Origin of the sequence: Paenibacillus sp. CR_12, assembly GCF_041953985.1 — a bacterium.
Classification (GTDB): Bacteria; Bacillota; Bacilli; order Paenibacillales; family Paenibacillaceae; genus Paenibacillus_AQ; species Paenibacillus_AQ lautus_A.
This window is the reverse complement of the sequence record NZ_JAVFHO010000004.1, coordinates 1-56,594: the sequence shown is the minus strand read 5'-3', so window position 1 is coordinate 56,594 and position 56,594 is coordinate 1. Positions and strand designations below refer to the sequence as shown.

66 protein-coding genes, 1 riboswitch and 1 other annotated feature are annotated in these 56,594 nt (G+C 51.4%); of the genes, 60 read left to right on the top strand and 6 right to left on the bottom strand.

All coding sequences use genetic code 11. The features are described 5' to 3' along the window. Positions 1-77: 77 nt before the first annotated feature. The gene (lipB, locus tag RB297_RS15905; protein ID WP_096773246.1) at positions 78-758 is read left to right on the top strand and encodes a lipoyl(octanoyl) transferase LipB; all 681 of its coding nucleotides are present in this window, start codon (positions 78-80) and stop codon (positions 756-758) included. 31 nt (positions 759-789) lie between these two features. Here the strand turns inward: lipB and prli42 are convergent, their stop codons facing one another. Next, entirely contained in the window at positions 790-891 is a 102-nt protein-coding gene (gene prli42, locus RB297_RS15900) for a stressosome-associated protein Prli42 (RefSeq protein ID WP_015734477.1), read from the bottom strand. A gap of 110 nt (positions 892-1,001) precedes the next feature. Here prli42 and RB297_RS15895 point away from each other — a divergent pair, with 110 nt between their 5' ends. Next, complete coding sequence (locus RB297_RS15895; protein ID WP_090910956.1) at positions 1,002-2,132, top strand: tripeptidase T; 1,131 nt, start codon at positions 1,002-1,004, stop codon at positions 2,130-2,132. Between the two features lie 67 nt (positions 2,133-2,199). Here the strand turns inward: RB297_RS15895 and RB297_RS15890 are convergent, their stop codons facing one another. Both RB297_RS15890 and mciZ read right to left on the bottom strand, forming a co-directional pair. Continuing rightward, positions 2,200-3,411, bottom strand: a complete 1,212-nt coding sequence (locus tag RB297_RS15890; protein WP_375120933.1) for a tetratricopeptide repeat protein — start codon at positions 3,409-3,411, stop codon at positions 2,200-2,202. A 99-nt stretch (positions 3,412-3,510) separates the two neighbouring features. Beyond that, the gene (gene mciZ / locus RB297_RS15885) at positions 3,511-3,675 is read right to left on the bottom strand and encodes a Z-ring formation inhibitor MciZ (protein WP_375120932.1); all 165 of its coding nucleotides are present in this window, start codon (positions 3,673-3,675) and stop codon (positions 3,511-3,513) included. Positions 3,676-3,769: 94 nt separating this feature from the next. Between mciZ and RB297_RS15880 the strand changes: the two genes are divergently transcribed. The 16 genes from RB297_RS15880 (at position 3,770) to RB297_RS15805 (ending at position 17,396) form a co-directional block, all read left to right on the top strand. Next, complete coding sequence (locus RB297_RS15880; protein ID WP_009595101.1) at positions 3,770-4,351, top strand: NUDIX domain-containing protein; 582 nt, start codon at positions 3,770-3,772, stop codon at positions 4,349-4,351. Position 4,352: 1 nt separating this feature from the next. Continuing rightward, positions 4,353-5,567, top strand: a complete 1,215-nt coding sequence (locus tag RB297_RS15875; RefSeq protein ID WP_375120931.1) for an endonuclease Q family protein — start codon at positions 4,353-4,355, stop codon at positions 5,565-5,567. 89 nt (positions 5,568-5,656) lie between these two features. After that, positions 5,657-6,280, top strand: coding sequence for a stage II sporulation protein M (gene spoIIM, locus RB297_RS15870; protein WP_096773250.1), 624 nt, complete (start codon positions 5,657-5,659; stop codon positions 6,278-6,280). Positions 6,281-6,389: 109 nt separating this feature from the next. Then, entirely contained in the window at positions 6,390-6,854 is a 465-nt protein-coding gene (gene fur / locus RB297_RS15865) for a ferric iron uptake transcriptional regulator (RefSeq protein WP_006209405.1), read from the top strand. A gap of 340 nt (positions 6,855-7,194) precedes the next feature. Beyond that, a complete protein-coding gene (locus RB297_RS15860) occupies positions 7,195-7,428 on the top strand; it encodes a YqzK family protein (protein WP_009595237.1) in 234 nt (77 codons plus the stop codon). Positions 7,429-7,468: 40 nt separating this feature from the next. Then, positions 7,469-8,353, top strand: a complete 885-nt coding sequence (locus tag RB297_RS15855) for a site-specific tyrosine recombinase (protein WP_145035528.1) — start codon at positions 7,469-7,471, stop codon at positions 8,351-8,353. Positions 8,354-8,411: 58 nt separating this feature from the next. After that, on the top strand, positions 8,412-9,236 hold the full coding sequence (locus RB297_RS15850; protein ID WP_375120930.1) for a purine-nucleoside phosphorylase: 825 nt from the start codon (positions 8,412-8,414) through the stop codon (positions 9,234-9,236). Between the two features lie 193 nt (positions 9,237-9,429). Then, positions 9,430-10,620 carry a D-alanyl-D-alanine carboxypeptidase family protein gene (locus RB297_RS15845; protein ID WP_096773253.1) on the top strand — a complete coding sequence of 397 codons (1,191 nt, stop codon included), beginning with the start codon at positions 9,430-9,432 and terminating at the stop codon, positions 10,618-10,620. 91 nt (positions 10,621-10,711) lie between these two features. Then, positions 10,712-11,065 carry an anti-sigma F factor antagonist gene (gene spoIIAA / locus RB297_RS15840; RefSeq protein WP_009595152.1) on the top strand — a complete coding sequence of 118 codons (354 nt, stop codon included), beginning with the start codon at positions 10,712-10,714 and terminating at the stop codon, positions 11,063-11,065. Further along, complete coding sequence (gene spoIIAB, locus RB297_RS15835; RefSeq protein ID WP_375120929.1) at positions 11,062-11,520, top strand: anti-sigma F factor; 459 nt, start codon at positions 11,062-11,064, stop codon at positions 11,518-11,520. The genes spoIIAA and spoIIAB overlap by 4 nt, the downstream gene beginning before the upstream one ends. An 11-nt stretch (positions 11,521-11,531) precedes the next feature. Further along, positions 11,532-12,287, top strand: a complete 756-nt coding sequence (gene sigF, locus RB297_RS15830; RefSeq protein WP_009595135.1) for an RNA polymerase sporulation sigma factor SigF — start codon at positions 11,532-11,534, stop codon at positions 12,285-12,287. A 295-nt stretch (positions 12,288-12,582) separates the two neighbouring features. Beyond that, positions 12,583-13,227 (top strand): stage V sporulation protein AA, encoded by a 645-nt coding sequence (locus RB297_RS15825; RefSeq protein ID WP_015734486.1) that lies wholly within the window; start codon positions 12,583-12,585, stop codon positions 13,225-13,227. Then, complete coding sequence (locus RB297_RS15820; RefSeq protein WP_096773254.1) at positions 13,224-13,652, top strand: stage V sporulation protein AB; 429 nt, start codon at positions 13,224-13,226, stop codon at positions 13,650-13,652. The genes RB297_RS15825 and RB297_RS15820 overlap by 4 nt, the downstream gene beginning before the upstream one ends. A gap of 23 nt (positions 13,653-13,675) precedes the next feature. Continuing rightward, positions 13,676-15,310, top strand: a complete 1,635-nt coding sequence (locus tag RB297_RS15815; protein ID WP_096773255.1) for a spore germination protein — start codon at positions 13,676-13,678, stop codon at positions 15,308-15,310. A 118-nt stretch (positions 15,311-15,428) separates the two neighbouring features. Beyond that, the gene (gene lysA / locus RB297_RS15810; protein WP_096773256.1) at positions 15,429-16,763 is read left to right on the top strand and encodes a diaminopimelate decarboxylase; all 1,335 of its coding nucleotides are present in this window, start codon (positions 15,429-15,431) and stop codon (positions 16,761-16,763) included. 201 nt (positions 16,764-16,964) lie between these two features. Beyond that, on the top strand, positions 16,965-17,396 hold the full coding sequence (locus tag RB297_RS15805) for a peptidylprolyl isomerase (protein WP_009595227.1): 432 nt from the start codon (positions 16,965-16,967) through the stop codon (positions 17,394-17,396). 75 nt (positions 17,397-17,471) lie between these two features. Here the strand turns inward: RB297_RS15805 and RB297_RS15800 are convergent, their stop codons facing one another. Continuing rightward, positions 17,472-17,873: an acyl-CoA thioesterase gene (locus RB297_RS15800; protein ID WP_009595168.1), complete on the bottom strand. Its 402-nt coding sequence runs from the start codon at positions 17,871-17,873 to the stop codon at positions 17,472-17,474. A 200-nt stretch (positions 17,874-18,073) separates the two neighbouring features. Continuing rightward, a riboswitch (FMN riboswitch) is annotated at positions 18,074-18,257 on the top strand. A 269-nt stretch (positions 18,258-18,526) separates the two neighbouring features. On the opposite strand from RB297_RS15800, the gene ribD reads away from it, so the two are divergent. From ribD to RB297_RS15710, 18 genes are all read left to right on the top strand, one after another. Beyond that, the gene (gene ribD / locus RB297_RS15795) at positions 18,527-19,627 is read left to right on the top strand and encodes a bifunctional diaminohydroxyphosphoribosylaminopyrimidine deaminase/5-amino-6-(5-phosphoribosylamino)uracil reductase RibD (RefSeq protein ID WP_375120928.1); all 1,101 of its coding nucleotides are present in this window, start codon (positions 18,527-18,529) and stop codon (positions 19,625-19,627) included. A 23-nt stretch (positions 19,628-19,650) separates the two neighbouring features. Next, on the top strand, positions 19,651-20,319 hold the full coding sequence (gene ribE, locus RB297_RS15790; protein ID WP_096773258.1) for a riboflavin synthase: 669 nt from the start codon (positions 19,651-19,653) through the stop codon (positions 20,317-20,319). A gap of 50 nt (positions 20,320-20,369) precedes the next feature. Continuing rightward, entirely contained in the window at positions 20,370-21,608 is a 1,239-nt protein-coding gene (locus tag RB297_RS15785; RefSeq protein ID WP_015734493.1) for a bifunctional 3,4-dihydroxy-2-butanone-4-phosphate synthase/GTP cyclohydrolase II, read from the top strand. A 258-nt stretch (positions 21,609-21,866) separates the two neighbouring features. Further along, positions 21,867-22,334 (top strand): 6,7-dimethyl-8-ribityllumazine synthase, encoded by a 468-nt coding sequence (ribH, locus tag RB297_RS15780; RefSeq protein WP_009595158.1) that lies wholly within the window; start codon positions 21,867-21,869, stop codon positions 22,332-22,334. Between the two features lie 65 nt (positions 22,335-22,399). Continuing rightward, on the top strand, positions 22,400-23,191 hold the full coding sequence (locus tag RB297_RS15775; protein ID WP_096773259.1) for a segregation and condensation protein A: 792 nt from the start codon (positions 22,400-22,402) through the stop codon (positions 23,189-23,191). Then, entirely contained in the window at positions 23,160-23,765 is a 606-nt protein-coding gene (scpB, locus tag RB297_RS15770) for an SMC-Scp complex subunit ScpB (protein WP_090910937.1), read from the top strand. Before RB297_RS15775 ends, scpB begins: the two co-directional genes overlap by 32 nt. Positions 23,766-23,957: 192 nt before the next feature. Then, positions 23,958-24,632 carry a DUF2953 domain-containing protein gene (locus RB297_RS15765; RefSeq protein WP_096773260.1) on the top strand — a complete coding sequence of 225 codons (675 nt, stop codon included), beginning with the start codon at positions 23,958-23,960 and terminating at the stop codon, positions 24,630-24,632. Next, the gene (gene ytfJ / locus RB297_RS15760; protein WP_009595256.1) at positions 24,605-25,054 is read left to right on the top strand and encodes a GerW family sporulation protein; all 450 of its coding nucleotides are present in this window, start codon (positions 24,605-24,607) and stop codon (positions 25,052-25,054) included. The genes RB297_RS15765 and ytfJ overlap by 28 nt, the downstream gene beginning before the upstream one ends. A 119-nt stretch (positions 25,055-25,173) precedes the next feature. Then, on the top strand, positions 25,174-26,358 hold the full coding sequence (locus RB297_RS15755) for a D-alanyl-D-alanine carboxypeptidase family protein (protein ID WP_096773261.1): 1,185 nt from the start codon (positions 25,174-25,176) through the stop codon (positions 26,356-26,358). Between the two features lie 59 nt (positions 26,359-26,417). After that, positions 26,418-27,050, top strand: a complete 633-nt coding sequence (locus RB297_RS15750) for a nucleoside recognition domain-containing protein (RefSeq protein WP_096773262.1) — start codon at positions 26,418-26,420, stop codon at positions 27,048-27,050. Positions 27,051-27,056: 6 nt separating this feature from the next. Continuing rightward, complete coding sequence (locus RB297_RS15745) at positions 27,057-27,590, top strand: spore maturation protein (protein ID WP_096773263.1); 534 nt, start codon at positions 27,057-27,059, stop codon at positions 27,588-27,590. Between the two features lie 148 nt (positions 27,591-27,738). Further along, the gene (locus RB297_RS15740; protein WP_015734500.1) at positions 27,739-28,077 is read left to right on the top strand and encodes a hypothetical protein; all 339 of its coding nucleotides are present in this window, start codon (positions 27,739-27,741) and stop codon (positions 28,075-28,077) included. A gap of 21 nt (positions 28,078-28,098) precedes the next feature. After that, positions 28,099-28,854 carry a pseudouridine synthase gene (locus tag RB297_RS15735; protein WP_096773265.1) on the top strand — a complete coding sequence of 252 codons (756 nt, stop codon included), beginning with the start codon at positions 28,099-28,101 and terminating at the stop codon, positions 28,852-28,854. A 125-nt stretch (positions 28,855-28,979) separates the two neighbouring features. Next, entirely contained in the window at positions 28,980-29,507 is a 528-nt protein-coding gene (locus tag RB297_RS15730) for a redoxin domain-containing protein (protein ID WP_009595122.1), read from the top strand. After that, on the top strand, positions 29,504-31,207 hold the full coding sequence (locus RB297_RS15725; protein WP_096773266.1) for a cytochrome c biogenesis protein ResB: 1,704 nt from the start codon (positions 29,504-29,506) through the stop codon (positions 31,205-31,207). Before RB297_RS15730 ends, RB297_RS15725 begins: the two co-directional genes overlap by 4 nt. After that, on the top strand, positions 31,194-32,447 hold the full coding sequence (gene ccsB / locus RB297_RS15720; RefSeq protein WP_015734502.1) for a c-type cytochrome biogenesis protein CcsB: 1,254 nt from the start codon (positions 31,194-31,196) through the stop codon (positions 32,445-32,447). The genes RB297_RS15725 and ccsB overlap by 14 nt, the downstream gene beginning before the upstream one ends. A gap of 100 nt (positions 32,448-32,547) precedes the next feature. Beyond that, positions 32,548-33,264, top strand: coding sequence for a response regulator transcription factor (locus tag RB297_RS15715; RefSeq protein WP_036665717.1), 717 nt, complete (start codon positions 32,548-32,550; stop codon positions 33,262-33,264). 1 nt (position 33,265) lies between these two features. Beyond that, positions 33,266-34,699: an ATP-binding protein gene (locus RB297_RS15710; protein WP_015734503.1), complete on the top strand. Its 1,434-nt coding sequence runs from the start codon at positions 33,266-33,268 to the stop codon at positions 34,697-34,699. 112 nt (positions 34,700-34,811) lie between these two features. Here RB297_RS15710 and serA read toward each other — a convergent pair whose 3' ends face one another. Continuing rightward, on the bottom strand, positions 34,812-36,404 hold the full coding sequence (gene serA, locus RB297_RS15705; protein ID WP_009595252.1) for a phosphoglycerate dehydrogenase: 1,593 nt from the start codon (positions 36,402-36,404) through the stop codon (positions 34,812-34,814). A 192-nt stretch (positions 36,405-36,596) separates the two neighbouring features. Next, positions 36,597-36,826, bottom strand: a binding site (T-box leader). Positions 36,827-37,051: 225 nt separating this feature from the next. On the opposite strand from serA, the gene RB297_RS15700 reads away from it, so the two are divergent. From RB297_RS15700 to RB297_RS15690, 3 genes are read left to right on the top strand one after another with little or no spacing between them, the layout of a single operon-like run. After that, positions 37,052-37,651: a CPBP family intramembrane glutamic endopeptidase gene (locus tag RB297_RS15700; RefSeq protein WP_015734505.1), complete on the top strand. Its 600-nt coding sequence runs from the start codon at positions 37,052-37,054 to the stop codon at positions 37,649-37,651. Next, a complete protein-coding gene (locus tag RB297_RS15695) occupies positions 37,638-38,048 on the top strand; it encodes a hypothetical protein (RefSeq protein ID WP_096773267.1) in 411 nt (136 codons plus the stop codon). The genes RB297_RS15700 and RB297_RS15695 overlap by 14 nt, the downstream gene beginning before the upstream one ends. Next, complete coding sequence (locus RB297_RS15690; protein WP_096773268.1) at positions 38,045-38,863, top strand: metallophosphoesterase; 819 nt, start codon at positions 38,045-38,047, stop codon at positions 38,861-38,863. Before RB297_RS15695 ends, RB297_RS15690 begins: the two co-directional genes overlap by 4 nt. A gap of 52 nt (positions 38,864-38,915) precedes the next feature. Here the strand turns inward: RB297_RS15690 and RB297_RS15685 are convergent, their stop codons facing one another. Next, positions 38,916-39,842 carry a polysaccharide deacetylase family protein gene (locus RB297_RS15685; protein ID WP_096773269.1) on the bottom strand — a complete coding sequence of 309 codons (927 nt, stop codon included), beginning with the start codon at positions 39,840-39,842 and terminating at the stop codon, positions 38,916-38,918. A gap of 93 nt (positions 39,843-39,935) precedes the next feature. Between RB297_RS15685 and RB297_RS15680 the strand changes: the two genes are divergently transcribed. The 21 genes from RB297_RS15680 to mtrB all read left to right on the top strand — a co-directional run bounded on the left by RB297_RS15680 (position 39,936) and on the right by mtrB (position 56,562). Further along, positions 39,936-40,307, top strand: a complete 372-nt coding sequence (locus RB297_RS15680; RefSeq protein ID WP_096773270.1) for a hypothetical protein — start codon at positions 39,936-39,938, stop codon at positions 40,305-40,307. 201 nt (positions 40,308-40,508) lie between these two features. Then, entirely contained in the window at positions 40,509-41,120 is a 612-nt protein-coding gene (locus RB297_RS15675; protein WP_015734510.1) for a genetic competence negative regulator, read from the top strand. A gap of 57 nt (positions 41,121-41,177) precedes the next feature. Beyond that, a complete protein-coding gene (gene prsW, locus RB297_RS15670) occupies positions 41,178-41,873 on the top strand; it encodes a glutamic-type intramembrane protease PrsW (RefSeq protein WP_090911039.1) in 696 nt (231 codons plus the stop codon). A 72-nt stretch (positions 41,874-41,945) separates the two neighbouring features. Further along, positions 41,946-42,092, top strand: a complete 147-nt coding sequence (locus RB297_RS15665; protein ID WP_009595221.1) for a hypothetical protein — start codon at positions 41,946-41,948, stop codon at positions 42,090-42,092. 89 nt (positions 42,093-42,181) lie between these two features. Next, positions 42,182-43,531, top strand: coding sequence for a germination protein YpeB (ypeB, locus tag RB297_RS15660; protein WP_096773271.1), 1,350 nt, complete (start codon positions 42,182-42,184; stop codon positions 43,529-43,531). Positions 43,532-43,742: 211 nt separating this feature from the next. Further along, positions 43,743-44,405: a flagellar brake protein gene (locus tag RB297_RS15655; RefSeq protein WP_015734514.1), complete on the top strand. Its 663-nt coding sequence runs from the start codon at positions 43,743-43,745 to the stop codon at positions 44,403-44,405. A 122-nt stretch (positions 44,406-44,527) separates the two neighbouring features. Then, on the top strand, positions 44,528-44,758 hold the full coding sequence (locus RB297_RS15650) for a DUF5359 family protein (RefSeq protein WP_255250448.1): 231 nt from the start codon (positions 44,528-44,530) through the stop codon (positions 44,756-44,758). Positions 44,759-44,934: 176 nt separating this feature from the next. After that, positions 44,935-45,615 (top strand): (d)CMP kinase, encoded by a 681-nt coding sequence (gene cmk, locus RB297_RS15645; RefSeq protein ID WP_015734516.1) that lies wholly within the window; start codon positions 44,935-44,937, stop codon positions 45,613-45,615. 21 nt (positions 45,616-45,636) lie between these two features. Further along, positions 45,637-46,227 (top strand): lysophospholipid acyltransferase family protein, encoded by a 591-nt coding sequence (locus tag RB297_RS15640; RefSeq protein WP_096773273.1) that lies wholly within the window; start codon positions 45,637-45,639, stop codon positions 46,225-46,227. Positions 46,228-46,347: 120 nt separating this feature from the next. Beyond that, complete coding sequence (gene rpsA, locus RB297_RS15635; RefSeq protein ID WP_015734518.1) at positions 46,348-47,565, top strand: 30S ribosomal protein S1; 1,218 nt, start codon at positions 46,348-46,350, stop codon at positions 47,563-47,565. Between the two features lie 211 nt (positions 47,566-47,776). Further along, complete coding sequence (gene der, locus RB297_RS15630; RefSeq protein ID WP_009595099.1) at positions 47,777-49,099, top strand: ribosome biogenesis GTPase Der; 1,323 nt, start codon at positions 47,777-47,779, stop codon at positions 49,097-49,099. A gap of 11 nt (positions 49,100-49,110) precedes the next feature. Beyond that, complete coding sequence (gene plsY, locus RB297_RS15625) at positions 49,111-49,737, top strand: glycerol-3-phosphate 1-O-acyltransferase PlsY (protein WP_015734519.1); 627 nt, start codon at positions 49,111-49,113, stop codon at positions 49,735-49,737. Next, positions 49,730-50,770 carry an NAD(P)H-dependent glycerol-3-phosphate dehydrogenase gene (locus RB297_RS15620; protein ID WP_096773274.1) on the top strand — a complete coding sequence of 347 codons (1,041 nt, stop codon included), beginning with the start codon at positions 49,730-49,732 and terminating at the stop codon, positions 50,768-50,770. The genes plsY and RB297_RS15620 overlap by 8 nt, the downstream gene beginning before the upstream one ends. 63 nt (positions 50,771-50,833) lie before the next feature. Then, positions 50,834-51,109 (top strand): stage VI sporulation protein F, encoded by a 276-nt coding sequence (locus RB297_RS15615; protein ID WP_009595189.1) that lies wholly within the window; start codon positions 50,834-50,836, stop codon positions 51,107-51,109. A 144-nt stretch (positions 51,110-51,253) separates the two neighbouring features. After that, positions 51,254-51,433 (top strand): DUF2768 family protein, encoded by a 180-nt coding sequence (locus RB297_RS15610; protein WP_006209457.1) that lies wholly within the window; start codon positions 51,254-51,256, stop codon positions 51,431-51,433. Positions 51,434-51,476: 43 nt separating this feature from the next. Beyond that, positions 51,477-52,067 carry a hypothetical protein gene (locus RB297_RS15605; RefSeq protein WP_096773275.1) on the top strand — a complete coding sequence of 197 codons (591 nt, stop codon included), beginning with the start codon at positions 51,477-51,479 and terminating at the stop codon, positions 52,065-52,067. A 60-nt stretch (positions 52,068-52,127) separates the two neighbouring features. Further along, positions 52,128-52,487: a 2Fe-2S iron-sulfur cluster-binding protein gene (locus tag RB297_RS15600; RefSeq protein WP_375120927.1), complete on the top strand. Its 360-nt coding sequence runs from the start codon at positions 52,128-52,130 to the stop codon at positions 52,485-52,487. Between the two features lie 396 nt (positions 52,488-52,883). Continuing rightward, positions 52,884-53,636 (top strand): hypothetical protein, encoded by a 753-nt coding sequence (locus tag RB297_RS15595; protein ID WP_375121111.1) that lies wholly within the window; start codon positions 52,884-52,886, stop codon positions 53,634-53,636. A gap of 605 nt (positions 53,637-54,241) precedes the next feature. Then, a complete protein-coding gene (gene spoIVA, locus RB297_RS15590) occupies positions 54,242-55,720 on the top strand; it encodes a stage IV sporulation protein A (protein ID WP_009595160.1) in 1,479 nt (492 codons plus the stop codon). Between the two features lie 259 nt (positions 55,721-55,979). Beyond that, entirely contained in the window at positions 55,980-56,252 is a 273-nt protein-coding gene (locus RB297_RS15585) for an HU family DNA-binding protein (protein ID WP_006209463.1), read from the top strand. Positions 56,253-56,337: 85 nt separating this feature from the next. Continuing rightward, entirely contained in the window at positions 56,338-56,562 is a 225-nt protein-coding gene (gene mtrB / locus RB297_RS15580; protein ID WP_009595134.1) for a trp RNA-binding attenuation protein MtrB, read from the top strand. Positions 56,563-56,594: the final 32 nt, after the last annotated feature.

Below are 56,594 nucleotides of genomic sequence, written 5' to 3'. Positions count from 1 at the left end.
GCAGACGTTATTCATATCAAGTCAATCGAAGGGGATTCATCGGTTGGCGGGAACTCTATGAAAGAAGGCGTTAGCACATGAACAAACCGTTAGAAGTATCGTATACGCCGATTGTGGATTACGGCATGGCTTGGGAGCTTCAAAAAAATCATGTTTCCGCCATCGATCAGGGAGAGCGTCACGAGAGTCTGATGCTCCTCCAACATCCTCCGACCTATACGATGGGGTCACAGCGGCATCCGGAGCACCTGCTGCTTAGCAAAGAGGAGTTGGAGAAACAGGGCATCGGCCTGTTTGAAATCGATCGCGGCGGAGATATTACATATCATGGTCCCGGACAGCTTGTCGGGTATCCGCTGTTGCTGCTGGATGGCGGCAAGAATTTGAACCTCCACGGGTTTCTGCGCGACGTGGAGCAGGTCATCATCGATTACTTGGCATCATACGACATCGAAGCAGGCCGAAAACCCGAGTACACCGGTGTATGGGTAGGGGATTCGAAGATCTGCGCCATCGGCGTGAAATTCAACAAATGCCGCCGGCATCGCGGGTTTGTGACAAGCCATGGCTTTGCGTTTAACATTAAATCCGGGATCGCGGATGCGGGATTCTCGGGCATTATTCCATGCGGCATACAGGAATTCGGCGTAACTTCTCTGGAGGATTGCACGGGGCGGAAGTTCGAGGTAGAGGAAGTAGCCCGGGAGATCGTGCCTTACTTCACCCGGGTATTTCCGTATGAGGCTCACTGGCTCTAATAACTTCGCTGCCTAGCGTAGCGTATTGGCGTTAGCGAAGGAACAAAGGCTCCAGGATAACCAGAAGCGTTGATCCGACCATGGCAATCAGCATGAGATAGATCACAATTCGAAACCACTTTTTACGTTGCATTGTGTAACTCCTTTAGAATAAGTTTAATGATGAACATACATGCAGCAGCATTTAGTTTAGATATGGATATACAGACATTGTATCGTATCTGCGAAAGAGAGGGAAGTCCAGTGATCTCAGAAGAGCGTATCATTCAAGAGTTTATGGAACTGGTTCAAGTGGATAGCGAAACCAAACATGAAGAAGAGATCTCGAAAGTCCTCCAGCATAAATTTTCAGGTCTCGGCTTCGAAATCATAGAAGACGATGCCAAGGAAAAGACGGGGCACGGAGCAGGCAATCTGATTATTACCTGGAAAGCGGACGAGGCGGCCCAGCATGCGCCTAAGCTGCTTTTTACCTGCCATATGGATACCGTAACACCCGGGAAAGGCATCAAACCGACTCTAGGCGATGACGGTTGGATCCGAAGCGACGGAACGACCATCCTCGGGGCGGACGACAAAGCCGGCATCGCCGCTTTGCTGGAAGGCATTCGGGTCATTCAGGAAAATAACATTCCGCACGGGCAAGTCCAGTTTGTCATTACGGTAGGCGAAGAATCAGGGCTGGTCGGAGCGCGGGCGTTGAATCCCGATGTTTTGGATGCGGATATCGGCTTTGCGCTGGACTCCAACGGGGAGTTAGGTTCGATCGCGGTTGCCGCCCCGACCCAGGCGAAGATCAAAATGATCATTAAAGGCAAGTCTGCCCATGCCGGCGTAAATCCGGAGGACGGCATCAGTGCCATTCAAGTCGCGTCCAAAGCCATTGCCAAAATGAAGCTTGGACGCATCGATAAGGAGACCACGGCTAACATCGGCAAATTCCAGGGCGGAGGCGCTACGAATATCGTGTGCGACTTTGTTCAGATCGATGCCGAAGCACGCAGCATCGTTCAGGAAAAGGTCGATAAGCAAGTGAACGATATGCGTGAAGCGCTCGAAACCACGGTTCGTGAATACAATGCCAATTGCGAGTTCATTAGCGAGATCGTTTATCCGGCCTTCAGTTTCAATGAGCATGACGAGGTCGTCCAGCTTGCGCAGCGAGCCATCGGCGGATTGGGTTTGCCGACCCGTACGTTCCGATCCGGCGGCGGCAGTGACGCCAATATTTTTAACGGCCTCGGCATTCCAACCGTCAATCTGGCGATTGGATATCAAGACATTCATACCACGCAGGAGCGCATTCAAGCTTCTGATTTGGTAAAGGCGGCGCAGATCGTGGTTGGAATTATCCAGGAAACGGCCAAAGCGTAGTCGATGATGAGGATCAAATAAAGCCCGTTGCGGATGCTCGATGTCCGCTGCGGGCTTTTTGATTCAGCTAATTCAGGAATGACATCGTCGGGGAGGTCTCCACCCTTTTTTGGGCAGGCGTCCAGGTGGTATGCCAGTTCGTGCTCTCGACAACATGCAATGCGGCATTAATGTTGTCGAGGTATAACTCGATTTCCTTCCTTGCCGATGCAGAGGAATAGCTCTCCTCAAGACGGGCGGAAAGGGAGATCAACGCGGACTGCAAATAACAAGCGGCTTCGCCGAAGCGAGCCTCCGTATGCCCGGGAGAAGCGAGTCTGAGCTGCTCAAGCATGGATGCGGCCTCGTCATAATTACCCAGATCATACAAATGCTCAGCCGCTATGAAACATACCTTGAAGCTGTAGCTGTCTTGATCCTGGAGAGGCAGCGCTTCCAATTGATGCAACTTTGAAATTGCCTGTCCCTTGTAGCCTTCCTCATAAAGAAAACAGATAAGAGCATAATAAGCACGTTCGCCGCTATCGGCAAGCAGATGTTCGGCGATGGAGATCATGTTGAGCGATATGGCGGTGCGAGCTAATTCCAAAGCCTCCGACATGGCGATGAATCGGTCAGGCAGTGTATGTTGGACGCTCCACTCGCAGAGCTGCCGGATTCGGCTTAGCTGAGCCATCTCGGATCCTTGCGGACGCGGCAGTTCCCGCGGCTGACGGGTGGAATCCCGAAGGTAACTGTCTATGAACTGCATGGCTTCAGAGGTTTGACCTGTCATGATGAGGCAAGTCACGTACATGATACAGGTATCGGAATATAAACTTCCCTGCTCAGCAAAGCAGCGGGAGGCAAACGGGTAAGCCCCGATATAATATAAAGACCTGCCAACCATGATATTGGATGCCGGAAAGCTGCTTGTTTCGTCCAAAAGCCGTTCGCATATGGCTTGATCCGGGATTCCTTGCAGAAGCAGGAGTGCGGCCCATTGATTCAGCGCCTCTTGGGCGTGGGCACCGGAATGAAGCACGACGGTTCTGAAAGCCTCCTCGGCCTTGCCGTAGGAACGCATTCGCATGCTTAATAGCCCGTACTCAAGCCAGCTTAAATCGACTTCCTTCCATCCCGAGCTCGTCGTATCGGTTGTTGCGGATTGTGCAGCATCCTTGAAGCTTTTCAGAGCCTTTTCAAGATACCCGCGTTTTTTGTACCATTTTCCGCGCTCATATTCAGTTGAAGGTGGATTTGTAATCGGATCGGTTTCAATAATAGGTAGTTGTCGCATGTCGAAGCCTCCCAATGATATATAACACCCTAATAGGCGAAAAGGTCATGGTCCGTATTCGAAAAAAATAGAAAAAAGTCGAAAAACAGGTCTAAGGCACTAATTTTTCGATCTATTTTCATAAATATTTTTAGAAGACTTAGAAATAATATCCATAATCGTCGTTTCCGATCCCCATTGCTGCTGCCATTGCTTCAGCATAATCCGGATCTGCCAGGCCTGTCCTACCAAATGTATCGAATGGTCACCTTTGTAGCTTTTCATGGGCGGCTTCCTTCTTTCTTGGAAATTTTGATATAATACACCTTATGCACTAGCATGGTCCGCCATGCCGTTTTTAAACAAAGGAGGTCATTTTGTGAGCGATATCGGCAGTAAGACCCGTGAAGCATCGGATAAATTGCTGGAAGAAACCACCTTGTCCACCCAATCTATTTTTGAAGGGAAAATCATATCGCTGCAGGTCGATACGGTGACACTGCCCGATGGGCAGACGGCAACCCGTGAGGTTGTCAGGCATCCCGGCGCCGTAGCGGTGCTTGCGTTAAAAGACGATAAAATGCTGGCCGTCAATCAATTTCGTCAGCCTCTTGGGCGCTGTGAGGTTGAAATCCCAGCAGGCAAGCTGGAGCGGGGGGAAGATCCGCTTGAAGCGGCCAAGCGTGAATTGCAGGAGGAAACCGGTTATACGTGCGGCTCGATCCGAAAACTGCATTCCTTCTATACATCTCCGGGGTTTGCCGATGAGATCATTCACTTGTACCTGGCGGAGGATCTGGTCGGAGGCGACATGAACCCCGATGAGGACGAGTTCATAGAGATGATGGAAATCTCGCTGGAAGAGGCGTACTCCCTTATCCAAGAGGAGAGAATCAGCGATGCCAAGACCATTCTCGCCGTCTATGCTTGGAATATGTACAGCTTGACGGGCAAGATCTGATATGCAGCATCCTGATGAGAACGTCTCGGTCGGGAAGCTTCAGTCCTATTACTGCGACATGCATATTCATATCGGTCGTACAAGCAGCGGACAAGCTGTGAAAATAAGTGCAAGCAACAACCTGACCTTTGAAAATATAGCCGTCGAAGCTTCGGAGCGGAAAGGCATTCAGATGATCGGCATCATCGATTGCCATTCTCCTTCGGTGCAGGAAGACATTCTGCAGTGTTTGGACAGCGGCGTCATGCAGGAGATCGACGGGGGCGGAATTGCGTATCGGGATACGGTGATCCTGCTTGGCAGCGAGATTGAAATACGTGAAAGCGGCCGAGGCGCGGCCCATGTGCTGGCTTATTTTCCCGACCTGGGCACGATGCGGGAGTTCACCGGCTGGATGGCGGGATATATGAAAAACGTCCAGCTGAGTTCCCAGCGCATCTATGTCAGTCCGCTGGAGCTGCAGCAAGAGATTACGGCACGCGGCGGGCTGCTGATACCCGCTCATGTCTTTACGCCTCATAAGGGGCTTTACGGCAGCATGGCCGACCGTATGAGCGAGGTGTTCGATCTGAACGGGATCGCGGGCATCGAACTTGGGCTCAGCGCCGATTCCTCGATGGCAGGACGGATTAGCGAGCTGGATGCCTATTCCTTTTTGACCAATTCGGATGCGCATTCCCTCGGGAAGATCGGCAGGGAATACAACCGAATCGACATGGCCAAGCCTTCATTCGCAGAATTTCGGCAGGCGCTTCAGGCTAGCAACGGGAGGAGAATCAGTGCGAACTATGGGCTGAATCCCAGACTGGGAAAATACCATCGTACCTACTGCGTGGGATGCGACAGCATTCTGTATGAAGGGAGCGACATTCATGATTTGGTGCGATGCCCGTACTGTGGCAGTACCAAACTGGTTCAAGGGGTGTTCGACCGAATTTTGAACATCGCTGACCGTACGGAGCCCGTGGTGCCGGAGAGCCGACCTTCGTATCACTACCAGGTTCCGCTAGAGTTCATCCCGGGTCTAGGGAAGTCCTCCATGTCGAAGCTGCTTGACGCCTTCGGCACCGAAATGAATATCCTTCATCAGGCTACGGAAGCGGAGCTGGCGGCCGTTGCCGGCGAGGGACTCGCGGCAAGCATCGTGATGGCCCGGAATGGGACGCTGCCCTTATCGGCTGGCGGCGGAGGCTCTTACGGGAAGGTGCTCCGGTAAATCGGGTCAACTCTTTCAACCAAGCAGGTCATACAAAGCTGACGATTGTCATAGAGTAGAGTAGAGACACAGAAAGGAGACTCTATTCTATGCAATCATTCCGCCAAGCCTTTAAGGATCAGACGATGCTCTATGTGTTTGTAGGCGTCTTGTTTTTAGTGGGCGTGCTGTTTGGAGCGTTGATGGTCAATGCGCTTTCATTGGAGCAGCAGCAGGATATGGCCCGCTATTTAAACCACTTTTTTGTTAACGTGCAGGACGGTGGAGAATCCATGAGTCAGTCTTCTTACTGGAGCATCGCAGCCCTGCATCTGAAATGGATCGGTTTGATATGGATTCTGGGATTGTCCGTCATCGGGCTCCCGGGAATATTGATATTGGATTTTCTAAAAGGGGTTCTCATCGGGTTTACGGTTGGTTATCTGGTGGGACAGTATTCATGGAAAGGTCTGCTGTTCGCCTTGGTCTCGATTGCGCCGCAAAATTTGCTTATCATACCGGTGCTTATGATGTGCAGCGTAGCTGCCATCACCTTCTCGCTCTACATTATCAGGGACCGATTTATCATGAATCGCGGAGGCAGCATGATGAAGCCTTTTGCCTCGTATGCCATGCTGACATTTTTCATGGTCATGCTGACGCTCGGGGTCGCTTCCTTTGAAACCTGGGTAACCCCCGCCATGATGCGCTGGGTTACGCCCATGTTGCTATAATCCGCGAATTTTTCCATAAAGCAAAACCGTTTGACTTTGTTTGTCAAATCCCCCTATAATGAAGGAAGTGAACAATAACGTGCAGTGATTTCCAAGGGGGAGGGAAACGATGGAAGCGCGGATCGACAAAATTAAGCAGCAGCTACAATCCCAAGGATACAAATTAACGCCCCAACGGGAAGCCACGGTAAGCGTATTGTTGGAAAATGAAGACGACCACCTTAGCGCAGAGGATGTATTTATGCTCGTGAAAGAGAAGGCTCCGGAGATCGGTCTGGCAACCGTGTACCGTACCCTAGAGCTGCTCAGTGAGCTTCATGTTGTAGAGAAGATAAATTTTGGCGATGGTGTCGCCCGTTACGACTTGCGGACGGATACTTCGAAGCATCACCATCATCATTTGATATGTACTCAATGTGGAAGCATGGATGAAATACGCGAGGATTGGCTCGGTCCGTTGGAAGAGCGGTTAGAGCGAGAATTCAACTTTACCGTTCATGACCATCGGCTTGATTTCCATGGCATATGCTACCGTTGCAAAGAGAAGGGCAAGAATGACCAGGACAAATCCTAATTTTATATCTTTCAACAAACCGCAGTGATGATCATCACGGCAGCCCTCTACGGCGGTAAGCCGGGAGGGCTTTTTAGATAATTAACTATATTAGGCGGTTCATGCACGCTTATCGTATCGTTCACTTTTAAGCACAAATTATACTTTTACATCATCCAAGTACGTCGATTAGACGTTTTTTTTATTCTTCAGAATAACCGCCGGGCCCAATGGCTGATCGGAGATAAGAGGGATGCCGTCATAATCCTGCAGCTTGTATCATAGGCTTTACGTGAAATGATACCTGCAATACCCGCTTTCAATTGAGCGATCGATGCCATGTGAAAGAGAGGCGCTGCCAGTGATTATATCTATTCGAAAAATAGGCTCACTGATCCGTTTTATTTCGATGTTTGCCGTGTTGACCATGTTTTTTTACTTCGTGCTGGGATGGGTAGGCGATTGGCTAACGCCAGTGGATCCTTACCGTGCGCCTTCGGGACAAGCGGTAAAGGCTTTTCAGCCGGAGAGCACCATGGACTCCCGTTATTCGCCGGCAGAGCGTCTCCGATTGTATTACTGGTACGGAGAGTGATCGTGCTTGCATAGGGCCGCGGGAATAGGAGCAAAAGATCATGAAACCATATCTGGACGAATATGTACAATACCTGGAGGACGAGAAGGGACTGTCCCGAAGCACGATAGCATCGTATCGGGCCGACCTTCAAGGATTCCTAGCATTTGCAGCTGAAAGGGAGGTCACCCATCCGCGGGAGGTGAATCGAACGCTGCTCGGGCTGTATGTGGGAAGGTTGAGGCAGCAGGGGAAGGCGGCATCGAGCCTGCTTCGATGCACGGCTTCCCTGCGTTCCTTTTTTCAGTATTTGGTGCGTCAAGCCGTTATTGTACAGGATCCGACTCAGCTGCTGGATAATCCGAAACCGGAACGGAAGCCGCCGAAGTCGCTAACCGTGGAGCAGGTGGACAAGCTGCTGTCGGCTCCCGATTCCGGTACCCCGCAGGGCGCCAGGGACAAAGCGATGCTTGAGCTGCTGTACGCTTCGGGCATCAAGGTCTCGGAATTGGTGAATCTGTCCATCCATGACATCCATTTGGAGATGCGCTTTTTACGCTGCGCTGTTTCCGGTGGGAAGGAGCGTATTCTGCCGATCACCCCCATTGCAGCCGAGAGCGTTGCATTTTATGTGCGAGATATGCGGGACAAGCTGATGCGGGATGCCGGGGAAGACGCGTTATTCCTGAATTCGCTGGGAACGCGCTTGACACGGCAGGGTTTTTGGAAAATTATTAAAAAGTATGGCAAGCTTGCCGATATTGACGAGGACATCACGCCGCATACTCTTCGGCATTCGTTTGCCATGCATTTGCTGGGGAACGGCGCGGACTTGCGTTCGGTTCAGGAGATGCTGGGACATTCGGCATTGTCCACAACCGGCATGTATCAATCTGCCAAGAAAAGCATGAAGGAGGTATACGATCATTATCATCCGAGATCATAGGGCGGACTTACATGCTCTAGAATCTACAATTTATCATCAGAATAGGAGAGGTATGAATATGAGTTCAGTCCATCAGCAAAGCATTAAGGAAGCAGCAGCATACATACGAGGGCAGAATGGCGTCCAGCCCGAGGTCGGCCTGATTTTGGGTTCGGGGCTCGGCGTGTTGGCGGAATTGATTGAGAATCCGGTTTCGATCGCTTACACGAACATTCCTCATTTTCCCTTATCGACGGTGGAAGGACATGAAGGCGAACTGCTGCTGGGCACGATCCACGACCGGCCTGTCGTCCTGATGAAGGGCCGCTTCCACATGTACGAAGGCTACGGTCCGGAAGTGACGGCTTTTCCGGTACGCGTCATGAAGGAGCTTGGCGTAAAGAGCCTGCTTGTTACCAATGCGGCCGGCGGCATCAACACGTCCTTCGAGCCGGGCGACCTCATGCTGATCTCCGATCATCTGAACATGACAGGAACCAACCCGTTAATCGGGCCTAACGATCCGGCGCTTGGCGTACGCTTTCCGGACATGTCCCAGGCTTACAGCCGTCAACTTCGCCAATTGGCAAAAGAAGTCGCCGTGGGTCAGGGCATCGTGCTGAGAGAAGGGGTTTACGCAGGTTTGCTGGGACCGACTTATGAAACGCCGGCCGAGATTGTCATGCTGCGCACGCTCGGTGCGGACGCGGTAGGCATGTCCACCGTGTCCGAGGTCATTGTAGCAAGGCATGCGGGGCTTGAGGTGCTGGGCATCTCCTGCATCAGCAACATGGCTGCGGGCATACTGGATCAGCCGCTATCCCATGACGAAGTGATGGAAACAGCGGAGAAGGTCCGTGAGAAATTCCTGGCGCTCGTTATGGCCATCATTCCCAAGATGTAATGGTTGTTAGCATGAGGCTGGGCTTTTCGCAGATTTACATCTGCAAGAAGCCCAGCCTCTTTGTTATGTCCTTTTAGATGAATGGCAACAATTTTCCGTAAAATACTGGAATAATTTGTTTTCAACCTGACGACAATGAATAGCAGACCCGCGTACAGCGGGATGCCATTACGAATGTCAGGAGGGGACGGAAGTGAAAAAAGCGTTAATCGCTGGATTCCTGGTTCTAGCCGTGGGATTATCCAGTGCAGCTGTACCAAGTTATGCGGAAGAAAATAGCAAACCCGGCGGAGGATCATCTCAAGAGGAGCTGGCGCCAAGTGCCCGTTCCGCTATATTGCTGGATGCGGATACCGGAACCATTATTTACGAGAAAAACAGCCATGATAAGCTGCCTCCGGCCAGCATCACCAAGGTAATGACGATGCTGCTTACGATGGAAGCGATCGATGAAGGACAATTGAAGTGGACCGATAAGGTGCGCACCAGCGAATATGCGGCATCCATGGGCGGATCCCAGATTTTTCTTGAGCCCGGCGAGGAAATGACCGTGGACGAGATGCTCAAAGGCATTGCCATGGCATCGGGCAATGATGCTTCCGTTGCGATGGCGGAGAAGATTGCCGGCTCGGAAGAAGGCTTCGTGAAAATGATGAACGAGAAAGCGGCGGAGCTCGGAATGAAAGATACGCATTTCGTGAACTGCAACGGACTTCCTGCAGAGAATCATTATACATCGGCCCATGACATAGCGGTCATGAGCAGGGAATTGCTGAAATACGACCAGATCACCAAATATACCGGCGCTTATCAGGATTACTTGCGCAAAGATTCGGAGAAACCCTTCTGGCTGGTCAATACGAACAAGCTGGTGCGGTTCTACACGGGCGCGGACGGATTGAAAACCGGGTATACGTCCGAAGCCAAGTTCTGTTTATCGGCAACGGCCAAACGGGACGGGCTGCGCGCTGTAGCGGTTGTCATGGGGGCTCCGGACACCAAGACGCGGAACAATGAAGTGTCGCGCATGTTTGATTATGCCTTTTCCCAATACACGATGCACTCCATCTATAAGCCTGGCGAAGTGCTCGGTATCGTGAAGGTGCAAAAGGGCAACGTGCCCGAGATCTCGATTCAAGCGGAAAAAGACTACAGCGTGCTTGTCAAGAAAGGCGTAAAGAATCCGGACATCCGTCATGAGATTCAGTTGGATCCGAACGTGAAGGCACCGGTAGCCGCAGGACAAGTCATCGGCAAGCTGTCTGTCTATCAGGGGGAACAGCTCGTGAAGGAGTTCGAGCTGACGTCGCCTGTCGAGGTGGAAAAGGCCGGATTCTGGAAGCTGTTCAAACGGACGACCGGCAAGTTGTTTCATGTAGATTAATGGGAGTTTTCTTCTAGTTTTGTCGTGATGCAGGAATGTCTTTTTCGAATGTAGAAATCCTTGTTCATGTCAGGGAGGAGAGTGAACAAACATGAATCTGCATGTTGATATGGAGCATCACAGGCATGTTCTGATCGTCCGTCTGTCCGGCGAGCTGGATCATCATACGGCCGATCATGTCCGGATGCAGCTGGATGAAGCCATTCAGAGACGTCAAACAGAGCACTTGGTGCTGAGCTTAAAAGACTTGGATTTTATGGACAGCTCAGGGCTGGGAGTCATTCTGGGACGCTATAAATTCATCAAGCAAAAGGGCGGAAAGATGGCGGTGTGCGATGTCAAGCCGCAGGTTTACCGCTTGCTTGACATGTCGGGGCTGTTCAAAATCATGCCGATATACGAGAACGAGGGCACGGCACTCTCGGGTCTGGAGGTAGTGTCATGAGTGAAGGAAGAGCACAGCATAATTTTATGTCGCTGCAGTTTGCCGCTAAGTCGGAAAACGAATCCTTTGCCCGTGTCGCCGTGGCTGCATTCATCTCCCAGATGGATCCCAACATGGATGAGCTGAACGATCTGAAAACGGTGGTTTCCGAGGCCGTCACGAACAGCATCATCCATGGTTACGACAGCGACCCGGATGGGGTCGTCAAGATTGAAGCCTCGATTGACGGGGATATGATCACGCTGCGCATCGAAGATTCCGGCCACGGGATCGAAGATCTGGAGATGGCGAAGCAGCCGCTGTATACCTCGAAGCCGGAGCTGGAACGATCCGGCATGGGATTCACCATCATGGAAAATTTCATGGACGAATTCGAAGTGGTCAGCGAACCAGGCAGCGGTACGTCGATCAAAATGAAAAAGAGGATCGAATCTAAGAAAGCTTTATATAATTAGGGGTTGGACAAATGGATGCCGATGTGAAGAAAACTTCGCAGACTTATTTGGACGACGCGGAGGTCAAACGACTCATTGCACTTAGCCAAAGCGGGGATAATGTCGCCCGGGACACGCTCGTCAACTGTAATATTCGTCTTGTCTGGTCTGTCGTTCAACGGTTTATGAACCGGGGGTATGAGCCGGATGATCTGTTTCAGATCGGCTGTATCGGTCTCCTCAAATCCGTGGACAAGTTCGATCTCAGTTATGACGTAAAGTTCTCTACCTATGCCGTACCGATGATTATCGGTGAAATTCAGCGTTTCTTAAGGGACGACGGGACTCTGAAGGTCAGCCGTTCGCTTAAGGAGATGGCCAACAAAGTCAGGAAGAAGCGGGACGAGCTGTCCAAGCAGCTCGATCGTCTTCCCACGGTGAAAGAGGTTGCCGAAGAGCTGGGGGTAACGCCCGAGGAAGTGGTGTTTGCCCAGGAGGCGAACAAACCGCCAACCTCGATTCATGAGACCGTATTTGAAAATGACGGGGATCCCATCACGCTAATGGATCAGATTGCCGATGATTCGCAGGAACGATGGTTTGACAAGCTGGCCTTGAACGAAGCGATAGGGGGCTTGACCGAACGGGAGCGGCTCATTGTATATCTAAGGTACTACCGGGATCAGACGCAGTCGGAAGTTGCCACCCGGCTGGGTATATCCCAGGTGCAGGTATCGCGGCTCGAGAAAAAAATATTGCAGAGCATTCGAAACGAGATCGCGCAGTAGCGGGATCTATACCGTATCCTAAAGCCTGCACAAAGAAAGCGCCGTCCTACTGGGACGGCGCTTTCTTGCGGAAATAAGACCTTAGCCACTTCAGCGTCTTCCCCCTTTATCTCACTTGACGAACTTTCCCTAAAGGGGGCCTGTCTTCTAAGTGAGATGTCGATGGTTGATTAGCTTGTTTTTGTGTATAACGGCCCTGGCCGGTCCGGCGATTAAAGAAAGTATGGTAAATCCGAGTAGAAACGATGGCAATTTCCCATACTAACGGTAATTTAGCAGTAAAGGAGTGTTTCGGATGAAGGTTAATCCCACTCCGACGGTGTTTCTGCAGCTGCGGAGCCGAATACGGCTGCCGAGAGACCAGACCGTCAAACTAGGTGATGTCGCCTTCATAGTCTGTGAGCCCGAATGGGAGAAACGGCTCAGAGCCCTGCCGTTGACTCAGCCGAAGGATATCGACGGCAACCGTCTTGTCATGGATCTGATTCAAATCATTCCGAAGATACAAGGGCTGATTCCGGGCGCCCATATTGAACCGATGGGTAACCATCATACCCTGGTGGAGCTTGTCGGTCCGGACAGCAAACGATCCCGACTGTGGTTCCCGCTTATTTGGCTGCTCTTGTTTTTCGGTTCTGCGCTCACCATCATGAACTTTCATGCAGACGTCAACATGCTTGAGGTCCAGATCCGGATTGTCGAAATGGTGACGGGAAAACGAGATGAGCATCCCTATTTGTTCCAGATCGCTTACTCTCTGGGGCTCGGATTCGGCATGACGGTGTTCTTCAATCATTTGTTCAAGAAAAAATGGAATGAAGAACCGACCCCGCTGGAGGTGGAAATGTACCTCTATCAGGAAAATCTGGATCAGTTCGTGGTTGCCGAGGAATACCGGAAAATGAACGCCAGTGCCGATACGACGGGGGAAAAACCATGATGTTGTCCATTCTGCAAGGGGTATTTACCTGTGTTCTCGGCGTTGCCGGAGGCATCGCCGTCGGCGGCGGCGTGATTGCGCTCATCATTGTGCTGGACATCATACCGAGATTGTCCCAGTTGACGGCGACTTACAGCCGGGTGCATTGGTACGAAGGAGCATTGATAACGGGATCCTTCATTGGCACGGTGGCCGATTTCTGGAGATGGTCCGTTCCTTTGGGACCGGTCGTGAGTACCGTAATCGGACTGATGTGCGGAATATTTATCGGCATGCTGGCAGCCGCACTGACGGAAGTGTTGAATGTCTTGCCGATTCTGGCCAAGCGGCTCCGGCTGAAGGGGTATCTGTTTGGTCTTCTGATGGCCATGGTGGCAGGCAAGGTAGCGGGTTCCCTGTTCGACTGGTTTGTTTACAGCAAGTGACAGTTATGGCTAGGAGGTAGGTTATGGACGAGAAAACAACGCATGGCGGCGAACTGGAGGCCGGGATTCCGATCATTCCTCCATCGGAGATCAAAGCGCTGGAGGAAGAAGCGCTGAAGGAGAAGAGGGAGGCGGAAACCTCCGACAGCACCAAGGAATCCGTTATTTATTGGCAGCAAACGGACGATGTTCCCGCGAAACTGAGCGTACTGAAAGAAACGCTTAAGGAAGTGATCGGCCTTGGTGTTTCGTTTGACGTGGTATTCCGCGAGATGAACTTTGCCGGCAGAAATGCGGGGCTTCTCTTCTTAAACGGGTTCACCAACGATGTCGTGGTGACGGAAATTTTGACAAGGCTGACGTACCTGACGCCTGAGGATGTTAGCAACCAGGCGCTTACCGAAATCATGAACCGCTATATTCCCCATGTTCAGGTGGAGCGGGATACCAGGCTCAGCAAGGTGATTGACGAGGTCCTGTCGGGCCTATGCGCGCTGTTCATCGAGGATGCGCATTCCGCCATCATCCTGGACACCCGGAAATATCCCGTACGGGGACTCGAAGAGCCGGCGGTCGAACGCGTTGTTCGAGGCGCCAGGGACGGGTTTACGGAGACGCTGGTGACGAACGTTAACCTCGTGCGGAGACGGGTTCGTGATCCGGGACTGCATGTGGAGATCATCAAAGTGGGAAGGCGTACGAGAACGGACGTCAGTTTGGTCTTCATCGATGACGTAGCCGACCGTACCCAGGTAGAAGCCATCCGGGAGAAAATCCAGGAAATCGATTTGGAGGGGCTCCCTCTTGGCGACAAGCAGCTGGAGGAAGCGATTGTAAACAAGGGCTGGCACCCCTATCCGCTGGTCCGTTATTCGGAGCGGCCGGACGTGGTATCTTCCCACCTGCTGGAAGGCCGGATCGTCATTATGGTGGATACATCGCCGAGTGTGATGATCATGCCGACCACCTTCCTGGATCTCTGCCAGCATGCGGAAGAGAACCGGCAGACCCCGTTTATGGGGACCTATCTTCGCTGGATACGATTTATAGGCATTTTTGCCTCGATGTTCCTGCTCCCGTTGTGGATGCTGCTGGTTGTCCATCCTGAATTGAAGCCGCCGGGACTCGATATCCTCGGTCCGCAGGAGAATGCGAAAATCCCCATTATTCTGCAGTTTCTGATCGTGGAATTCGGCGTGGATTTGCTCCGTTTGGCCGCGGTTCATACGCCGACGCCGCTCGCATCGGCAATGGGCCTGATCGCTGCGATTTTGATCGGCGATATTGCCGTTAAGACCGGATTGTTTGTCAACGAGGTTGTCTTGTATATGGCGGTTGCATCCATCGGGATGTATGCGACTCCGAGTTACGAGCTGGGACTTGCCAATCGGATGGTCAGGCTGATCCTGCTGCTGGCCACAGCCTTGTTCGGGGTGAAGGGCTTTGTCATCGGCACAACGCTCCTGATTCTGCTTCTGACGACCCACCGTTCCTATAACTCGTCTTATTTATGGCCGTTTATACCATTTAGTGCAAAAGCGATGGGCGAAATTTTATTCCGCAAACCGCTGCTTCTGTCAAGAAGACGCCCGGCTCTCAACAAAACGCGTGACAACACGAAAATGGGCCCGGAAATGAATCCGAGGGGCGAGCACTAACAATAACACAAATGTTGTGTTGAAAAATCCATTTTGATTACCTTCCGTTGTCTGCTATACTGTGAACAATTATTCGATTACCCTATTTTTGAAACAATGGATCGGAGGAATTGTAAGCATGTTTTTACACGGTACAAGCAAGATTAACGATCAGGGGCATTTGGAAATCGGCGGGTGTGACACATCCGATTTGAAAGCTCAATATGGAACACCACTATATATCGTAGACGAGCAGTCGGTTCGCAACCGCTGCCGGGAATACATCGAGGCCTTTAAGGCTTCCGGTTTGAAGTTCCAAGTCGCGTATGCAAGCAAGGCGTTCTGCGTTATGGCCATGTGCCGATTGGCCGACGAGGAAGGCATGTCGCTCGACGTTGTTTCCGACGGAGAGCTGTACACGGCGCTTCAAGCCGGATTCCCGGCGGATCGGATTCATTTCCACGGAAATAATAAGACGCCGGAAGAGATCGAGATGGCGCTGGATGCCGAAATCGGCTGTTTCGTCGTCGATAACGTGATCGAACTGCATATGCTGCAGGCCATCGCTGCCGAGAAGAAGCGCAAGGTCAACATTTTGCTTCGCGTGACACCGGGCGTCGAGGCGCATACGCATGAATATATCTCGACAGGACAAACCGATTCGAAGTTCGGCTTTGATATCGGCAACGGCTCTGCGTACGAAGCGGTGCAGCTTGCGGAAGCACAGTCGAATATTCATCTCATGGGCATCCATTCCCACATCGGTTCCCAGATTTTTGAGGTGGAAGGCTTCCAGATGGCTGTTCAGCGCGTAGCTGAATTTGCAGCTTCCGTAAAAGAAGGCCTGGGCGTCGTGTTCAAGGTCGTGAACCTGGGCGGCGGATTCGGTATCCGCTACGTGGATGGAGATACGCCGCTTCAAGTATCCCAATATGTAAAAGCGATTACGGATGCGGTAAAGAACCATTTTGCGGGCCTTGGTTCCGAGCTTCCTGAAATTTGGGTGGAACCGGGTCGGAGCATCGTCGGTGACGCAGGTACCACGCTCTACACGGTGGGAACCAGCAAGGATATTCCCGGGGTGCGCAAATATGTTGCCGTCGACGGCGGCATGACGGACAATCCGCGTCCGGCGCTCTACGAGTCGAAATACGAAGCGCTGCTTGCAAACCGGGCTAAAGAAGAGCCGGAAGAAACGGTATCCATTGCCGGCAAGTGCTGCGAGAGCGGAGACATGCTGATTTGGGACCTGGAGCTTCCGAAGGTTGAAACGGGCGATCTGCTGGCGGTGTCCTGCACGGGCGCATACAACTATTCCATGGCCAGCAACTACAACCGGATCCGCAAACCTGCGGTCGTATTCGTGAAGGATGGGCAAAGCAACCTGGTCGTTCGCCGCGAATCGCTTGCCGATATCATCAGCAACGATGTCGTGCCGGCGGGTGTAACAAAAGAAACCGTTACGAGTTCATAAGACGTCAATGTCTCTGGATAGGAAGAGCCCGCCATAGCCTTCGGCTGCGGTCAGGGCTCTTCGTCCTGCCTTCCGTTGGATATCATCGCGAGGACGGGGACAAGTTCGTTTTGCTTCGAGGCTCAATTCATAGTAAACTATAACTTGCATTGTAAAAAAATCGATAAAAGCGTTTGAGATAACGGAAGGAGATACACACATATGGCAAAAAAAGCGAAGATCACCTTGGAAAACGGCAAAGAGGTTGTGCTCGACCTGTTCGAGAACGATGCACCGAACACGGTAGCTAATTTTGAGAAATTGGCCAACTCCGGCTTCTATAACGGTCTGGTATTTCACCGCGTAATTCCTGGATTCGTCGCTCAAGGCGGATGTCCGCAGGGAACGGGGACCGGCGGACCGGGTTATACCATTAATTGCGAGATCAATCCTAACAAGCACGAGCGCGGAAGCTTGGCCATGGCGCATGCCGGCCGTAACACCGGCGGAAGCCAGTTCTACGTGTGCTACGAGCCGCAGCCTCATTTGGACGGACAACATACCGTATTTGGCAAAGTCGTTGAAGGCATGGAGTATGTGGATGCATTCAAAGGCCGCGACAAAATGGAAAAAGTAGAAGTGTACGAAGCATAATACATTCAGCTTCATGCAAAAACAGGCTCACCCTCAGAGGTGAGCCTGTTTTTTATGGCCGCCGCAAAGGGCGGATTACGCAGGGGCTGGGAACAATCGGCGGAGTTCTTCGGGGACGGGCCGGCTTTTACGTGAGTTTACATCCATCGCCACGCTGGTAACGATGGCATCCGCGCAAAGCTCATGCTGTTCGTTGTATATCCGCTGGGCCATGACGTAACTCGTGCGGCCCATGGATTCGGGTTCCGTCACGACGGTCAGCCGTTCGCCTTGGCCGCACTCCTTGCGGTAATTGATATTAATATTGACGGTAACGGTCTGGACCCCGAGCCGTTTCAGCACATCATACCGCAGATCTCCCGCTTCGTACCATTCCTCCCGGCCCCACTCCAGGTATTCGAGGTATTTTGCATTGTTTACATGACCGTTGACGTCGATCTCCGTGGGACGGACGATAATGTCCAGCGAAGTTTTCATCGTGGCTCGCTCCTTTTCAACTGCTACTTATCTCCTTGCTACCCTACTTAACTGTTCTCCCTTCGGGAAGCATTCTCCTTCAAAAATCCATGCTAATGACAGCATTAAAGTTATTCGCTTTAAAAAAGTTAGTTGTTTTTTCTTGCAATTTTCAAAAGGGGGTGATAAGATTCTTCATAAGATCAAACAATTTCATAGGTTTAATCCTTCGGGGCAGGGTGAAATTCCCTACCGGCGGTGATGAACGCAGTTATTGAGCTTATCGAAGCAGAGTGCTGCGTCTTAGTCCGTGACCCGGATATGAATGTGACGTTACACATCGTATGCGGTGGACCTGGTGCAAATCCGGGACCGACAGTATAGTCTGGATGGGAGAAGGAGTGAGAGGCACATAAGCAGCACATGTTATTGTGTCTTTGCGCACAGCGTGACATGCGTTATGTGCAGGTTTTCACATGCAATTCAAAGCTGTGACGGCGTTTTTTTTTGGTGTCGCCCGTTACGGATTTGGGTCGCTTGTTATACGCGAAATCTGCATTCATGACGGTTATTTATCGTGTCAATGATTAACTTCCATCAAGCCCTGTTAAGGATTCTTCGGAATCTTTGGCCGGGCTTTTTTGTATGAACGTTGGGAAAGGGGCATGTTTAGCATGGATATCGTCAACGATGAATTCTATATGTCACTTGCGCTGGATCTGGCTGAACGTGCGCAGGGCCAAACCGGGATCAACCCGGTAGTCGGCTGCGTCGTCGTTAAGGATGGCGCTCTCGCCGGGGTGGGCACGCATCTGGAGCGGGGAACGCCGCATGCCGAGGTTCATGCCCTGAATATGGCCGGGCCGAAAGCGGCAGGCAGTACCGTGTACGTGACATTGGAGCCCTGCAGTCACTACGGCGCTACGCCGCCTTGCAGCGAGAGGCTTATCGCCGAGGGCGTTCGGCGGGTGGTTGTGGCCTGCGAGGACCCGAATCCCCTCGTGGCGGGCAGAGGGATTCAGATGCTGCGCGCAGCGGGAATCGAGGTTGAAACGGGTATCCTTAAAGATCGCGCTCTTCGCCTGAACGAAGCCTTTATTAAATTCATTACGACGGGCCGGCCCTTCGTCACGTTAAAGACGGCGAGCACGCTGGACGGCAAGATCGCTTCGAAAACCGGGAACAGCAAGTGGATCTCCAATGAAAAATCCCGGGAGCTTGTGCATACGCTGCGCCATCGCCATCAAGGCATCATGGTCGGCGTGTCTACGGTTATCGCGGATAACCCGAGCCTGACGACCCGGCTTGGCGTTGAGGGGCTCCACCCGGTCAGGATCATCGTGGATTCGAGCCTGAGGATACCGCTCGACAGCCATGTCGTGTCAGACGGATTGGCGCCCACCTGGATCTTGACGACGGAGCAGGCGGATGTTACGAAGCGGTCCGAGTTGGAAGAGCTTGGTGCTCAGGTCATCCCCTGCGGACCTGGACCGCGGGTGGATCTAAAGGGAGCGCTGCTGCAACTGGGACAAAAGGGGGTCGCCTCGATATTGCTGGAAGGCGGCGGTACGCTTAATGGCTCGATGCTGGAGCAGAAGCTGGTGGACCGGCTCATCCAGTTTATCGCCCCCAAAATCATCGGCGGGTATGATGCGCCGGGAAATTACATGTTCAGCGGTTATGAACAGATGAACCAAGCGATTTCGCTGACAGGACTTGAGACTGAAAGACTGGGCGACAATATCTACGTCACCGGCATTCCGGTCTGGAAATAAGGAGCGAGAAAGGAGGGAAGCCTGTGTTTACTGGATTGGTCGAGGAGATCGGCGAGATGCGGCGTATCGGGCGCCAAGGGGAGGCCATGCTGCTGAGCATTTCCGCTAACCGGATTATGGACGATCTGAAGCTGGGCGACAGCGTATCCGTAAATGGCGTCTGCTTGACGGCTACAGCGATCGACAAGGGCGTATTTACGGTTGACGTTATGCCGGAAACCTATAGAAACACGAATCTCAAGGAGCTGCAGCCGGGCGGGAAGGTTAATTTGGAACGGGCGATGGCAGCCGGAGGGAGATTCGGAGGCCATATCGTTCAGGGACACGTGGATGGCATCGGCGTCATTCGGAGCGTAAAGTCCGATCAGAACGCAGTGGTATACGAGATTTCGCCCGCGAATGGGGACGTATTCAAATATATCATTCCGAAAGGCTCGGTCACGCTGGATGGAATCAGCTTGACCGTTGTCAAAACGACGGATTCCTCCTTTACGGTGTCCATCATTCCCCATACGCTGGCGGAGACGGTGCTCGCTTATAAAAAAGCGGGCGACACGATTAATATCGAATGCGACATTTTGGGGAAATATGTAGATCACCTGCTGCATTACGGTTCGGAAGGCGCAGGAAGCAGAAGCGGCACGAAATCGGGGATCAGCAGGGATTACCTGGCCGAGCATGGCTTTGCCTAAGCCGTTTCTTGCATATAGAGATATCTCCATGAGAAGAAGGAGGAATAGGGATGGATGAGCGCTTTTCATTTCATACGATCGAAGAGGCATTATCAGATTTGAAGGAAGGCAAGGTCGTCATCGTTGTTGACGACGAGGACCGCGAGAATGAAGGCGACTTTATCGCATTAGCGGATAAAGCTACCCCCGAGGTCATCAATTTCATGATCACCGAAGGCCGCGGGCTGGTCTGTTTGCCAATGACGCAGACTAGGGCTCAGGAACTCGATCTCAAACCGATGGTGACGCAAAACACGGACTATCATGGAACGGCCTTTACGGTCTCCATTGACCATAAGGACACCACGACGGGCATATCCGCCTATGAACGTTCCATAACCGTCAACGGCATCTTGGATCCAAATGCATCGGCCGCCGATTTTCGAAGACCGGGCCATATGTTTCCGCTGATTGCCAAAGACGGCGGCGTTCTTCGCCGGGCAGGACATACGGAGGCGGCTGTCGATCTAGCCCGCCTGAGCGGCTCCTATCCGGCAGGCGTCATCTGCGAGGTGATCAAGGAAGACGGCACGATGGCAAGGCTTCCAGACCTGGTGGAGATCGCGAAAAAGCATGATCTGAAGCTGATCAGCATCAAGGATCTGATCCATTACCGCAACGAAAAAGAAAAGCTCGTGCAGCGCGAAGTGGCCGTGCGGATGCCCACCGACTACGGCGTGTTCCAGGCCGTAGCTTATACCAATGACGTGGACAACAAAGAGCATGTCGCATTGGTAAAAGGGGAGATCGACCCGAGCGAGCCGGTTCTCGTCCGCGTGCATTCCGAGTGCCTGACAGGGGATGTGTTCCACTCCCATCGCTGCGACTGCGGTCCGCAATTCGAAGCGGCCCTCCGCCAGATCGATGAAGCAGGCAGAGGCGTGCTTCTCTATATGCGCCAGGAGGGACGGGGCATCGGTTTGATCAACAAGCTGAAAGCCTATAAGCTGCAGGAAGAAGGGCTCGACACCGTGGATGCGAACCTGAAGCTAGGCTTTGCGGCGGATCTGCGCGATTACGGCATCGGAGCCCAGATCCTGAAGGATTTGGGCGTAAGGAAGATCCGCCTGCTGACAAACAATCCGCGTAAAATCAAGGGTCTCGAAGGTTACGGCCTGGAGGTCGTGGAGCGCGTCCCGATTCAAATGCCGGAGAACGAGGATAATACGGGCTACCTGCACACCAAGCAAGCGAAGCTCGGTCATATGCTGAAGTTCAATGATATCGAGCAGAACGAGAGCGCTAACTAATCAGCAACCAATAAAAGGTCAATCATGTAGGAGGTTTGCCTCATGGAATGACCCAGCGAAGAGGGCGGAATGCTGCTGGAGAAGCGCCAGCGGTCGCCTTTAACTCCTGATTTCCACCTTGAATAAATAGTTCATGAAATCGGGAGTTAACAGCGATCGGAAGCAGCAGCCGTCAGCGCAGCGGGCAATAACATCGATGTCATCCCAAATCCATGTTTGACCTTATATAAACTCCAACCCGAAAGGAAGTCATCCAACATGGCAACAATATTTGAAGGTCATTTAGTATCCGAAGGTTTGAAATACGGCATCGTAGTAGGTCGTTTCAACGAATTCATCACCAGCAAGCTGCTTGGCGGCGCACTGGACGCCTTGAAGCGTCACGGCGCACAGGACAACGAAATCGACGTCGCTTGGGTGCCGGGGGCGTTTGAAATTCCGCTCATCGCCCAAAAGATGGCAGAAAGCGGCAAATACGATGCGATCATCACCCTGGGAACCGTCATTCGCGGCTCCACCACGCACTATGATTATGTGTGCAACGAAGTGGCCAAGGGGGTGTCCGCCATTAACCTGAAGACCGGCGTGCCAACGATTTTCGGCGTCGTCACGACGGAGAACATCGAACAGGCCGTCGAACGTGCGGGAACGAAGGCAGGCAATAAAGGCTGGGATTCCGCCATGGCGGCCATTGAAATGGCGAACTTGACGAAAAGCCTAAAATAGTGCTTATTTAATGTAGTGCTCTTTTTATAGGGCACTGCATTTTATTTTTGGCGGGAGGATTCACCGTGACCGTATTATACAAGCTGGAAACGTTTGAAGGACCGCTCGATCTGCTGCTGCACTTGATTGATAAAGCGGAAATCGACATCCAGGATATTCCCGTCAGCGAGATTACCGAACAATACATGGCCTATTTGCACAACATGCAGGAGCTGGAGCTGGAAATTACGAGCGAATTTCTGGTGATGGCTGCAACGCTGCTGTCTATAAAGAGCAAGCTATTGCTTCCGAAGCCTCCGGTTATCGAAATGGACGAGTTCGATTTTTTTGAAGAGGATGACATGGATCCGAGAGCGGAACTCATCGCGAAGTTGATCGAATACCGCAAGTACAAAGGAATCGCCCGACATCTGCATGAGAAGGAATGGGAACGCAGCATGATTTACTCCAAGGAAGCGGAGGACCTGACTCCTTACATGCCGGAAGTGGAAGAGAACCCGGTGCAGGGATTACATATCTCGGATTTGATCGCAGCTTTTCAAAAAGCGTTAAGAAAAGCCGTCAAACGGACATCGTATGCCCGCATCCAGCGGGATGAAATATCGGTTAAGGACCGGATCCGGCAGGTGATGGACGCTCTGGAGCAAGTCGGGCCGGGAGGCCGGATTCTGTTCTCCAAGCTGCTGCACGAGGAGATGGAGCGCCATGAAATCGTGGTGACCTTTCTGGCTATCTTGGAGCTGATGAAGATGAAGCAAATCCTGTGCTACCAAGAGAAATTGTTTGAAGATATCGTCATGGAGTGGAGAGGGGAAGAACGCATTGATGGATTATCCGAAGCTGAAATCGATTATTGAGGGGCTTCTGTTCTTGGCGGGAGAAGAGGGCTTGTCGGTAAAGCAAATTGCTGAAATCACCGAGCAATCGGATGGCCTCGTTGGCGAAGCGCTGGAGGATATGAAGGAAGAATGGGAGCGATATGAACGGGGAATTCAGATCGTGCAGATTGCGGGTAGCTACAAAATCGCGACGCTGGCCGAGCACGCCCCGTATTTCGAACGTCTGGCGTATTCGCCTTCCCGCTCCTCATTGTCGCAAGCCGCGCTCGAGACGCTTTCCATCGTGGCCTATCGGCAGCCGATTACGCGGGTGGAGATTGAAGACATTCGCGGCGTCAAGTCCGAAAGAGCCATCCATACGCTGGTAAGCAAAGGGTTGATCGAAGAAGTCGGACGCGCGGAGGCGATTGGCAGACCGATTTTGTATGGAACGACCAAATCGTTTCTGGATTATTTCGGACTTGCTAACATCAAGGATTTGCCGGAGCCGTCGCAATTCGAGGACAACGATCATCTTGAAGAGGAAACCCAGCTGCTGTTCGACAAGCTTGACGGACAACAGCTTACGTTTGATGATGTGGAGGAAAGCTAGCCACAATATATTGTATAATGCTTCATTTGAGAAATGGGTCCTGAGCGTGGATAATCCGCGTCCGGGACCTTTTTTTGTCGTTCCGGCATATGAAAGCAGAGGATCGGAGCAGTTTCGCATCATTTGGAGACCCTTTTGCCATACTAAGCCAAGCGGATTACATTTTACTAAGTTCGTTTTGGGGGTTACTTCGTGAGGATATGGATCTTTCTTGCGGTCGGTCTGGTCGTTCTCCTTATCGTATTGCTGATCGTTGTACTGAGCTCGAAGGTCACGATTAAGCTGGATGTGGTTCTAAGAAAAAATGAATATAAAGTATTGGCGGAAATGAAGATGCTCTTTGGATGGATCATACGCAGGTATGAAGTCCCCTTTCACCTGGCGAACGGTGGCATTGAATTTAAACCGGAGAACCGGGAGGGGCAAGGGAAACCCGATTCGGATGAAACCAAGGCTCCTTCCAGCAGAACGATACGCTTTAAGGACTACGGACGGGCACTGCTTTCAACAAAGGGTTTTAAAAAATGGGTCAAACAAACGATGGCGGCCGTTCATCTCATGGATGTGCGCTGGTCAACCCGGATTGCCTTGGAGCATGCGGCCGATACCGCGGTTGCAACCGGATTGCTTCATGCTGTTAAGCATACCATTATGGGTTGGATGTCGTACCGGCTGATTATGGATGAGCTGCCGGAAATCCAGGTGGTACCGGTCTTTAACGGTCCGCCGCAAATTTCCACAGAGCTTTGCTGCATAGCGAAAATCTCCTGCGGAAAAGCTATGTATGCTGGACTGGTACTTATAGTTCGCGTGTTAAAGGTGAAAGGAGGAGTTAGATCATGGCAGAACACCCTATTCAAGGCTTGATGCAAACGGCTATGGAGAACATCAAGGGAATGGTGGACGTGAATACGATCGTAGGCGACCCCGTGAATACACCTGACGGCAGCGTCATTTTGCCAATCAGTAAGGTGGCGTTTGGTTTCGCAGCGGGCGGGAGCGACTACAACGTTGAAGCCGGCGGCACACACCATAATACCGCTAACGGGACGCATACCGACCATAATGCCCTACCTTTTGGCGGCGGCAGCGGCGGCGGCGTGTCCATCCGGCCCATAGCTTTCCTGGTCGTGGGTAAAGAAGGCGTGCACATCGTTCCGCTGGACAACCAGACACATCTGTTTGAACGGATTATCGATGCGACCCCGTATTTACTTGATCAAATCCAGTCGATGTTTCAATCGGGAAGCAATGCCGCAGGCAGCACGACGCCTCCCCCGGCATACTGATTGAAGCGGGCAGATCCCTTTCGTTCATAACGGAAGGGATTTTTGCTGCAATGAAATGGACATACCTTCAGCGAGGACGACATATACTTGTACAAGATTTCTGAACACCGGAGGATAAAATGATGAAAATGAAATGGACGAACCGCAAGTCTATGTTATCCATGTTGATCGCCATATGCTGCTTGCTGGTTACGGCTGTCCCTGTACACGCAGATCACGAGCAAGGCCCGTCCAATCATGCACAGGCAGCTGCGCTGATTGACGTGACGTCCGGGAGAATGCTGTACAGCAAGAACGGGGACGAGCGTTTAAGAATCGCCAGCTTGACCAAGATTATGACCGCCATCGTGGCCATTGAACACGGCAAGCTGGATGATCGCGTCAAAGTCTCCAAGAATGCTTTTGCCAAAGAGGGCTCCTCGATCTTCCTGAGGCTTGGAGAGGAGATGACCCTTGAGAATCTGCTGTACGGCTTGATGCTGCGCTCCGGCAACGATGCCGCCACGGCCATTGCGGAGCATGTCGGCGGTACGGAAGAAGGCTTTGTGTTATTGATGAACGAGAAGGCCGCCTCGCTCGGCATGACGAATTCGCATTTTATGAATCCGCATGGACTGGATCACGACGAGCATTACTCGTCAGCGCATGACGTAGCCAAACTGACGGCATATGCCCTCAAGAATCCGGTCTTTAGCGAGATCGTCAAAACCCCTACCAAGAAAGCGCCCAACCCGAATGAAGCGTGGGACTACAAATGGGACAACAAAAACAAAATGCTGCGCTTCTACGAAGGGGCGGACGGCGTCAAAACGGGTTACACCAAAAAAGCATTCCGCTGCCTGGTGAGCTCCGCTACTCGTAACGGCCAGCAAATCGCAGCGGTAACGCTGAATGACGGCAACGATTGGAACGACCATTCCAACATGCTGGATTACGGCTTTGCTCATTTTCCACTGAAAAAGGTCACGGAAAAGGGACAGAAAATCCAGGGCTATCCGCTCGTCACGGGCAGTTCCTTCACTTATGCGTTCGCGCATGATGAGGAAGCGCGCCTGGTGAAGAGACTGGTCCTGCATAAAGCAAGCACGCCCGACTTGTCTTTTGGGCTGCGGGGGCATATTGAGCTGCTGCTCGATAATGTCAGCATCGGCAAGGTTCCGGTCTACGCGGAAGGAAGCAAACTTCCTGAAGTCCCAGAGGCCTTGCAAAAGTCCAGGAGCGCTCTGGGACCTGTCGGTTCCTTGTCGCTTTGGCAGTCTGCAGGAGAAGTGCTTCGGCATCTGTTCAGGGGCGCACATAACTAGCCTTCGCTAAAGAATCGTGTATTCTCTTAACAGCGGGGCAGCAAAACGGGGGCGAAGAGATGATCAATTTGATTTGGATGGGGATGCTTGTGATCGGGTTTGGTTTTGCGGCCGTCAACGGGAACATCGACAGCGTCACGAAAGCCGCATTCGACGGAGCCCAAACGGGCGTTACCGTCTCCTTCGGTCTTATCAGCATACTGGTATTCTGGCTTGGCATGATGCGGCTCGCAGAGGACGCGGGTCTGCTGAAAAAAGTGGCCAGGCTGCTGGGGCCGGTTGTCCGCTTCCTGTTCCCGGATGTACCGAAAAACCATCCCGCAATGGGATACATATTGTCCAATATGAGCGCGAATTTGTTCGGTCTGGGCAATGCGGCGACTCCGATGGGAATCAAAGCGATGCAGGAGCTTCAGAAATTGAATCCGGATAAGGAAACGGCGTCTGCCGCGATGTGCACGCTCCTGGCGTTAAACACGGCCAGCATTACGCTGATACCGACAACGCTGATCGCGATCCGGCTTAATTATGAATCTGCCAATCCTTCGGAAATCGTCGGAACCACGCTATTGGCCACTGCGATTGCTACGGCCGCAGCTATTATCGCCGACCGTTGGTATCGCAGACGAACGATGCGCCGCCAGAAGCCGCCCGGAATCGGTACAGGCCTGAACCCGGACGTGAAGGGGTGATGAGTCTTGCTGTCTTGGATTAATATCGTTTCCGCCTGGTCAATACCCATTATTATCGCATTTATTCCTCTTTATGCTTATACGCGCAAAGTGCGCGTATACGAATCGTTTGTGGACGGAGCCAAGGACGGCTTCTCCACGGCGATCGGAATCATTCCGCATTTGGTCGGCATGATGGTAGCCATAAGCGTATTCCGCTCTTCCGGCGCCCTGGAGTTTTTTGTCGGTTGGACGGGCCCTTTTCTGCAATCGCTCGGCGTACCGAGCGAGATACTGCCTTTGGGAATATTACGGCCGCTGACAGGTACGGGCTCCCTCGCTTACACAACGGAGCTGATCCGCGCATACGGACCGGATTCGATGATCGGCCGAATCGCTTCGACCATACAGGGAAGCACGGACACAACCTTGTACGTGTTGACCGTCTATTTTGGCGCCGTGGGCATCCGCAATGGCCGCTATGCGTTGAAGGTCGGACTGTTCTCCGATTTGGTCGGGTTTATTGCGGCGATTGCCGTCTGCTTGCTGGTGTTCGGTTAATTGATTTCATGGACGACTGTCAGAAAGCCAAAAGCAAGGCATATAGTAAGAAGGTGCGTTTTTTCAATGTAACAGGACGTATGCCTATACCCTTGATTCCGCCATGTCATATACTGCTGCAATCACAATTTGTAGTAGGGGTGATGGAATGGAAATCGAGGGTTTTGTTATTCATCATACCGTGTGCGCGCAGGAACCGCGAAACTGGGATTTTAAGATCCATCCGGACGGCTCCGTGTCCGCTTCTTCCGTGCTGGTCCAACCGGGACAGATCCACATCTGTCTGGAAGGCGACTTCAATGCCAGCTACGAGTCGATGACGCTGGACCAGAAAACGCAGCTGTTTACCGCCAGCAAAATCATTTTGGAGCTGTCCAGACTCCATGATATTTCCCCGCTGTACTTATTTCCCCACTCCGACTCCTGCCCAGGGGCACATTTTCCATGGAACGCGCTTGTGATTTATCCTGTCGATGGTTATCATTAGGAATGAGGTGACCTAACGAACATGGAGAGATTACAGAAAATTATGGCACAGGCCGGAGTCGCTTCCCGCCGCAAGTGCGAGGAATTGATTCTTGAAGGCAAGGTGCAGGTAAACGGGGAGACCGTTACCGAGCTCGGCACGAAGGCCGATCCAGCCCAGGATATCATTACGGTTTCAGGCAAACCGATTAAGAATGAGAAAAAGGTATATGTCATGCTGAATAAGCCGAAGGGAGTCATTACAAGCGCTTCTGATCCCGAAGGCCGTAAAATTGTATCGGATTATCTCAAAGGCATTAAAGAGCGGGTATACCCGATTGGACGTTTGGATTACGATACGGAGGGGCTTTTGCTCCTGACCAACGACGGGGAGTTTGCCAATCTGCTCAGCCACCCCAAATACCATGTGCCCAAGACATATTTGGCTACCGTGAAAGGGGTGCCCCACGGCACCGAGCTGGACAAGCTTCGACGAGGGATTATGCTGGAGGACGGAATGACGTCTCCTGCGGAAGTGGAATATAAGGACGTGGATCCGGACAATAAACAATCCGTTATTTCGATCACGATTCATGAAGGCCGCAACCGTCAAGTGAGAAGGATGTTCGAAGCGATTTCCCATCCGGTATTGAGATTGAAGCGGATATCTTACGGGGATCTGCTGCTGCAAAATTTAAAGCGGGGCCTGTACCGCCATTTGACGGCGGACGAAATCAACCAGCTCCTGCAAATGGCGAAAGCCGCAAAGCCGGGCGGGAAACCGAAGAAAAAACGTTAAACCCGACACATAATATTCAAAATGGCGAGCGGCGTTTATGACAAATTTCGTTATAATTGTTCATAGGATGTTCACACCCGTAGTATGCGATATGATGAATGTCATAGAAAGGAAGCTGCTGCTTTATGGGCAAATCTAAGAAAAGCGTACAGATTGTTATTCTGCTTGCCATCATCCTGATCGGAGTGTACGCCGTTGCAACCGTTGTATTCGGCTCTGATGAGGTTCCCAAAGTAGGGCAAAAGGCAGCGGATTTCGAACTTCTAGGCATGGATGGCAACGTACATACCATGAGTGAATACGAAGGCAAGGCCAGGGTTATTAATTTCTGGGGCACCTACTGTCCGCCGTGCGTTCGGGAAATGCCGGCACTTCAAGCCCAGTGGGAAAAATGGAGCAGCCAGGGCGTTGAGATCATCGGAATCAATGTGGGCGAAAACAAAATGACCGTAGAGAATTTTGTTGCTCAAACCGGCGTGAAATTCCCCATCCTGATGGATCCCAAGCGGAACGCTGTTGCCAGCTTCGGGGTTGGGCCGATGCCGACCACCTTTTTTGTTACGGCCTCCGGCAAGATTGACCATATTCGCATAGGCGAACTGGATTTGAACACCCTTGACAAACAAATTGAACAGTTGGTGAATGCGAAATGAGTCAAGGTTCCAAGCCTTTGATCCAGAATACGAAGTGTGATTGTGGACACCAGAATCCAACGGGGACGGTCCTCTGCGAGGCTTGCGGCAAGCCGCTGACCGAGGAAGCGGAGGCCCAGCCGATTCTGGAAATGCGGTATGACGGCGTTGCCCGTCGATCGCAGAAAGAAAATCCCGGTATTATCGATCGGGTATGGAATTTCTTCTCTTCGGTAAAAGTAGCAATATATCTCATATTGCTAACCTTGATCGGCTCCTCGCTGGGGACCATCTTTCCGCAGGAGAGCACATTCCTTAACATTGACCCCTCTGTCTACTACAAAGAGGAGTACGGACAGCTGGGGCATATTTATTACTTGCTCGGGCTGTCACATACATATACGTCTTGGTGGTTCGTTCTGCTGCTCGTCATGATCGGCGCATCGCTTGTCATTTGCAGTCTTGACCGTGTCCTGCCGCTCTACAAAGCGCTCAGCAGACAACGGATTCCGAAGCATATGTCCTTCCTTACCCGACAGAAGGTGGTATACCAAGGACAAGTCCAAGAGGACGGGGCCGACTGGGTTGAGCGGATTAAACCGGTCATTAAGAAAAAGGGCTATCGCGTTCGAACGGACGGCGGGACGCTTCTGGCCGAGAAGCAGCGGTTCAGCCGCTGGGGCCCCTATGTTCTTCACATCGGCCTGATTATCTTCCTTCTTGCTGTTTTGGGACGGAACCTGCCGGGACTGCATATGGACGAGCATATGGCCTTTCCTCAGGATGAGCCGGTGCACATCAAGAACACCAGCTACTATTTATTGAACGACGGCTTTAAGGTTGAATTCTATACCGAAGACGATATGCCCGAAGAATTCAAAGGCAAGAACAAGGTGCTGCCGAAGGAATTCCAAACCCAGGCCATCCTGTATATGTGCGAGGCCAATTGCGATGATCTCGATAAAGAGCCCCAGCTCGTGGAATTGACGCGCCATAACATCGAGGTGAACCATCCGCTCAATTACAAAGGGTTAAAGGCTTATCAATTCGATTATGATCTGACCCCGATTCTCCGTACGGTTTCGCCGGTGCTGATTGACAGCAAGAGCGGTAAGGAATACGGCAAAATCACGCTGTCCATCAACGATCCCCAAAGAGAGTATCAGGCAGGGGAATATACGTTAACGCTTACACAGTCCTTCACCGATTTTGGGCTGGGCGATAACGGCAAGCCGGTCAACCTGTCACCTAACCCGAATGCGCCTGCATTCTTATTTCTGATTAAGGGACCTGATCTGCCGAAGGAAGGCGTTCAGTACTTCTACTTCCCTAAACAGATCGATAAGGAACGCTTCAATCAGGAAGCGATCAATGCGCAGTTGGCGGGTGGCGAGGCACTCGTAAAACTGGATGTGCTCAGCATGGACGATGTGGACTTTTCGGAATCGACGACTTATCTGAATATTCGTGTGGATAAAGCCATGCCGTTCATTTGGGTTGGTTGTTTCATTGGTATGATCGGCCTGGTCATGGGCTTTTATTTCACCCATCGCCGGATCTGGCTGCGTATTGATAACGGAACGCTGACGCTGGGCGCGCATACGAACAAGAACTGGTTTGGACTTCGCAAGGAGATCTCCGGAATCCTCAAGCAAATGAATATCGAAGTCGATGAAAAGTCATTGGAGAATAACAGGGGGACTAAGCATGAATCTAATTGATTTCAGCGGCGACGCATTTATCGTTGCCTTTACCTTATACTGCGTGGCATTTATCATGTACGCACTTGCCGTCATGGGACGCCGGTTCCGCAAACGCGACCCGGAAGCCCATTTGGCGAAGTGGGGCAAGATCGCATTTGTTACGACAACGATCGGTTTGATCGGACACTTGCTGTACTTCTTTACTAGATGGGCGGGCTCGGGGCATGTGCCGGTCAGCAATATGTATGAGTTCATGTCCTTCTTGTCGATGGCAATCATGATTGCCTTCCTCGTACTTTATTTTATCTACAAAAAATCGCTGCTCGGATTGTTTGCACTGCCGCTGGCAATCCTGATCATGGCCTATGCCGCCGTGTTCCCGCAGCAGGTGCAGCCGCTCATTCCTTCGCTTCAGTCCTATTGGCTGGGTATCCACGTTACATTGGCGGCACTGGGGGATGCGTTTTTTGCGGTCGGCTTTATTGCCGGCTTGATGCATCTGCTCCGGACCGTTAACTTTGGCGGAACGGACAAGGGCTCGCGCAGGGAACAGCGCTGGCTTGAGCTCGTCATGTTTGCCATCGTGGTGCTGCTCGGATTTATTTTGTCGGTGTACAGCTTCCGTGCAGGCGGTTATCAGGCGGAGTTTAACCAGACATTGGTTGACCCGAAGACAGAAAATAGTACAATAGTAAAAGTGGAATATAACATGCCCCCGCTAATCGCGCCTTACCAGAGCGAGACCGAGAGCATGCAGTCCTTCTTGGGCATGAAATCGCCGCTCATGGAAGCTCCGTCCTGGATGCACGGCGTGAATGCAGGACGTAAGCTGAATACGGTGGTATGGTCGCTGGTCACCGGGTTGATCCTTTACGGATTGCTCCGCCTGATCCTGCGCAAACCGCTGGCTAAATTCATTCAGCCCGCACTCCATCGACTGGATCCGGATGATCTGGACGAAATCAGTTATCGAGCCATCGCGATCGGCTTCCCTGTATTTACGCTTGGCGGTCTCATCTTCGCCATGATCTGGGCAGAGATCGCATGGGGCCGGTTCTGGGGCTGGGATCCGAAGGAAGTATGGGCGCTTATTACTTGGTTGTTCTACAGCGTGTACCTTCATCTCCGGCTATCGCGCGGCTGGCAGGGCAAATATTCGTCCTGGCTGTCCGTTATCGGCTTTATCGTGGTCATGTTCACGCTGGTCGGCGTCAACTTGATTATCGCGGGTCTGCATTCCTATGCAGGCACCGACTAATGGCAATTGAATAGATGTGAATTAACAATCAGAAGGGCCCTTTCTTAATCAAGAGGGCCACTTCTGATTTTCCCTATAAAAACGAAGGAGTTGGCTGCCAATGTCTGAGCACGGAAATCGCATTCTTGTTGTTGATGATGAAGAACGGATTCGCCGTTTGTTGAAAATGTATCTGGAGAAGGAAGGATATGAAATCGAGGAGGCGGAGGATGGGGAGACCGCTCTTCGCAAAGCAAGCTCGGAGGATTACGGGCTCGTTATTCTGGATGTCATGCTGCCCGGCATGGACGGCGTTGAAGTATGCACCCGCCTTCGTCAGGTAAAGTCTACGCCGATCCTGATGCTGACCGCCAAAGGCGAGGAGATTAACCGGGTCCAGGGATTCGAGGTGGGCGCCGACGATTATGTGGTGAAACCGTTCAGTCCTCGCGAGGTGATCTATCGCGTTAAAGCCATATTGCGCCGTTCGTCCGCCACGGCTTATCTTAGCAAGGAGCCGAATCCAAGCAACAGCATCGTATTCCCTCATTTGATCATTGAACACGATGCCCACCGCGTGACGGCCGGCGGGCATGAAATCAGCCTGACGCCGAAGGAGTACGAACTTCTGCACTATTTGGCCTCGTCCCCGGACAAAGTGTTCTCGCGGGAAGAGCTGCTGAAGGATGTTTGGAATTACGAGTTTTTTGGCGATCTTCGCACGGTCGATACCCATGTGAAGCGTCTGCGCGAAAAATTGAATAAGGTATCCACGGAGTCCGCAGCGATGATTACGACCGTATGGGGAGTAGGCTACAAGCTGGAGGTACCGAAGTAACGTGAGTTTTTGGAGATCACTTGTCGGCAAGCTGTGGATTACGATAACCTGTTTGGTCGCGTGCGTACTGCTGACGCTCGGTTTATTCTTGCTCCCTTATATCGATACCACCTTCGCGAATTCGGATGCCATCAAACGTTTATTTACTTATGTGGCCATTATCGGCTTTTCGATGACCACCTTTTTCGGGTTGTTCCTGCTGACGAAAATTACGCAGCCCATGCAGCAGCTCATTGAGGCAGCCAACGATATCCGTAAAGGGAAATACGGCACGCGGTTGAACCTTGTGACCAGTGATGAGATCGGCGAGCTGGCCAATACGTTTAACCATATGGCAGCGGAGCTGGAAACGAACATCCGCAATTTGAACCACGAGAAGGAGCACCTGTCCAGCGTGCTGAGAAGCATGAGCGACGCCGTGATTACGTTTGACAATCACGGGCAGGTCATCCTGGTGAACCCGCCGGGATTGGAAATCATGAAGACCTGGAAAGGGCTGCAGTGGGACGATGAGCTTCAGGGCGGTGGCTGGGCGGCCGATGTCATGCCAAAACCGCTCAGCGAGTTATATTACGCCACCGTCAACGAAGGCAAGGACCAAAGCGCCGATCTGCATGTGAAGCAGGGAATCTGGTCAGCCCATATGGCCCCCTTGTATTCGGATGACGTGATCCGCGGAGCCGTCGTGGTGTTAAGGGACATAACCGAACAGGTTACATTAGAAAAAATGCGGACGGACTTCATTGCCAACGTGTCGCACGAAATACGGACGCCGCTGTCCATGATGCAGGGTTACAGCGAAGCGCTATTGGACGGCATGGCAGCTTCACCCGAAGAGAGCAGGGAGCTTATACAGGTCATTCATGAGGAATCCCTGCGGATGGGGCGTCTGGTGAAGGATCTGCTTGATTTGACGCGCATGGAGGCAGGGCATGCCGAGTTATCCCTGCGGGAGATGGATGCAGGAGAATTGTGCGAGCGGGTATTCCGTAAATTTGCGGTTCGTGCCAAAGAGCGGGATATCGATCTTCAGCTGAACAAGCTCCATTCGAATCTTCAGCTCGAAGCGGCGGATGAAGACAAGCTTGAACAGGTGCTGACCAATTTGCTGGATAACGCTTTCCGTCATACGCCTTCAGGCAAGAAAATTCAAATTACGGCAGACCGGATCGCCTTATCGAACACGGAGGCGCTCCAGGTGAAGGTTTGCGACCAGGGAGTCGGCATTCCGCCGGAAGACCTGCCTTTTGTATTCGAACGATTCTACAAGGCCGATAAGGCGCGTGTGCGGGGGGAGACGGTGGGAACCGGCATTGGCCTTGCCATCGTGAAAAATATCGTGACCGCGCACCACGGAACGATCAACGCGACAAGCGAAGTGGGGAAAGGCACCGTGTTTACGATGACGATCCCGACAAAAGCGGCAGAATCTTAGGGAATGCCCGCGCAAAAGACAAAACACGCTCGCAAGGAGCGTGTTTTTTTGTTGAAATAAAGGGGTTAATCTTGTTCTACGTGGAACAATGATTAACCCCTTGGATTAAAGCTTAGCCTAGCGCGATTTGCTGCGCCGTGTTGAGTTCCGACAAGCCGGTAAGCTTGATCAGAACGTCCTTAGGAACGTCTTTATCCACCGTCAGCAACATGATGGCCTCGCCGCCGATCACTTTACGTCCCACCTGCATGGAGGCGATGTTGACATCGTTCTCGCCGAGCAGGGTTCCGACACGTCCGATAATGCCCGGTTTATCGTTGTGGGAGATCAGAATCAGATGGCCTTCCGGTGAGATATCGACAGGGAATTTATCCAGACGTACGATTCGTTCGCCGTATCCCAGAAGAAGCGTACCCGCAACAATTCGTTCCAGGCCGTTTTGCGTTTTCAGCGTAACGGTAACGAGATTGGTGAAGTCTTTGGTTTTTGGCGTCTGCGACACAACGACATGCAAATCGCGGCTCTTCGCCAAATGCATGGAGTTGACAATGTTCACTTCGCTTCCGAGGTGGCGTTCCAGCACGCCCTTAACGATGTACCGGGTCAGGGCCTGCGTATCGACTTCAGCCAGCTCGCCTGCATAGTCGACGTGAATCTCCTTTACCGCGTGTGCGGTGATCTGGGCCGCTACACTGCCCAATTTCTCGCCGAGCGAGAAGTAAGGCTGCAGCTTGTTCATGACGCTTGCGGCTACAAGCGGGAAGTTGACCGCATTCTTAAACGGCTCGTTGCGCAGGATATGCAGCACTTGCTCGGAAACGTCGATCGCAACGTTCTCCTGGGCTTCAACAGTGGATGCACCCAGATGCGGAGTGACGATAACCTTCGGATGGTTAAGGAACGGATGATCGCTTTCAGGCGGCTCATGTTCGAATACGTCAAATGCGGCTCCGGCTACAATGCCTTCATCGATGGCTTCCACGAGCGCGCGCTCGTCAATGATGCCGCCACGGGCACAGTTCACGATGCGCATGCCGCGTTTCATGACCTCGAATTGCGGTCTGGCGATCATGTGGCGCGTCTCCGGCGTAAGCGGAGTATGAACCGTGATGAAGTCTGCGTTCCGGATAATGTTATCCACGGAGGAAAGCTTCACGCCCAGTTTATCCGCACGTTCTTCCGTCAGGAACGGATCGAAAGCCAGAATGTTCATGCCGAAAGCCTTGGCGCGTTTAGCCACCTCGCTGCCGATCCGTCCCATGCCCATAACGCCCAGCGTTTTGTTGCGAAGCTCTACGCCGAGGAAGGATTTGCGATCCCAGGTTCCGCCTACCGTTTTGGCATAAGCTTGAGGGATGTGGCGGGCGAGGGCAATCATCATAGCAAACGTATGCTCTGCCGTCGTGATCGTGTTGCCGTCAGGTGCATTGATGACAACGATCCCGCGCTTTGTTGCCGCTTCAAGATCAATGTTGTCCACGCCTACGCCGGCACGGCCAACCACCTTGAGATTGGTTCCTGCATTCATGATGCGTTCTGTAACGCGCGTCTGACTCCGAACGAGGAGTCCGTCGTATTCACCGATAATGGCAGTGAGCTCGTCTTCGTTAAGCCCGGTTTTTTTGTCTACCTGCACATCGGCGGCGTCCATTAACTGCTGGATCCCCAAATCGCTGATCGGATCCGATACCAATACTTTAAACATGGTTTCTCTTCCTCCTTAAAATCCACTATAAAATGCGGTACTGCAATATTGAATAAGGATTACGCTTAGCGCGCGCTCCGTTATACACCAGAGATTCCGATAAAGCTGCAAGAGGTCTATACAGGTTTGACGCGGTGTCGTGGCAAAGAGACAGGAACATAAAAAACTCTCAATCCGCATACTACCTCCGTAGTAAGGGACGAGAGTTATTCGTGGTGCCACCCTTATTCGCTGCCAAGATGCGGCAGCCTCAAGCGGTCTGTTCAGACCATGATTGGTAACGGATATCATCCGATTTGCGCCTACTCCAAGTTTCAGCGAAATATCTCAGGAACGCTCAAGAATACTTTACGCCACCGATTTGCACCAACCATCGGCTCTCTGAGGACGTTACGGTTTCTCTTTTCCGTCATCGGTTTTCACAGATTAATTTTTTCATAATGTATCATGGCTCTAACATTGTGTCAATAGGTGTTTATTTAGGCCAACCGCCTAGGAGCAGGGGAAGAAACAAGGGATAGCCTTGAATGTCATGCCGTTAATTTGCTATGATGCATATGCCCGCCTATGATTAAATTAAACTTATATTACTGTGGTTGTACACGAAGATATCTTAAAAATCAAGATGAAAGACAGGCCCATCTTCTATGAAAAAATTTAAAATACGCGTTAAAAGAATCGAAGCCCACCAGTTGAACGATCGGCTGCTGCTCATCAATCTGTATCTTACGCAAGCATTGACGCTTATCGTCGGTTTGATCTGGATTTTGTTCCAGAACCGGAATCCGTTCGGATTATTTGTTTTTCCGAAGGAAATCGAGTTTGTTTATTGGGGTCTCGGACTTGCCGCAGCGATGCTGGCAGTGGACTTTGTATTGTCCCGGTTTGTGTCGGAGGATAGCATGGACGACGGCGGGATCAATGAAATGCTGTTCAGGAAAAGGCCGGTTTGGCATATATTCGTTATCGCCCTGATCGTGTCCATCTGCGAGGAGTTATTGTTTCGCGGAGCGATACAGCATGCGTTCGGACCGTATTGGACAAGCATCTTGTTCGCGCTGATTCATGTCCGATATTTAAAGCATTGGCTGCCGACTGGATGGGTTTTCTTGAGCAGTTACGGTCTGGGCTACGTCTATATACAAACGGGTACCATTTGGGCGCCAATTCTGTGCCATTTTCTGATAGATTTCATATCGGGAATGTTGATACGGTTTCGGAGGAAAGAGGAACATGAACGAGCTTAGCAGAATGCAACGACATCAGGGCCGAAATAAAGGCCGGAAGAACAAGTCATCGGCTCAATCCGAAAAAAGAGCGGCGGAAAAGCCGCTGCAGGCAGGAGGGAATCGGAGTCGATCTAAATCCCAAGCGCCCGCAAGCACTGCGGTACCGAAGCCGCGGGGCGGCAGCGCGGCGGATGGATTAAGCCGGTCCAGATCGACAAGGTCAAACCAGAATCCGATAGAGGAAGAGGTTTCGGCGCCTAAACGAACGAATACATATTCCTCCTATCGCGTAAGAATGAGCAAGTGGTTTGTGAACTCATTAATTGTCATCTTCATATTGTTAATGGTAGGTCTTCTATGGTGGGGACTTATCGGAGCGCCTCCATTAAGGGAGTTGTTAAAGGAGATATTATGAGTGTGTTGATGTGGATAGCGGGTGCTGCGGCACTCGGTGCAGGCGCAATCGGCTGGATGAGGGCTGAAGCCCGGGGCTATCGGCTGCGTGAAGAGGAAGTGGTATCCGAGCGTATTCCGCGGTCGTTTGACGGGTTACGGATGCTGTTCATCACCGACATACATCGCAGACAATTGTCTGAAGAGAAGCTATTATCCAATATATCATCGGTGGATTGCGTGCTCCTGGGCGGAGATATTACCGAAAAAGGGGTGCCCTTTGAGCGGTTGAGACATAACATGTCGGTTTTGGCCCGCCTCGCCCCCGTGTATGCCGTACTGGGAAATCACGACCTGTATGCAGGCAAGGACGCCGTTCGCAAGGTATTGCGGGATAGCGGGGTCATTCTGCTGAATGACAAGACCGTCAAGTTGAAGCGGGATGACGAGTGCCTTGTCCTTAGCGGAGTTAGGCAGCCGGCAAGCAGGAAACATCCGTATACGAAATTCCGGGGAAATGCTGCGGAGGACCAGTATCATATCATTCTGGTGCACGATCCGATATGGCTCAAAGGCAAGGAAGAAACGCACGGGGATCTCCTGCTGGCAGGACATACCCATGGAGGACAGATTGTGCTGCCGATTGCCGGAGCGGTTCGTCTGGAGCGATTTTACAAGAATTTTAAATCCGGATGGTATACGCTGCCGAGGAAGGCAGGAGAGCCTATCCACTCCTCCAGGCTGCTGATCAGCCGGGGGTTCGGCACTTCCCATATTCCGCTGCGCTTGAAATGTCCGGCGGAATATCATGTGATTACATTACGCAAAAAACCTTAATTCGATCGTCGGATGTTTGACGGCAGAATTAAGGTTTTTCCGGTTTTTCGGGTTATCTTATTTTAGGCTCGATCCATTGCGGATCCACGAATCCATACCCTTTGGCCTCGAGCTTGGTCAGCAAAGTGTCCAGGGCTTCGGCAGTCCACGGAAGCTCATGCATCAGAATATTGCTGCCGGGATGAAGCTGCTCGAGCACGTTGCTCACAACGGCATCGGGTTTGTTTTTGTTTTTGCTTTCCCAATCCAGGGAACCGTTGGACCAAGTCATAAACAGCAGGTCATGCTCCAGCGCGACTTCCTTGACGGTATCTCCGCCGGAGCCGAACGGAGGCCGGAAAAACTTCGGTTCCGCTCCCGTCGCTTCCTTAACGATCTTCTGGACGTCCCCGATCTGTTTCTCGACCTTCTGTTTGCTTTCCTTTTTCAGGTCGATATGATCCCAGGAATGATTGCCGATGATTTGACCGCGGTCATGGATCAGCTTCAGCAGCTCGGGATGCTCCTTCGCGCGGTATCCATTCACGAAGAAAATGGCTTTGGCTTCATGCTTGTCGAGCGTATCGATCATGCGGTTGATTATTTTTTCATCCTTGGGACCGTCGTCAAATGTGAGCAGCACCACCTTTTCGGGTACGGATTCATCGTTTGGTACGATTCGGTACACCTTATTCATGTGGTATTTCGGTTCGGACGGAGCCTCGGCTTCCGGATCCTTGTCGGCCTCCTCGGACGGGTCCGGGGAATCCGGGGATTTACTCGAGCTCGTGCTGGACGGGTCTTCAGGCTTGTCCTGTTCGGCCGAAGGATCGGTGCTTTCTTTCGCAGGGGACACCTGCCCGGTGGATTCGTTTTGCTGCTTCGTCTGGGTATTACCGCCTTCCATAGCCGCGCCTTGCTTCTGAGCAGCGCCGTTGCTGCCGCATGCACTGAGCATCAGGCAGCAGGCCAACAGAAGGACTGTTCGTGTTTTAACCATGATTCCATCTCACTTTCCTGTATTTATGTAGCATGAGTTCCTGGCGGTGCGAGAACAATAAACTCGAGTTTATCATAGAAGGAGGTATCATTTGTGAAGACTTCGTCATTTCTATATGGTGTCATTATCGGTGCCGTTGCATCCCGGATGATTTCCCGGAAAAACGGCATGTTCTTCTCCTCGATGATGAAAGACGCGAATCTTGGCCGGTTTGCGAATACCGCGATGAGTAAAATTCAAGGCAACAAGAGCCAGTTTAGCGGCTCCGGCCGAGAAAGCGTGTCTCCCAGTCCAGGCCGACATGATTCCACTCATTCCAATGGAACTGCAGGGGTACAGGCATCGACTCATTCGAAGGCTGCCAACCTGAAGCAGGTCAAGGATTTCATCCGAAACAACCCTGATGTGAAGACCGAAGTCGAACAGATTTTAAAAGAGACCCACACCGTCATACCGGGTTTGTAAACGGCATCAACCTTTTTGAATCATTCTCGGGGAACGGCCTCACGAATCCCTGTGAATGATTCTTTTTTCTTCAGCTACATATTTACGTGCATTTGTGGGTATTAAATGATAAAATCAATTATATAAAACCATTTTTATCACGTCATAATCCAGACATCATAATTTGTTATAAACTTTTGTTTACGTAAGGAGGATCCTGTCATGAAAATAGAGCGTTTGAGTCAAGATAAGATACGGATTTTCCTCACGTTTGACGATCTGAGTGAGCGTGGGATCCAGAAGGAAGAGATGTGGCAGGAAATACCGAAAGTTTATGACCTGTTTACGGAGATGATGGATCAGGCATACAGTGAACTCGGATTTGATGCCACCGGACCTCTTGCCGTTGAGGTGTTTGCACTGCCTGCCCAGGGCATGGTGGTTATTGTGACGAGAGGGAAATACGATCATCATTTCGGCGGCTTGTCCGAAGAAGATATGCCGGACGAGATTTATGAAATGGAAGTAACGCTGGATCAAAGTGATACCATCGTCTATGTTTTTCAGGATTTTGAAGTGCTCATTGAAGCATCGCATATGTTGAAGGACCTTGTAGGCGGAGCGGGCAAGCTCTATCACTATATGGATAAATGGTTTTTGTACTTCGAGCCCGAGGAACTGGATAGCGAGAAGCTGCCGGCTATAATTGCAATGCTGGCCGAGTTTGGCGAATCCTCTTCGGTGACGGAGGCTGTGCTGGAGGAATACGGGAAGAAAGTGATGCCTCAGCAGGCGGTTGAGGTTATCTGTACACACTTCCAGCGTCAGCATTAATCAATGTGGGCGTGCGTGCCGGACTTCAGGCCCGCAACTAACGGAAGGGGAATTTCAGTGCTGGTGTTCTCGATCATTGCGTCAGCTTTGGCGCCGGGACTCGCATTGCTCACGTATTTTTACCTGAAGGACAGGTATGATCAAGAACCCCTGCACATGGTGATCAAAGTGTTCATGCTAGGGGTTCTGATCGTTTTCCCGGTCATGATTTTGCAGCGGGGAATGATACTATGGCTTGGCGACAATCCGGTAGTCAACTCACTGTTCGTTTCGGCGGGCGTTGAGGAATTTTTAAAATGGTTCGTGATGTATCATATTATTTTTAACCATACGGAATTTGACGAGCCTTATGACGGCATACTATATGCAGTGGCGATATCGCTGGGATTTGCTACGGTAGAGAATTTACTTTACGCTTGGTACAGCCAGGCAGCCTTCGGCCCGATGTTCATGCGGGCGCTGCTGCCCGTTTCGGGTCACGCAATGTTTGGCGTTATCATGGGATACTACATGGGACATGCAAGGTTCACGGAAGGGAAACGAAGAAGATTCTTCCTCGTGCTGTCCATGGTTCTGCCTTGGATGTGGCATGGTCTTTATGACCTGATTCTGAATTTGCTGACCCACACATGGGTATGGTTTATCGTTCCGCTAATGGTTCTGCTGTGGTATGGCGGCATGGGCAAAATCTCCAGAGCGAACAACCGCTCTCCTTTCCGATTCATTAACCGGGAGGAAGAGGTTAATACGTAACAAATCAGGGCACACTTCATTCTATAGACCTTGGCTGACAGCCAGGGAATCATAGAAAGGGAGGTGCCTTTTTTGCGTGTAAAAGTGAAAATTCTTTGCAAGGATTGCGGTGAGCGATTCGTATTGCGCGGAAAGAAGGAGCAGGGCCGGATCGAAACCGGATTTAAGCAGTGCCTGTGCAACAACCGGGATCACTTCGATATTGAGGAAGATTTCTAATTGATGAAGGAATGATCCAGGGATGCATAAGACTTCTTTCTTCTAGTCAAACTAACGGCAGTGAGTAGAAGAAAGGAGACTATCGCATCATGTACAAACGATTAAGCGCTATTCTGTTTCCTGTAGCCACCATATTATTGATCGGGGCTCTGGTTTGGGGATATCAAGAAAATAAAGAAAAGAACGCCATATTGATTAACGCCGAGAACCAGTACCAACGGGCTTTCCATGACTTGTCGTACAATATGGACAGGATTCATGCCGAGCTCGGCAATACGCTTGCGGTCAGCTCGACTTCCCAAGGGATGCACCGGAAGGGCCTGATGAATGTATGGCGCCTGACCAGCCAGGCGCAGAACGAAATCAGCCAACTGCCGCTAACGCTGCTTCCGTTCAACAAAACCGAAGAGTTCCTGTCCCGGATATCGAATTTTGCCTACAAAACGGGCGTGCGCGATTTAACGAAGGAACCGCTTAGCGAGAATGAGGTCAAAACGTTGAAATCGTTATACGCCAACTCCGGCGAAATCACGAAGGATTTGCAGCATGTGCAGAACAAGGTCATCGCTAACAGTCTGCGCTGGATGGACGTAGAAACGGCCTTGGCTACGAATAAAGTCGAAGATAACTCGATTATTGACGGATTCAAAACGGTGGATAAAAAAGTAGAGGCTTACCCTGAGCTTGATTGGGGACCATCGGTAAGCAGCATTTACGACAGACGTTCCGTGAAGCAGCTGGCAGGCATGCCGGTCTCGGAGGAGGATGTGAAGCGCAAAGCGCTGAAATTCTCCGACACGGGCAATCAAGCCAACGTACAAGTGACGAAGAACGGTAGCGGTACCGAGTGGGTGTCCTACACGGCCAAAGTCAAACACCCGAAAGGCCATATGCTCAGCATGGATTTCACCGAAAAAGGCGGCCAGCTGATCTCCTACACGGATGAACGGAATGTCGGCGCCAAGAGAGCATCCGTTCAGGATGCCATCGACAAAGCCCAGCAATTCCTGACGAAAAAAGGCTATTCCGACATGACGGTCGTATCGGCCGACCAATACGATAACCTGGCCAACTTCTCTTTTGTGCGCGAAGAAGACGGCGTGCTGATATATCCAGAGAAAATCACCGTGCGCTCGGCCATGGATAACGGTGAGGTCATCGGATTTCAGGCGAGCGACTTTGTTTACGAGCACCAGGTGAAGCGCGATATCCCGCAGCCGAAGCTCAGCCTCGCCGAAGCGGAGAAGGTTTTGAACCCTGAATTCAAGGTGCTCTACCACCGCAAGGCCTTGATCAAAAACGACCGTTCCGAAGATGTGCTGTGTTATGAGTTCGGCGGACGCATCAACGGCTCCCAGTACCGGATTTACATTAATGCGGATACGGGCCTGGAGGAAACGGTCGAGGTCGTTAAGGATGCGCAGGCAGGAATTAAATAGCCGTTTCTTGATGCCATATAAGCCGGTTCAGGGATTTCCTGAATCGGCTTTTTTGCTTGCGGAGAACTGCTGCAGAGCAGCCAGTATAGTGTCTAAGGAATACATCTGTATCCCGGGGAAAGACATGAATCGACCGGATTCGAAGATTTTATCCCATGGTCCCGCTCATCCCGTGATATAATGGAAAATAATGATTATGATGAATTAGTGGGTGAGCGCATTGTATCCAAAGATCAACGACGTCCTCTATATCCAGTTGGATACGGGGGATGAGAAGGAAGCCAGCATTGTTTACAAATCCCGCATTTCCGACATGGATGACGAATCGATGTATATGGAGGTTCCGCTTCAGGAAGGAACGGGGAGGCTGAAGAAGCTGTATATTGGGGACGAGCTTTCCGCATATTTTTTGACGGAGGGCGGAGTCAAGAACTTCTTCAATTCCTATGTCCTGAGTCACCATGAAGACGTTATACGCCTGGTTCGCATCAAAAAGCCGGAGCCGGATCAGATCACGAAGGTGCAGAGAAGGAGCTTTCTGAGGGTACAAGCCGAGCTCGAGTTAGCGGTGATGGCCAAAGACGGCACGCGGTTGCTGACCAAAACCGATGATGTCGGCGGAGGAGGGGTATCCTTTTACCTGGAACCCGACAAATCGTTTGCGGAAGGGAGCTTGTTAAGCTGCTGGATCCTTATTCCGTTCAAGAACGGATCGGTGGAGCATGTCCCTTTTGAAGGCGAAGTTGTCAGGGTCAAGCAACTGCCAGGCAATCGAAGCATCGTCATGCTGAAGTTTAATCAGATCGTAGATATGGAGCGTCAGAAACTGATCCGTTATTGCTTTGAGCGCCAGTTTGATTTTCGCAACCGTTGATGCATAAAATGGACAAGCCGGTGGCACACTAGCGGAAAATTTTGTGTCGGAAGGACCGTGTGCTTATGTCCCAGTCATCTAACGATCAAAATCAGCTGCGGCGAAAAACTAGGCAGGATCCCATGTCCGACGATAAAGGACAAGCTCTTCATGACCGATACGGTCAAGTACTGCTTAAGCTGCTGATAGGGCTCGCATTCGCTTTGGTGATCGTCCAGCTGCTATTGCATTATGAACCAAGCCGGCCCTACCTTTCGCCGATTCAGCAGATGGAGGGCGTTCCCGTTAATGAGCCAAATGTAAACGATTGGATGGGAGAAAACACCCCTTCTCTTTTGCATCGCTCTAGCTAGTGTGGTATAATTTTCACGTCGCAGGCGGGCGCCTGCTTTTTTCTTGAAATATGAGATCGTGCCTTGTTTATCTCGGACTTTCTTGTATATTTTCACTAGAGGAACGGTGATCCCGTCCCTGATCGGATGGTAAGCCCTTTCGATTTCGAGGTATATGTTTGAGGAGGAATGCCCCGTTGGTTATGCAGGGGACAGGTTATCGCGACAGAATTAATATTGCCATCGACGGTCCGGCAGGCGCGGGCAAAAGCACGGTAGCGCGTATGGTAGCCAGCAGGCTGCAGTACATCTACGTGGATACCGGCGCCATGTACAGGGCAGTCACCTGGTTCATGCTGAACCAAGGGATTTCTCCGGAAAATCCCGAAAAAGTGCTTCAACATGCACAAAACATGGTGATTGAATTAAAACCGCATGAAAATGGTCAAATGGTTTGGCTGAACGGGGAAGACGTCACGCCATATATTCGTTCACATCAGGTTAGTGCAGTGGTATCCCAATATGCACGAATCGAAGGTTTGCGAATAAAGCTTGTCCGTTTACAGCAGCAAATGGCACTGGATAAGGGCGTTGTCATGGATGGACGCGACATCGGCACGACGGTTTTGCCGGATGCCGAGGTGAAGATTTTCATGACGGCCAGTGTCAAGGAACGTGCGCTCCGCCGCTTCCATGAGTTAAGTGATGAAGGCATAACGCTGGAACAATTGGAAAGAGATATCGCAGAACGCGACAGGCTGGACCAGGAACGTGAAGTGTCCCCGCTCCGATGCGCAGAGGATGCCATCATACTGGATACGACGCATATGGATATCAATCAGGTTGTCGAAGCGATTCTTTCATATTGCGAAACTTAATGGGGATGGGGAGAAATAGGCATGATTTACGTTTTTTGCAGAGCGGTGGTCCGCGGTTTGTTCGCTATTCTCTACAGATTCGAATCTGTCGGCGTACATAACATACCTTCGGAAGGCGGCGTGCTAATCTGCAGCAATCACATTAGCGTACGAGATCCGATTTCTGTCGGCATTCACGTCAAGCGCCAGGTGAAGTTCATGGCCAAAGCCGAACTGTTCAACATTCCGGTGTTCGGATGGCTGGTTCGTCAGCTTGGGGCCTTTCCGGTTAAGCGAGGGGGCGTAAGTAAAGATTCCATCAAAACCGCTCTTACGATCTTGCGTTCGGGCGAGATTATGGGAATCTTCCCTGAAGGCACGCGCAATTCGGATGCAACCGCGGCGAAACGTGGCGCGGCAAGCTTCGCTCTCCGCAGTGGAGCAACGGTCGTACCGGCTGCCATCATTGGAGACTACAAGCCGTTCCGAAAGGTAAAAATCATCTACGGCGCACCCGTGGATCTGTCCCGGTTCGAAGGTGACAAGTCACCGGAGGCACTGGATGGGGCAACCGAATTGATCATGGCCAAGATTCACGAAATGCGAGCCAGCGGCAAACCAACCGAGAACTGATTTATTCGCTCCATGCATAAAAAGCAGGGGAAGGTTGGAAAGATACTACAGCAATTATGTTTTGAACTTCGCGAATGCGAGTTTAAATAAATGGGGTTTGAATTGAGGAGGTTATTTGACATGTCGGAAGAAACAAGAAATCAAGAGGCTGCTGAAAACCAAGAGCAGCTGGACCAAATCGTATCCTTGAAAAAAGGGGACACCGTGAAAGGGACGATCGTCAAACTGGAGGACAACCAAGCTTACGTAAGCATTGGATATAAATATGACGGCGTAATTCCTGTTCGCGAACTGTCTTCTGTACAGCTTGATAATGCATCGGATGCGGTTCAGGTTGGCCAAGAGGTAGAGTGCAAGGTCGTTAGCATCAACGACGACAAGGAAAGCCTGGTTCTTTCCAAGCGCGCGATCGACACCGAGAATTCTTGGGATGAGCTTGAGAAGCATTTTGCGGATCAGGACGTATTCGAAGTAACGGTGGCCGACGTGGTTAAAGGCGGACTCGTAGCCGATGTCGGCGCACGCGGCTTTATTCCTGCTTCCATGGTCGAGCGTCATTTCGTTGAAGACTTCAGCGACTACAAAGGCCGCACGCTTCGCGTAAAAGTGAAAGAGCTGGACCGCGAGAACAACAAAGTGATTCTTTCCCAGAAGGACGTTCTGGAAGAAGAGTTCGAAGCGAACAAACAAAAAGTGATGTCCGAGCTTCAAGACGGACAAGTGCTGGAAGGCACCGTGCAACGCCTCACGCAATTCGGCGCATTCGTTGACGTTGGCGGCGTGGACGGTTTGGTTCACGTATCCGAGATCGCTTGGAGCCATGTTGACAAGCCATCCGATGTATTGTCCGAAGGCGATCAAGTGCGCGTGAAAGTGCTGAAAGTGGATCCTGAAAAAGGCAAAATCAGCCTCAGCATCAAAGCGGCTGCTCCGGGTCCTTGGGAAACAGCTGGCGAGCAATTCAACACGGGCGACATCGTAACGGGCGTCGTAAAACGTCTGGTTACTTTCGGAGCTTTCGTTGAATTGGCACCAGGCGTAGAAGGTTTGGTTCATATCTCCCAAATCTCCCACAAGCATATCGGTACTCCGCAAGAAGTACTGAAGGAAGGCCAAGAAGTTCAGGTTAAAGTACTTGACATCAACACTTCCGAGCAGCGTATCAGCCTGAGCATCAAAGAAACCGAAGAAGCGCCAGCTCAAGCTCCGCGAGCTGAAAAACCGTCCAAAGGTCCTAAAATCGACCTGAAAGACAACCCGAACGTTTCTTTGAACAACCAAGGCATGAGCGTTACGCTTGGCGAGCGTTTCGGCGATAAGCTGAGCAAATTCAAGTAAGCCCGGGAACAGTTTTGTTCGGTCTATTGACCTATCATAACGAAGTCGGCGAACCCAGAAATCTGGGTTCGCCATTTGTTTTTTTAGGGGACGAACGTTTACGGATGTTGTAACATGGGGTAGAGCATAATAGAAATGCAGATGAAAGGTTAGCCAATTGTAACGTTTTTTGCTATGATGATAATCGTAAGAATTGACAGGAGGAGTGACTATGGCAAGACCCGTAGTGGCTATCGTCGGAAGGCCTAACGTCGGTAAATCCACCATATTTAACCGATTGATCGGCGACAGATTAGCCATCGTTGAAGATAAACCGGGGATTACCCGTGACCGGATTTACGGCAGTGCCGAATGGAACGGTAAAGCGTTCAGTGTCATCGATACAGGCGGTATCGAAATCGACGGCGATGACATGATTTTGAAATCCATACGCATGCAAGCCGAGCTTGCGATTGAAGAAGCGGATGTCATCGTATTTATGTGCGATGCGAAGACGGGGGTTACCCAATCGGACGAGGAAGTTGCACAGATTCTGTTCCGTTCCGGTAAACCTGTCATACTCAGCGTAAACAAAGTGGATAATTTGAAGCGCGCTGATGATATCTATGAGTTCTATTCCCTCGGATTTGGCGATCCTGTCGGGATATCAGGCAGCCACGGCACAGGGATCGGCGACCTCTTGGACGTTGTCGTCGAGAACCTGCCGGAACTGGAAGACGACGAATATGACGAGGATGTTATTCGTGTCGCCTTGATCGGCAGACCGAATGTGGGCAAATCTTCTCTCGTCAATGCCATTCTGGGAGAAGAGCGCGTCATTGTCAGTGACGTTGCGGGCACGACCCGCGATGCGATCGATACGCCATTCGAGAAAGACGGGCAGCGGTACGTCCTCATCGATACGGCAGGCATGCGCAAACGCGGAAAAGTGTATGAAACCACCGAGAAATACAGCGTCATGCGGGCCATGCGGGCCATCGAGCGGGCGGATGTCGTTCTCGTGCTCATCAACGGGGAAGAAGGCATTATCGAGCAGGACAAGCATATCGCCGGTTATGCTTATGAGGCCGGTAAAGCGTCTTTATTTGTCGTCAACAAATGGGATATGGTCGAGAAAGACGACAAGACGATGCAGCAGTTCGAGAAAAAGATCCGGGACCATTTCCTGTTCATGACCTATGCGCCGGTCGTATTCTTGTCGGCCAAGACGAAGCAGCGCCTGCAGAAGCTGCTCCCTGTCGTTAAACATGTGGCCGATCAGCATTCCCTTCGCGTGCAGACGCATTTGCTTAACGATGTCATATCCGATGCGATTGCGATCAACCCGCCTCCAACGGATAAGGGAAGAAGATTGCGCATTAACTATTCAACACAGGTGGCGGTCAAGCCGCCGACCATGGTCGTATTCGTCAACGATCCGGAATTGATGCACTTCTCATATGAGCGTTACCTTGAGAACAAGATTCGGGCCGCTTTTGACTTTGAAGGTACACCCATCAGGATATTTACTCGAAGAAAGTCTGATGAGAGTTAGGGGAGAATAGCTTGATTCTGGAGATCGTAGCGATTGTAGTTTGTTATTTACTTGGTTCGGTAAGCTTTAGCGTACTTCTTGCCAAAATCCTGAAAGGGATCGACATTCGTCAGCATGGCAGCGGGAACGCCGGGGCAACCAATACCCTTCGCGTCCTGGGAAAAGGACCTGCCATTCTGGTATTGGCTTTGGATGTAATTAAGGGCATCGCTGCGGTTTGGATCGGACGATGGCTCGGGGGAGACAATGCGTGGCTGCCGGGGTTATGCGGCATTGCCGCCATCATCGGTCATAATTGGCCTCTTTACTTCCGCTTTCGAGGCGGCAAAGGAATTGCAACCGCCATTGGGGTGCTTGCTACGCTCTGCTTCATTCCAGCGCTTATAGCAGGCGTTATCGCCATTCTATCCATTGTTTTTACCCGTTATGTATCTTTGGGTTCCCTTATTTTTGTAGTGCTTACCCCTGTTTTCCTCTTGATCGCGGATTATTCCTGGCCGATCTTTTGGACAAGCTTGATCATATGCGTATTCGCCTTCTGGCGTCATCGCTCGAACATCGTGAAGCTTGTACAGGGACGTGAAAACAAGCTTGGTTCCGGAAAAGGAAAGGACAAAGGAGGGAAGCGCGTTGTCTGACAAAGTCGCTGTTCTGGTGGCAGGCAGTTGGGGAACCGCTTTGGCAAGTGTTCTCGCTTCGAATGATCTGGATGTTGTCGTCTGGACGAGAACGGAGGAACAGACCCGTGAAATTAACGAACTGCATACCAACAACCGTTATTTGCCCGGGGTGAAGTTATCTTCGAACATTCGCGCCACGACCGATATGGAAGAGGCGGTCTCTTCGGCTGCTGCCGTGGTTATCGTTGCACCATCGTCCGCGATGCGGGAGGTTTCGGGCCAGCTGAAGCAGTATTGGAGCGAAGATATGCTGGTGATTCACGCAACCAAAGGATTCGAGATTGAATCCCTGAAGCGGATGTCGACCGTCATATCCGAAGAGCTGGGCTGCGAGGAAGGTCGCGTAGTCGTACTATCAGGACCCAGCCATGCGGAGGAAGTGGTGAGACGCTGCCCTACAACGGTCGTTGTGGCATCCTTGGACGCCAAGGCCGCCGCCGCCGCCCAGGATCTGTTTATGAACACGTATTTCAGAGTGTACACGAACCGGGATATGATCGGCGTGGAATTGGCCGGAGCGCTGAAGAATATTATCGCTTTGGGCGCCGGCATGTCCGACGGATTGGGCTTCGGCGACAACGCCAAGGCTGCGCTTATTACGAGGGGATTGGCAGAAATTTTGCGAATCGGCATGGAGATGGGCGCGAATCCGCTGACGTTTGCCGGGCTTGCCGGGATCGGCGACCTCGTGGTTACCGCTACGAGCCAGCACAGCCGGAACTGGCGTGCAGGCTCGATGCTTGGGCAGGGCAAGAAGCTTGATGAGGTTCTCGCATCCATGGGGATGGTGGTGGAAGGAATACGCACGACCAAAGCCGCGCATGCCATTTCCGAGAAATACGGGGTGCAGATGCCGATTGCCGACCAGCTGTACCATGTGTTGTTTAAAGACCGGAATCCCCGCGTCGCCGTGGAAGCCTTAATGGGCCGGGACCCCAAGACCGAGATGGAAATGATGCCGCTCGAGACTTGGGAGCAATGGCACACCTAGCTTATTCACCATTCCGAGGATTGACTCATATATTGATGTGAGGATGTCGGAGGAGGGGTGGAAATGAGCAAAAGCTTTCACAAGGATGTACTGAATGCGATTAACAAGAAAAGCGGTAAGAAAATTTCTTCAGGGGCTGTCAATAAGCTGGCTAGCACGGTTAAACCGTCTACTATGCAAAATGAAGCCCAGCTCCGCCAGCTGATCAAGCAGGTATCTGCTATGGCGAACATACCTGTCAGCGAGGACACGATTCAGGAAATTGTCGGAGCGGTGAAGAAGAGCGGCATGAATCCGAGCAATATGGAAGCCTTGATGAAAATGATGATGAACAAATAAGATATGCTGATCATGAACAAAAGACGCATCCTTTGCGGGAATGCGGCTTTTGTTCTTTTTTTCGCCATACTCAGGGTGAGGCACTATCATTTTCGTGATATAATAGGTTGAATAATTTGAAGAGAGATTGGAGAGTTTCGTGACATGGATCCGATGCAAAAGATGTGGCTGTCCCTTGTCGCATTATTGATTATGGCGCTGTCCGTCATCGTGGTTACGCTTGCGCGAAGCAAGACCAAAGGTTTTCTGCGCGGCACGCTATCGTTTGTGGCCTTTATGATGATGATTTTCGGTTTTATTATCGGACTGGCTTCCATCATTTAATATGGGAAGCCGCTTCCGGGATGATACGGTAAAGGGGTGCAGCATGACGCTGAATGATCTGCCGGAATTGGAGAAGGCGTTAGCTACCGCCATTCACAAACTGAATCAGGCGCCTGTCGCTTGGCTGCTGGGTGGAAGCTGCTGCTTGCTCCTTCAGGGCGTAGAATTAGGCAAGCCGCCGAGGGATATCGATATTTACGCCGATGCAGGGGGGATTCAGCCGCTGCATGAGACGCTGGCCCTTCTGGCAGTAGACGCTCCCCGGCTGGATCAGGAAGGGATATATTCTTCCATTCTGAGCCACTATGAATTAGAGAAAGTCCCGATTGAACTTGTAGGCGGATTTGAAGTGAATTCGGAGGGTTCCTCCTATCGCGTTGAAATCGATCAATTGCTCTATCCTGCAGCGCCAGCGCGCCACATACGGGACGTCACGGTACGGCTGATGCCGTTATCCCACGAACTGGTGTTTAATGTGCTTCGAGACAGACCGGATCGTTACGATGCCATTGCGGAGACGATGTTGAGGGATATGAACCAACATTTGCCGCTGCTTCAGCGGTTGTTAAGCCGAAATCGGTTGAGCGAGGAACATCGGATGGTATTGAAGCGATTAATCGGACTACTGCCATAGCACGGTAATCGAACCGGCAGCATGGAAGAGCGGGTACATAAGAAAAGGAGCGGTTTGCCGTTGGAGTACGAGGTATTATTTCTGCCGGATCAGAAGAAGGTCAAGGTTCGTCCGAACACGAATGTGCTGGATGCCTCGCGTCGTGCCGGTGTACGCATTCCGACCCGTTGCGGAGGCAAAGCAGGCTGTCTGATGTGCAAGATCCTGGTACCGGATGAGGAACGCGGACATTGCTCTGCTCCTGAGACCAAGGAAATCAGGAAGCTGGGAACGTCGATGATGGAACAAGGCTACCGGTTATCCTGCCAGACGAGGATTACGACCCATTTGAAGGTGATAATCCCCGAGGATCCCCTTAAGGCCGCGATACGCAAGCAGCTGGAGGCAGCGAGAAACCGGGAGTCCGATGACTTTATTTAAAGCGCGAGTTCAAAAAGATCGGTTTTCAGCACCGAGGCTTATGCTTCCGATGTGCGTTTTTTCAAAACGCTTCAGTTGAGTGAAGCTAGGGACGTCAGGAGCGGAGCGTACGTAGTTTGTACGTGAGCACCTGAAATGTTTCCGCAGGAAACATACTTCGAAAGCATCTGCTTAGGCCCTGCTGAATTCAAGATTCGATGCCGAGTGGCTTCTTGATTCACTTCGTGTTAGATATAGGATTTATAAGTTATCAACGGAGTTGATGAAATTCTATATCGCGAGAAAACCTACTTCTGAATCGCGGTCGCTCAGCCTTGAATTTGCCTCGATTGGTTTTCTTATCAAAATCGGACTTTTTGAACAACCTCTTAAAGCGAAGGATGATGTTAGTTGAGTATGAACACTTGGATGACCCAAGCGGCTGGCCGTACGAAGCGGATGTCTGCCGTCTTAGTCCTGGTGCTGTTTCCAATGTTGCTGACAGGTTGTCTATATCCTGACGAGAAGCTGCAGGAGAACAAGGTTTCCTATAGGGAAAGTGTCAAACGGATTCAGTCGGCCGTGGACGATTTTTATCAAGAGCAAGGAATTCTGCCGATCATTACGGCAGGTGCGGAAATTCCGAAGTATGAGAAATACCGGGTCGATTTGGATCAGCTGAAGGGCCGAGGATATATCGACCAAATTCCGGATACGGCTTTCGAGAAAGGCGGCAGCGGTTATTTTCTCATTATTAATGAGGAAACCGAACCGACCGTGAAGGTCATGGACTTAACAACGGCTCAGAAGGTGAATGACGTTCAGCGTGCCGTGAATCTGTACAAAATGGCGAATGACAACGCCCTTCCGGCAGGGGAAGCCCTCTACCCGGGTTATACGGCGGTGGATTTGTCGAAAACCGAGGCCAAATCCCTTAAGTTGATGAGTGTATACTCGGGCCAGGAAATGCCTTTTATGATGGATGAAGAGGGCACGGTGTACGCCGATTATGCCTTTGATATTATGCAGGCTATCCAGAAAAACGGCTTCGAGCCCAAAGAAGGAGAGGATTTACGGGTGTTTCTGGAGAAGGAATCCTATTATGTACCCGTAAAATCCGTACCCTATGCATGGAAGGACGGGCAGCCTGTGGCTCAGCCCCTATCCTAAACCCGTACCCGCCGATATCGGCGGGTATTTTTTTGGTCCCGCCTGGTTGCCGGTTTCTGCCTGAAGAATGAGGTACGGCAGCCATAAGGCGGGTCTACTTTTTTATCCTCGAGTCTCTTCTTCGATCGTTTTTTCGAATAGGGCTGAATCTCTTTGGAATATCTAGTAAAGTCCGCGCATATTCATAATCTGAAAGAGTAGTGCGGGCAAGAGCCGGTTGCCCACATCATGAGGCACTAGAAAGCGTCTGAAAGGCGTGACAGCGCGAAGACAGACCGTGCCCCGAGCGGTGGTTTTTCTTACGGTATTCGATTGCGTGTCTGGCAGTTGCAGGCATATTCGATATCTTAAAAAAAACTGGACGGACTTTAAGGGGCAACCGTCATATTTTTGAACCCGGTACATATGATGTTACTAGTCCAAATGCATGTACGAGTTACGCCGCTTTGCCGTTTCCATCCAAACTCATGGAATACCGGCGGCGGGATGCTGGCGACATTGTAAAGGCTGCTCATCTGTTGCAATGGCTTTGGCTATGAGTGGAACACGAAGCGGATGCTCTTAAAGCATTTTTCCTTCGGAGTAATTTGAGGAGGGGATCTCTTTTGGAAAAAGTGGACATTTTTAAGGACATTGCCGAACGGACCGGAGGGGACATTTACTTAGGTGTTGTCGGTGCCGTCCGTACGGGAAAATCAACTTTCATCAAGCGGTTTATGGAGACGGTTGTTCTCCCGAACATTACGAACGAGGCGGATCGAGTAAGAGCTGTCGATGAGCTGCCTCAAAGTGCTGCAGGGAAAACGATCATGACGACCGAGCCGAAATTCGTGCCGAACAACGCGGTACAAATCAAGGTTACGGATGGCCTTGAGGTCAACGTAAGATTGGTCGATTGTGTTGGTTATGCCGTTGAAGGCGCCAAGGGTTACGAGGACGAGAATGGCCCGAGAATGATCTCGACGCCATGGTTCGAAGAGCCGATACCGTTCCAGGAAGCGGCCGAAATCGGAACCCGCAAAGTCATTCAGGAGCACTCCACGCTTGGCGTCGTTGTCACGACGGACGGAAGCATTGCGGAGATCCCGCGAAGCTCTTATGTTGAGGCCGAGGAGCGCGTCATCGAGGAACTGAAGGAAGTCGGCAAGCCGTTTGTTGTTGTCATTAACTCGACGCGTCCCCGCAGCGAAGAAGCCCTTCAGCTGCGCAATGAGCTGGCAGAGAAATACGACATTCCGGTCATGACGCTGAGTGCTGCTACCATGACCGATGATGACGTGACCGGTGTGCTTCGTGAGGTATTGTATGAGTTCCCGGTGCATGAAGTGAATGTCAATCTGCCTAGCTGGGTTATGGTGCTTAACGAGAACCACTGGCTCCGCAGCAACTATGAAAACTCGGTGAGAGATACCGTGAAAGATATCCGCCGTCTGCGTGACGTGGATCGTGTGGTTAGCCAGTTCATGGAATATGATTTCATCAACCACGCCGGACTCAGCGGCATGAATATGGGTCAGGGCGTTGCCGAGATCGACCTCTTCGCGCCTGACGAACTGTATGACCGGATCTTGATGGAGGTCGTGGGTGTCGAGATCCGAGGCAAGGATCATCTGCTGCAGCTGATGCAGGAGTTCTCCCATGCCAAACGGGAATACGACCGCTTCGCCGAAGCGCTTGAGATGGTCAAAACGACGGGGTACGGCATCGCCGCTCCTTCCCTGGCCGAGATGGCGCTTGATGAGCCTGAGCTCATCCGTCAAGGCACCCGCTTCGGGGTAAGATTGAAAGCGACCGCGCCATCCATTCATATGATTCGGGTGGACGTGGAATCCGAGTTCTCGCCGATCATCGGCACGGAGAAGCAGAGCGAGGAGCTTGTGCGCTACCTGATGCAGGACTTCGAGAACGATCCGATCAAAATTTGGGAATCCGACATATTCGGACGCTCGCTGCACTCGATCGTCCGTGAAGGAATCCAAGGAAAAATCGCGATGATGCCGGATAATGCCAGATACAAATTGCAGGAAACCTTGGGTCGCATCATTAACGAAGGCTCCGGCGGTTTGATCGCAATCATTCTTTAAGTGGGCGCCGAAAAGGTGTTGAAAATGCAGTCGCTAACGGGTCAAAAGTCCCGATTAGCGGCTGTTTTTCATGTTTTCTTTGGCCCAGCAAAGCAAAACGCTTGAAATTATGAGATGGCTGTATTACTATAAATTTGTTCCGCGTCATGCATTCTAAACGCGAGATAGGGGTAAAATACCCGATTGCACGTATAATTTGCGGTAAAACGGAAACAGTGAATAGCAAGTGGAGCACATTCCTTGTTAGGGAGGTGAAAGAATGAATAAATCGGATCTGATTACACAAGTAGCTGAATCTACTGAGCTTTCCAAGAAAGATGCAACTAAAGCGGTTGATGCCGTTTTCGATGCAATCTCCGAAGCATTGCAAAGTGGAGACAAGGTACAACTGGTCGGTTTTGGCAACTTCGAGGTTCGCGAGCGTTCCGCACGGAAAGGCCGCAACCCGCAAACAGGTGAAGAAATCGAAATCCCTGCGAGCAAAATTCCTGCATTTAAACCTGGTAAAGCGCTCAAAGACGGAATCAAATAAAGATTTCTACATATTACCTAAGAGCACAGGTCGTGAATTCGTTCACGGCCTTTTCTTTTAGGCTTACGGCGAGGAGGCCTGGAAAATGGAGAACGTTCAGAACGGCGATTATTTTATTGTCAAAGCACTGGACCATGGCGTGCAGGTAATCGGTCTTACCCGCGGTCAGGATACCCGCTTTCATCATACCGAGAAGCTGGACAAAGGCGAAGTCATCATCGCCCAGTTCACGGATCATACGTCCGCGGTGAAAATACGCGGCAAAGCCGAGATCATGACCAAGCACGGGAAGATCGAATCCGGCATCTGAGGAAAATCATCATATAGAAAAAGCCCCGCATT

Bases quoted from the DNA above. Each gene is read 5' to 3' on its own strand.
- lipB (WP_096773246.1), top strand. From the start codon at position 78: ATGAACAAACCGTTAGAAGTATCGTATACGCCGATTGTGGATTACGGC.
- prli42 (WP_015734477.1), bottom strand. From the start codon at position 891: ATGCAACGTAAAAAGTGGTTTCGAATTGTGATCTATCTCATGCTGATT.
- RB297_RS15890 (WP_375120933.1), bottom strand. From the start codon at position 3,411: ATGCGACAACTACCTATTATTGAAACCGATCCGATTACAAATCCACCT.
- mciZ (WP_375120932.1), bottom strand. From the start codon at position 3,675: ATGAAAAGCTACAAAGGTGACCATTCGATACATTTGGTAGGACAGGCC.
- RB297_RS15875 (WP_375120931.1), top strand. From the start codon at position 4,353: ATGCAGCATCCTGATGAGAACGTCTCGGTCGGGAAGCTTCAGTCCTAT.
- spoIIM (WP_096773250.1), top strand. From the start codon at position 5,657: ATGCAATCATTCCGCCAAGCCTTTAAGGATCAGACGATGCTCTATGTG.
- fur (WP_006209405.1), top strand. From the start codon at position 6,390: ATGGAAGCGCGGATCGACAAAATTAAGCAGCAGCTACAATCCCAAGGA.
- RB297_RS15855 (WP_145035528.1), top strand. From the start codon at position 7,469: ATGAAACCATATCTGGACGAATATGTACAATACCTGGAGGACGAGAAG.
- RB297_RS15850 (WP_375120930.1), top strand. From the start codon at position 8,412: ATGAGTTCAGTCCATCAGCAAAGCATTAAGGAAGCAGCAGCATACATA.
- spoIIAA (WP_009595152.1), top strand. From the start codon at position 10,712: ATGAATCTGCATGTTGATATGGAGCATCACAGGCATGTTCTGATCGTC.
- spoIIAB (WP_375120929.1), top strand. From the start codon at position 11,062: ATGAGTGAAGGAAGAGCACAGCATAATTTTATGTCGCTGCAGTTTGCC.
- sigF (WP_009595135.1), top strand. From the start codon at position 11,532: ATGGATGCCGATGTGAAGAAAACTTCGCAGACTTATTTGGACGACGCG.
- RB297_RS15825 (WP_015734486.1), top strand. From the start codon at position 12,583: ATGAAGGTTAATCCCACTCCGACGGTGTTTCTGCAGCTGCGGAGCCGA.
- RB297_RS15820 (WP_096773254.1), top strand. From the start codon at position 13,224: ATGATGTTGTCCATTCTGCAAGGGGTATTTACCTGTGTTCTCGGCGTT.
- RB297_RS15815 (WP_096773255.1), top strand. From the start codon at position 13,676: ATGGACGAGAAAACAACGCATGGCGGCGAACTGGAGGCCGGGATTCCG.
- lysA (WP_096773256.1), top strand. From the start codon at position 15,429: ATGTTTTTACACGGTACAAGCAAGATTAACGATCAGGGGCATTTGGAA.
- RB297_RS15805 (WP_009595227.1), top strand. From the start codon at position 16,965: ATGGCAAAAAAAGCGAAGATCACCTTGGAAAACGGCAAAGAGGTTGTG.
- RB297_RS15800 (WP_009595168.1), bottom strand. From the start codon at position 17,873: ATGAAAACTTCGCTGGACATTATCGTCCGTCCCACGGAGATCGACGTC.
- ribD (WP_375120928.1), top strand. From the start codon at position 18,527: ATGGATATCGTCAACGATGAATTCTATATGTCACTTGCGCTGGATCTG.
- RB297_RS15785 (WP_015734493.1), top strand. From the start codon at position 20,370: ATGGATGAGCGCTTTTCATTTCATACGATCGAAGAGGCATTATCAGAT.
- ribH (WP_009595158.1), top strand. From the start codon at position 21,867: ATGGCAACAATATTTGAAGGTCATTTAGTATCCGAAGGTTTGAAATAC.
- scpB (WP_090910937.1), top strand. From the start codon at position 23,160: ATGGATTATCCGAAGCTGAAATCGATTATTGAGGGGCTTCTGTTCTTG.
- ytfJ (WP_009595256.1), top strand. From the start codon at position 24,605: ATGGCAGAACACCCTATTCAAGGCTTGATGCAAACGGCTATGGAGAAC.
- RB297_RS15755 (WP_096773261.1), top strand. From the start codon at position 25,174: ATGATGAAAATGAAATGGACGAACCGCAAGTCTATGTTATCCATGTTG.
- RB297_RS15750 (WP_096773262.1), top strand. From the start codon at position 26,418: ATGATCAATTTGATTTGGATGGGGATGCTTGTGATCGGGTTTGGTTTT.
- RB297_RS15740 (WP_015734500.1), top strand. From the start codon at position 27,739: ATGGAAATCGAGGGTTTTGTTATTCATCATACCGTGTGCGCGCAGGAA.
- RB297_RS15735 (WP_096773265.1), top strand. From the start codon at position 28,099: ATGGAGAGATTACAGAAAATTATGGCACAGGCCGGAGTCGCTTCCCGC.
- RB297_RS15730 (WP_009595122.1), top strand. From the start codon at position 28,980: ATGGGCAAATCTAAGAAAAGCGTACAGATTGTTATTCTGCTTGCCATC.
- RB297_RS15725 (WP_096773266.1), top strand. From the start codon at position 29,504: ATGAGTCAAGGTTCCAAGCCTTTGATCCAGAATACGAAGTGTGATTGT.
- ccsB (WP_015734502.1), top strand. From the start codon at position 31,194: ATGAATCTAATTGATTTCAGCGGCGACGCATTTATCGTTGCCTTTACC.
- RB297_RS15715 (WP_036665717.1), top strand. From the start codon at position 32,548: ATGTCTGAGCACGGAAATCGCATTCTTGTTGTTGATGATGAAGAACGG.
- serA (WP_009595252.1), bottom strand. From the start codon at position 36,404: ATGTTTAAAGTATTGGTATCGGATCCGATCAGCGATTTGGGGATCCAG.
- RB297_RS15700 (WP_015734505.1), top strand. From the start codon at position 37,052: ATGAAAAAATTTAAAATACGCGTTAAAAGAATCGAAGCCCACCAGTTG.
- RB297_RS15695 (WP_096773267.1), top strand. From the start codon at position 37,638: ATGAACGAGCTTAGCAGAATGCAACGACATCAGGGCCGAAATAAAGGC.
- RB297_RS15690 (WP_096773268.1), top strand. From the start codon at position 38,045: ATGAGTGTGTTGATGTGGATAGCGGGTGCTGCGGCACTCGGTGCAGGC.
- RB297_RS15685 (WP_096773269.1), bottom strand. From the start codon at position 39,842: ATGGTTAAAACACGAACAGTCCTTCTGTTGGCCTGCTGCCTGATGCTC.
- RB297_RS15675 (WP_015734510.1), top strand. From the start codon at position 40,509: ATGAAAATAGAGCGTTTGAGTCAAGATAAGATACGGATTTTCCTCACG.
- ypeB (WP_096773271.1), top strand. From the start codon at position 42,182: ATGTACAAACGATTAAGCGCTATTCTGTTTCCTGTAGCCACCATATTA.
- RB297_RS15650 (WP_255250448.1), top strand. From the start codon at position 44,528: ATGTCCGACGATAAAGGACAAGCTCTTCATGACCGATACGGTCAAGTA.
- RB297_RS15640 (WP_096773273.1), top strand. From the start codon at position 45,637: ATGATTTACGTTTTTTGCAGAGCGGTGGTCCGCGGTTTGTTCGCTATT.
- rpsA (WP_015734518.1), top strand. From the start codon at position 46,348: ATGTCGGAAGAAACAAGAAATCAAGAGGCTGCTGAAAACCAAGAGCAG.
- der (WP_009595099.1), top strand. From the start codon at position 47,777: ATGGCAAGACCCGTAGTGGCTATCGTCGGAAGGCCTAACGTCGGTAAA.
- RB297_RS15615 (WP_009595189.1), top strand. From the start codon at position 50,834: ATGAGCAAAAGCTTTCACAAGGATGTACTGAATGCGATTAACAAGAAA.
- RB297_RS15610 (WP_006209457.1), top strand. From the start codon at position 51,254: ATGGATCCGATGCAAAAGATGTGGCTGTCCCTTGTCGCATTATTGATT.
- RB297_RS15605 (WP_096773275.1), top strand. From the start codon at position 51,477: ATGACGCTGAATGATCTGCCGGAATTGGAGAAGGCGTTAGCTACCGCC.
- RB297_RS15595 (WP_375121111.1), top strand. From the start codon at position 52,884: ATGAACACTTGGATGACCCAAGCGGCTGGCCGTACGAAGCGGATGTCT.
- RB297_RS15585 (WP_006209463.1), top strand. From the start codon at position 55,980: ATGAATAAATCGGATCTGATTACACAAGTAGCTGAATCTACTGAGCTT.
- mtrB (WP_009595134.1), top strand. From the start codon at position 56,338: ATGGAGAACGTTCAGAACGGCGATTATTTTATTGTCAAAGCACTGGAC.